At 72.5% G+C, this 55443-nt stretch carries 53 protein-coding genes and 3 pseudogenes (1 of these 56 only partly in view); 27 read left to right on the top strand and 29 right to left on the bottom strand.

Annotated elements, in window-relative coordinates:
* From FLV34_RS31340 to FLV34_RS31330, 3 genes are all read left to right on the top strand, one after another.
* Positions 1-736: the 3' portion of a TetR/AcrR family transcriptional regulator gene (locus FLV34_RS31340; RefSeq protein ID WP_147944808.1), read on the top strand. 32 nt of this gene lie to the left of the window's left edge; the window shows 736 of its 768 coding nt (coding positions 33-768); the start codon falls outside the window, past its left edge; the stop codon is at positions 734-736.
* A 155-nt stretch (positions 737-891) separates the two neighbouring features.
* Complete coding sequence (locus tag FLV34_RS31335) at positions 892-1446, top strand: DUF2243 domain-containing protein (protein ID WP_142651358.1); 555 nt, start codon at positions 892-894, stop codon at positions 1444-1446.
* Positions 1443-2240 (top strand): cytochrome c oxidase assembly protein, encoded by a 798-nt coding sequence (locus FLV34_RS31330; RefSeq protein WP_147944807.1) that lies wholly within the window; start codon positions 1443-1445, stop codon positions 2238-2240. The genes FLV34_RS31335 and FLV34_RS31330 overlap by 4 nt, the downstream gene beginning before the upstream one ends.
* Before the next feature lie 81 nt (positions 2241-2321).
* Here FLV34_RS31330 and FLV34_RS31325 read toward each other — a convergent pair whose 3' ends face one another.
* Entirely contained in the window at positions 2322-3482 is a 1161-nt protein-coding gene (locus tag FLV34_RS31325) for a cation:proton antiporter (protein WP_142651360.1), read from the bottom strand.
* Positions 3483-3490: 8 nt separating this feature from the next.
* On the bottom strand, positions 3491-3973 hold the full coding sequence (locus tag FLV34_RS31320) for a cation:proton antiporter regulatory subunit (RefSeq protein ID WP_142651361.1): 483 nt from the start codon (positions 3971-3973) through the stop codon (positions 3491-3493).
* 119 nt (positions 3974-4092) lie between these two features.
* Here FLV34_RS31320 and FLV34_RS31315 point away from each other — a divergent pair, with 119 nt between their 5' ends.
* Positions 4093-4707 (top strand): helix-turn-helix domain-containing protein, encoded by a 615-nt coding sequence (locus tag FLV34_RS31315; RefSeq protein WP_142651362.1) that lies wholly within the window; start codon positions 4093-4095, stop codon positions 4705-4707.
* Here FLV34_RS31315 and FLV34_RS31310 read toward each other — a convergent pair.
* From FLV34_RS31310 to FLV34_RS31285, 6 genes are all read right to left on the bottom strand, one after another.
* Positions 4616-5470, bottom strand: coding sequence for a class I SAM-dependent methyltransferase (locus FLV34_RS31310; protein ID WP_147944806.1), 855 nt, complete (start codon positions 5468-5470; stop codon positions 4616-4618). The two genes, FLV34_RS31315 and FLV34_RS31310, sit on opposite strands and share 92 nt — an antisense overlap.
* An 83-nt stretch (positions 5471-5553) precedes the next feature.
* On the bottom strand, positions 5554-6405 hold the full coding sequence (locus FLV34_RS31305; RefSeq protein WP_147944805.1) for an SRPBCC family protein: 852 nt from the start codon (positions 6403-6405) through the stop codon (positions 5554-5556).
* The gene (locus tag FLV34_RS31300; RefSeq protein WP_142651365.1) at positions 6398-6967 is read right to left on the bottom strand and encodes a helix-turn-helix domain-containing protein; all 570 of its coding nucleotides are present in this window, start codon (positions 6965-6967) and stop codon (positions 6398-6400) included. Before FLV34_RS31300 ends, FLV34_RS31305 begins: the two co-directional genes overlap by 8 nt.
* Before the next feature lie 113 nt (positions 6968-7080).
* Positions 7081-7287 (bottom strand): hypothetical protein, encoded by a 207-nt coding sequence (locus tag FLV34_RS41860; RefSeq protein WP_205831047.1) that lies wholly within the window; start codon positions 7285-7287, stop codon positions 7081-7083.
* A 129-nt stretch (positions 7288-7416) separates the two neighbouring features.
* Positions 7417-8733, bottom strand: coding sequence for a cell wall metabolism sensor histidine kinase WalK (locus FLV34_RS31290; RefSeq protein WP_187280783.1), 1317 nt, complete (start codon positions 8731-8733; stop codon positions 7417-7419).
* 73 nt (positions 8734-8806) lie between these two features.
* A complete protein-coding gene (locus FLV34_RS31285) occupies positions 8807-9466 on the bottom strand; it encodes a TetR/AcrR family transcriptional regulator (protein ID WP_147944815.1) in 660 nt (219 codons plus the stop codon).
* A 257-nt stretch (positions 9467-9723) separates the two neighbouring features.
* Here FLV34_RS31285 and FLV34_RS31280 point away from each other — a divergent pair, with 257 nt between their 5' ends.
* From FLV34_RS31280 to FLV34_RS31270, 3 genes are all read left to right on the top strand, one after another.
* On the top strand, positions 9724-10635 hold the full coding sequence (locus tag FLV34_RS31280; protein WP_222709684.1) for a LysR family transcriptional regulator: 912 nt from the start codon (positions 9724-9726) through the stop codon (positions 10633-10635).
* 160 nt (positions 10636-10795) lie between these two features.
* Positions 10796-11542 carry an SDR family NAD(P)-dependent oxidoreductase gene (locus FLV34_RS31275; protein ID WP_147944803.1) on the top strand — a complete coding sequence of 249 codons (747 nt, stop codon included), beginning with the start codon at positions 10796-10798 and terminating at the stop codon, positions 11540-11542.
* A 246-nt stretch (positions 11543-11788) separates the two neighbouring features.
* A complete protein-coding gene (locus FLV34_RS31270) occupies positions 11789-12613 on the top strand; it encodes a pentapeptide repeat-containing protein (protein WP_222709686.1) in 825 nt (274 codons plus the stop codon).
* 55 nt (positions 12614-12668) lie between these two features.
* Here FLV34_RS31270 and FLV34_RS41855 read toward each other — a convergent pair whose 3' ends face one another.
* Positions 12669-13007, bottom strand: coding sequence for a hypothetical protein (locus tag FLV34_RS41855; RefSeq protein ID WP_222709683.1), 339 nt, complete (start codon positions 13005-13007; stop codon positions 12669-12671).
* 381 nt (positions 13008-13388) lie between these two features.
* Between FLV34_RS41855 and FLV34_RS31260 the strand changes: the two are divergent.
* Positions 13389-13892, top strand: a pseudogene (locus tag FLV34_RS31260) (alpha/beta fold hydrolase); the annotation flags it as partial.
* A gap of 13 nt (positions 13893-13905) precedes the next feature.
* Here the strand turns inward: FLV34_RS31260 and FLV34_RS31255 are convergent.
* Entirely contained in the window at positions 13906-14085 is a 180-nt protein-coding gene (locus FLV34_RS31255) for a DUF3099 domain-containing protein (RefSeq protein ID WP_142651370.1), read from the bottom strand.
* Between the two features lie 10 nt (positions 14086-14095).
* Positions 14096-14353: a hypothetical protein gene (locus tag FLV34_RS42795; RefSeq protein WP_147944800.1), complete on the bottom strand. Its 258-nt coding sequence runs from the start codon at positions 14351-14353 to the stop codon at positions 14096-14098.
* Between the two features lie 185 nt (positions 14354-14538).
* Here FLV34_RS42795 and FLV34_RS31245 point away from each other — a divergent pair, with 185 nt between their 5' ends.
* The 7 genes and pseudogenes from FLV34_RS31245 to FLV34_RS31215 all read left to right on the top strand — a co-directional run bounded on the left by FLV34_RS31245 (position 14539) and on the right by FLV34_RS31215 (position 20782).
* On the top strand, positions 14539-14949 hold the full coding sequence (locus FLV34_RS31245; protein ID WP_205831041.1) for a YciI family protein: 411 nt from the start codon (positions 14539-14541) through the stop codon (positions 14947-14949).
* Positions 14946-16193 (top strand): RNA polymerase sigma factor, encoded by a 1248-nt coding sequence (locus FLV34_RS31240; RefSeq protein ID WP_142651372.1) that lies wholly within the window; start codon positions 14946-14948, stop codon positions 16191-16193. Before FLV34_RS31245 ends, FLV34_RS31240 begins: the two co-directional genes overlap by 4 nt.
* A 27-nt stretch (positions 16194-16220) precedes the next feature.
* Positions 16221-16382 (top strand): annotated as a pseudogene (locus FLV34_RS42790) (GntR family transcriptional regulator); the annotation flags it as partial.
* A 115-nt stretch (positions 16383-16497) separates the two neighbouring features.
* Complete coding sequence (locus FLV34_RS31230) at positions 16498-17205, top strand: ATP-binding cassette domain-containing protein (RefSeq protein WP_147944799.1); 708 nt, start codon at positions 16498-16500, stop codon at positions 17203-17205.
* Between the two features lie 147 nt (positions 17206-17352).
* A complete protein-coding gene (locus tag FLV34_RS43300) occupies positions 17353-18717 on the top strand; it encodes a pyridoxal 5'-phosphate synthase (protein ID WP_315985220.1) in 1365 nt (454 codons plus the stop codon).
* A 37-nt stretch (positions 18718-18754) separates the two neighbouring features.
* The gene (locus FLV34_RS31220; protein ID WP_147944798.1) at positions 18755-19990 is read left to right on the top strand and encodes an APC family permease; all 1236 of its coding nucleotides are present in this window, start codon (positions 18755-18757) and stop codon (positions 19988-19990) included.
* Positions 19991-20077: 87 nt separating this feature from the next.
* Positions 20078-20782, top strand: coding sequence for a MerR family transcriptional regulator (locus FLV34_RS31215; RefSeq protein WP_142651375.1), 705 nt, complete (start codon positions 20078-20080; stop codon positions 20780-20782).
* 71 nt (positions 20783-20853) lie between these two features.
* Here the strand turns inward: FLV34_RS31215 and FLV34_RS31210 are convergent, their stop codons facing one another.
* The 4 genes from FLV34_RS31210 to FLV34_RS31195 form a co-directional block, all read right to left on the bottom strand.
* Entirely contained in the window at positions 20854-21738 is an 885-nt protein-coding gene (locus FLV34_RS31210) for a fructosamine kinase family protein (protein ID WP_142651376.1), read from the bottom strand.
* Positions 21739-21816: 78 nt separating this feature from the next.
* Positions 21817-22635, bottom strand: coding sequence for a putative protein N(5)-glutamine methyltransferase (locus FLV34_RS31205; RefSeq protein ID WP_222709682.1), 819 nt, complete (start codon positions 22633-22635; stop codon positions 21817-21819).
* A 319-nt stretch (positions 22636-22954) separates the two neighbouring features.
* Entirely contained in the window at positions 22955-24004 is a 1050-nt protein-coding gene (locus FLV34_RS31200; RefSeq protein WP_147944797.1) for a DUF418 domain-containing protein, read from the bottom strand.
* A 202-nt stretch (positions 24005-24206) separates the two neighbouring features.
* Positions 24207-24797 (bottom strand): DinB family protein, encoded by a 591-nt coding sequence (locus FLV34_RS31195; protein WP_142651378.1) that lies wholly within the window; start codon positions 24795-24797, stop codon positions 24207-24209.
* A 377-nt stretch (positions 24798-25174) separates the two neighbouring features.
* Between FLV34_RS31195 and FLV34_RS31190 the strand changes: the two genes are divergently transcribed.
* From FLV34_RS31190 to FLV34_RS31170, 4 genes are all read left to right on the top strand, one after another.
* Positions 25175-25795 carry a dihydrofolate reductase family protein gene (locus FLV34_RS31190; RefSeq protein WP_142651379.1) on the top strand — a complete coding sequence of 207 codons (621 nt, stop codon included), beginning with the start codon at positions 25175-25177 and terminating at the stop codon, positions 25793-25795.
* Between the two features lie 54 nt (positions 25796-25849).
* On the top strand, positions 25850-26173 hold the full coding sequence (locus FLV34_RS31185) for a YciI family protein (protein WP_142651380.1): 324 nt from the start codon (positions 25850-25852) through the stop codon (positions 26171-26173).
* The gene (locus FLV34_RS31180) at positions 26170-27411 is read left to right on the top strand and encodes an RNA polymerase sigma factor (protein WP_142651381.1); all 1242 of its coding nucleotides are present in this window, start codon (positions 26170-26172) and stop codon (positions 27409-27411) included. Before FLV34_RS31185 ends, FLV34_RS31180 begins: the two co-directional genes overlap by 4 nt.
* 462 nt (positions 27412-27873) lie before the next feature.
* Positions 27874-28359: an FBP domain-containing protein gene (locus tag FLV34_RS31170; protein ID WP_142651382.1), complete on the top strand. Its 486-nt coding sequence runs from the start codon at positions 27874-27876 to the stop codon at positions 28357-28359.
* 64 nt (positions 28360-28423) lie between these two features.
* On the opposite strand, the gene FLV34_RS31165 is transcribed toward FLV34_RS31170, so the two are convergent.
* Positions 28424-28870 carry a helix-turn-helix domain-containing protein gene (locus tag FLV34_RS31165; RefSeq protein WP_142651383.1) on the bottom strand — a complete coding sequence of 149 codons (447 nt, stop codon included), beginning with the start codon at positions 28868-28870 and terminating at the stop codon, positions 28424-28426.
* 127 nt (positions 28871-28997) lie between these two features.
* Here FLV34_RS31165 and FLV34_RS31160 point away from each other — a divergent pair, with 127 nt between their 5' ends.
* On the top strand, positions 28998-29864 hold the full coding sequence (locus FLV34_RS31160) for an aldo/keto reductase family oxidoreductase (RefSeq protein ID WP_147944795.1): 867 nt from the start codon (positions 28998-29000) through the stop codon (positions 29862-29864).
* A 25-nt stretch (positions 29865-29889) separates the two neighbouring features.
* On the opposite strand, the gene FLV34_RS40835 is transcribed toward FLV34_RS31160, so the two are convergent.
* The 3 genes from FLV34_RS40835 to FLV34_RS43465 form a co-directional block, all read right to left on the bottom strand.
* A complete protein-coding gene (locus tag FLV34_RS40835; protein ID WP_168066490.1) occupies positions 29890-30231 on the bottom strand; it encodes an STAS domain-containing protein in 342 nt (113 codons plus the stop codon).
* 230 nt (positions 30232-30461) lie between these two features.
* On the bottom strand, positions 30462-31010 hold the full coding sequence (locus tag FLV34_RS31150) for an ATP-binding protein (protein WP_168066493.1): 549 nt from the start codon (positions 31008-31010) through the stop codon (positions 30462-30464).
* A complete protein-coding gene (locus tag FLV34_RS43465) occupies positions 31007-31177 on the bottom strand; it encodes a DUF5999 family protein (RefSeq protein ID WP_221890012.1) in 171 nt (56 codons plus the stop codon). Before FLV34_RS43465 ends, FLV34_RS31150 begins: the two co-directional genes overlap by 4 nt.
* Positions 31178-31343: 166 nt before the next feature.
* Here FLV34_RS43465 and FLV34_RS31145 point away from each other — a divergent pair, with 166 nt between their 5' ends.
* The 5 genes and pseudogenes from FLV34_RS31145 (at position 31344) to FLV34_RS31125 (ending at position 39819) form a co-directional block, all read left to right on the top strand.
* Complete coding sequence (locus FLV34_RS31145) at positions 31344-32261, top strand: MOSC N-terminal beta barrel domain-containing protein (RefSeq protein ID WP_315985219.1); 918 nt, start codon at positions 31344-31346, stop codon at positions 32259-32261.
* A 78-nt stretch (positions 32262-32339) separates the two neighbouring features.
* Positions 32340-32699: pseudogene (locus FLV34_RS31140) on the top strand (VOC family protein); the annotation flags it as partial.
* Positions 32700-33004: 305 nt separating this feature from the next.
* A complete protein-coding gene (locus FLV34_RS31135; protein WP_147944794.1) occupies positions 33005-34456 on the top strand; it encodes an amidase in 1452 nt (483 codons plus the stop codon).
* A gap of 79 nt (positions 34457-34535) precedes the next feature.
* The gene (locus FLV34_RS31130; RefSeq protein WP_142651389.1) at positions 34536-37079 is read left to right on the top strand and encodes a cation-transporting P-type ATPase; all 2544 of its coding nucleotides are present in this window, start codon (positions 34536-34538) and stop codon (positions 37077-37079) included.
* A 13-nt stretch (positions 37080-37092) separates the two neighbouring features.
* Positions 37093-39819 (top strand): cation-transporting P-type ATPase, encoded by a 2727-nt coding sequence (locus FLV34_RS31125; protein WP_147944793.1) that lies wholly within the window; start codon positions 37093-37095, stop codon positions 39817-39819.
* Between the two features lie 6 nt (positions 39820-39825).
* On the opposite strand, the gene FLV34_RS31120 is transcribed toward FLV34_RS31125, so the two are convergent.
* The 9 genes from FLV34_RS31120 to ppsA all read right to left on the bottom strand — a co-directional run bounded on the left by FLV34_RS31120 (position 39826) and on the right by ppsA (position 51273).
* Entirely contained in the window at positions 39826-42099 is a 2274-nt protein-coding gene (locus FLV34_RS31120; protein WP_147944792.1) for a heavy metal translocating P-type ATPase, read from the bottom strand.
* A 102-nt stretch (positions 42100-42201) separates the two neighbouring features.
* The gene (locus tag FLV34_RS31115) at positions 42202-42663 is read right to left on the bottom strand and encodes a hydrogenase maturation protease (RefSeq protein WP_147944791.1); all 462 of its coding nucleotides are present in this window, start codon (positions 42661-42663) and stop codon (positions 42202-42204) included.
* Positions 42647-43936: a Ni/Fe hydrogenase subunit alpha gene (locus FLV34_RS31110; RefSeq protein ID WP_147944790.1), complete on the bottom strand. Its 1290-nt coding sequence runs from the start codon at positions 43934-43936 to the stop codon at positions 42647-42649. Before FLV34_RS31110 ends, FLV34_RS31115 begins: the two co-directional genes overlap by 17 nt.
* Positions 43933-44793: an oxidoreductase gene (locus FLV34_RS31105; protein ID WP_142651393.1), complete on the bottom strand. Its 861-nt coding sequence runs from the start codon at positions 44791-44793 to the stop codon at positions 43933-43935. The genes FLV34_RS31110 and FLV34_RS31105 overlap by 4 nt, the downstream gene beginning before the upstream one ends.
* Positions 44793-45623 carry an FAD/NAD(P)-binding protein gene (locus FLV34_RS31100; protein WP_261985970.1) on the bottom strand — a complete coding sequence of 277 codons (831 nt, stop codon included), beginning with the start codon at positions 45621-45623 and terminating at the stop codon, positions 44793-44795. The genes FLV34_RS31105 and FLV34_RS31100 overlap by 1 nt, the downstream gene beginning before the upstream one ends.
* Positions 45620-46693 (bottom strand): 4Fe-4S dicluster domain-containing protein, encoded by a 1074-nt coding sequence (locus tag FLV34_RS31095; RefSeq protein ID WP_147944789.1) that lies wholly within the window; start codon positions 46691-46693, stop codon positions 45620-45622. The genes FLV34_RS31100 and FLV34_RS31095 overlap by 4 nt, the downstream gene beginning before the upstream one ends.
* A 52-nt stretch (positions 46694-46745) precedes the next feature.
* Positions 46746-47633, bottom strand: coding sequence for a universal stress protein (locus FLV34_RS31090; RefSeq protein WP_147944788.1), 888 nt, complete (start codon positions 47631-47633; stop codon positions 46746-46748).
* Between the two features lie 84 nt (positions 47634-47717).
* Positions 47718-48698 carry a ferritin family protein gene (locus FLV34_RS31085; protein ID WP_205831033.1) on the bottom strand — a complete coding sequence of 327 codons (981 nt, stop codon included), beginning with the start codon at positions 48696-48698 and terminating at the stop codon, positions 47718-47720.
* Between the two features lie 142 nt (positions 48699-48840).
* Positions 48841-51273 (bottom strand): phosphoenolpyruvate synthase, encoded by a 2433-nt coding sequence (gene ppsA / locus FLV34_RS31080; protein WP_147944787.1) that lies wholly within the window; start codon positions 51271-51273, stop codon positions 48841-48843.
* A gap of 190 nt (positions 51274-51463) precedes the next feature.
* Between ppsA and FLV34_RS31075 the strand changes: the two genes are divergently transcribed.
* Positions 51464-53845, top strand: a complete 2382-nt coding sequence (locus FLV34_RS31075) for a glycoside hydrolase family 65 protein (protein ID WP_147944786.1) — start codon at positions 51464-51466, stop codon at positions 53843-53845.
* A gap of 32 nt (positions 53846-53877) precedes the next feature.
* Here FLV34_RS31075 and FLV34_RS31070 read toward each other — a convergent pair whose 3' ends face one another.
* Positions 53878-54444, bottom strand: a complete 567-nt coding sequence (locus FLV34_RS31070) for a TetR/AcrR family transcriptional regulator (RefSeq protein WP_147944785.1) — start codon at positions 54442-54444, stop codon at positions 53878-53880.
* Between the two features lie 364 nt (positions 54445-54808).
* Between FLV34_RS31070 and FLV34_RS31065 the strand changes: the two genes are divergently transcribed.
* Positions 54809-55315, top strand: a complete 507-nt coding sequence (locus FLV34_RS31065) for an SDR family NAD(P)-dependent oxidoreductase (RefSeq protein WP_147944784.1) — start codon at positions 54809-54811, stop codon at positions 55313-55315.
* Positions 55316-55443 lie beyond the last annotated feature (128 nt).

Raw genomic sequence — 55443 nt, 5'->3', positions numbered from 1 at the left:
GCGGAGTCTGGCCCTGCTGTGGCGCACCGGGGAGCGGACCGGGCGCAAGGGCAAGCCGGAGATCGGGGTCGACCGGATCGTGCGCGCGGCGATCGAGGTCGCCGACGCCGAGGGCCTGGCCGCGCTGTCCATGCGCAAGGTCGCCGAGCAGCTCGGGGTGGGGACGATGTCCCTGTACACCTACGTCCCCGGCAAGGCGGAGCTGATCGACGTCATGCTCGACACCGCGTACGGCGAGCTGCCCGCGCCCGAGGAGGTGCCGGGCGGCTGGCGGGGCAGGCTGGAGCTGATCGCGCGGGAGAACCTGGCGCTTTATCGGCGGCACCCGTGGATGCTGCAGGGGTCGTCGCTCACCCGGCCGCCGTTGGGCCCCAACCTCATCGCGAAGTACGACTACGAGCTGCGGGCCGTCGACGGCATCGGCCTGGACGACCTCGAGATGGACTCGGTCGTCACGCTGCTGAACGGCTATGTGAGCGGAGCGGCGCGGGGCGCGGTGGAGGCGGCGCAGGCGCCGGGCGAGACCGGCGTCACCGACGAGCAGTGGTGGCACGCGCACGCGCCCTATCTGGCCAGGGTGTTCGACCCCCGGCGTTACCCGGTGGCCGCCCGGGTCGGCGCGGCGGCGGGCGAGGCGTACAACGCGGCCTACGATCCCGACCAGGCATTCGAGTTCGGCCTGCAGCGCGTGCTCGACGGCATCGAGGCGTTCGTCGCCGCCCGCACCGCCGGGTGAGGCGCTGGTCAAAGAGTCGGTAGGCCCGGCGGCCGGCCCGCGCGTGCCTGCGTGACTACACCCTCGCGTCCGGGGAACCTGCCCTCGCGGAGATCCGCACAGGAGAACCGGCGCAGGAGAACCAGCGCAGTGGCGTGGGGGACGGAGGCACGGTGATGGCGACCACCGCGGGCGAGGCCCGGGCCGGTGCGACGCCGGTCGGGCTGCGGCTGCCGGGCATCGTGCTCGGGGTGGGGCTCGGCGGGTTCGCCGACGGCATCCTGCTGCACCAGCTCCTGCAGTGGCATCACATGCTGAGCAGCACCGACAGCGACAACATCGGGGTGAGGTTCTACAACCCGCGCACCGTCTCCGGCCTGGAGATGAACACCGTGTGGGACGGCGTCTTCCACACCGTGTGCTGGCTGGCGGTGCTCGCCGGCCTCGCCATCCTCTACTCCAGGGTCACCCGTCACCGGCGCCGGGTGTGGACCTCGCGGGTGCTGTGGGGGTGGATCCTGGCCGGGTGGGGGATCTTCAACCTGGTCGAAGGCGTCCTGGACCACCACATCCTTGGCATCCATCATGTCCGGGGCGGGCCCCACCAGCTCTGGTGGGACATCGGGTTCCTCGTCCTGGGCGCGCTGCTGCTCGCCGGGGGCTACCTGCTCGCGCGCAGCGGCCGCTCCTTCGACCCGGCCGATCCTCCCGCCAGGGCCGTCGCGCGATGAACCACCATGACGCGGCGGACCACGCCGCGCTTCTCGCCCTGCTCCTCGCCCTGTTTCTCGCCCTGGTCGTCTACATGCGCCTGGCGCGGCGGGCGCGCCGCCGCAACCCGGTCGCGGGCTGGAGCCGGCGGCGTACGGCCTGCTTCGCCACCGGGCTCGCGCTGTCGGCGGCGGCGCTGCTGCCGCCCGTCGCGTCGTTCGCGCATGCCGACTTCCGCGGCCACATGGTGCAGCATCTGCTCCTCGGCATGTACGCCCCGCTCGCCCTGGTGCTGGGCGCGCCGGTCACCCTGCTGCTGCGGGCCATGCCCGTCGCGGGCGCGCGGCGGCTGTCCGCCGTCGTGCACAGCGGTGCCGGCCGGTTGCCGACCCATCCGGTGACCGCACTGCTGCTGTCCACCGGCAGCCTCGTGGTGCTGTATTTCACCCCGCTCTACAACGCCGTGACGGCCCGGCCCGCGGGGCACTGGCTGCTGCACACGCACTTCCTGCTGTCGGGCTGCCTGTTCGCGCACGTCATCGCAGGTCCCGACCCCGCGCCGGCCCGGCCGGGCGTACGGGCCCGTCTGGTCTGTCTGGGCTGTGCCATCGCCGTGCACGCGGTCGTCGCGCAGCTGATGTACGGCGGCTTCTGGGTGGATGTGCACGCGCCCGTCGCCGAGGTCCGGGGCGGCGCGGAGATCATGTACTACGGCGGGGACATCGCCGAGCTTCTCCTCGCGGCCGCCCTCGTGTCGACCTGGCGGCCGGAACGCCGCTCCAGGTCCGTCGCCCGCCGCGCCGTGCGGGCCTGAGACCCGTACGGGGCCGGAAACGCGCCGGCCTGCCGCCGCGTGGTGCGGGGGCAGGCCGGTGGGGGGAGTGTGGGGGTGGTGTCAGGCGCGGCTCGCCACGCGCACGAGGAGCGGCTGCACGAGCCGGGCCGCCAGGGGACCGAAGGCCGCCAGGATCAGGACGTACGCCGCCGCCAGAGCGCCCAGGTCGGGATGGGCTCCGGCGGCGACCGCCAGACCGGCGATGACGATGTTGAACTCACCGCGGGGGATGAGCGCGATGCCCGCGCGGACCCGGCCGGCGCGGGCGATGCCGGCGCGGCGGGCCGCGTAGATGCCGGTCATCAGCTTCGTGATCATCGTCACCAGGGCCAGGCCCGCGGCCAGGGCGGCGGCGGGCAGGATCTTGGTGGGGTCGGTCTGCAGGCCGAAGAACACGAAGAAGACCGCGGCGAACAGATCGCGCAGCGGCGCGAGCAGCGCCTGGGCGTCCTCGGCCAGCTCGCCCGACAGCGCGATGCCGACGAGGAACGCCCCGACCGCGGCCGACACCTGCAGCTGCTGGGCCAGCCCGGCGACCAGCAGCGCCAGCCCGACCACCTTGAGCACGAGGACCTCGGAGTTGGGGCTGGCGACGAACGCCTCGATGTAGCGGCCGAAGCGCAGCGCGACCAGCAGGACCACGCTCACCGCGGCGAGCGCGATGGCCACGGTGACCGCGCCGGCGAACAGGCTCAGCCCCGCCAGCATGGCGGTCAGGACAGGCAGGTAGATCGCCATCGTGAGGTCTTCGAAGACCAGCAGTGACAGCACCACCGGGGTCTCGCGGTTACCGATCCAGCCCAGATCGGACAGAACCTTGGCGGTGATGCCCGAGGAGGTGGCGTAGGTGACGCCCGCCATGGCCACGGCGGCGACCGGTCCCCAGCCGAGGATCAGCGCGCAGGCGGCGCCCGGCGCCGCGTTGAGCACGAGGTCGACCAGACCGGCGCGGGCGTTGCCCTTGAGGCTGGTCATGAGCTCGTCGGCGTTGTATTCCAGGCCGAGGGTGAGCAGCAGCAGGATGACGCCTAATTCCGCCCCGGTGGCGATGAACTCCTCGCTGGTGGCCAGCGGGAGGATGCCACCGGTGCCGAAGGCCAGGCCCGCGATGAGGTAGAGCGGGATGGGGGAGATGCCGACGCGCAGCGCCAGCGCTCCGAGGATGCCGAGTCCGAGGACGACGGCGCCGAATTCCAGAAACAGTATCGCCGTATTGTGCACGCGTTGCCTCAGCCGCTGGCGAAGATGTCGGCGACGGCGGCGGTGCTGTCCTCGCTGCCCACCACGACCACGATGTCGTCCCCGGAGAGGACGAAGTCGGGGGCGGGGCTGGCGAACACGTGCCCGGCGCGGACGACGGCCACGATGGAGGCTCCGGTGCGGGTGCGCACCTGGGCCTCGCCCATGGGCCGGCCGGCGTACGGGGAGCCCGGCGCGATCGGGAGCTGGACGCTGACCAGGCCCTCGACCTCGCGGTGCAGGGCGTTGAGCCGCTGGACGATGCGGGGGGCGCCGAGGAGCTCGACGAGCGCGTCCGCCTCCTCGTCGTTGAGTTTCACCGTCTCGCAGGCCCTGTCGGGATCATCGGGATCGTAGATCACCAGGTCGCGCCGGCCTGTGCGGTGGGAGACGACACCTATACGCCGTCCCGAGCGCGTGGTGAACTCGTGCCGAAGCCCGATTCCCGGCAACACCGTCTGCTCGACATCCACGGCGCTGCTCCTCCGTTCAGATAAGTCAATGGGTACCCAGGAACCTACCAACAATGGACGGAGGTCTCATTTCGGGTCCTCTTGGCATGTGTCGTTGCCGTTATGGCAATCTGGCGTGCGTGGACGACGACCTCGAACACGCGCTCGTCTCGGTCGGGCCCCGGCTGCGTGCGCTGCGCAAACAGCGCGAGACGACGCTCGCCGACCTGTCGGCGGCGACCGGCATCTCGGTGAGCACGCTGTCGAGGCTGGAGTCGGGCGCGCGGCGGCCGACCCTCGAACTGCTGCTGCCCCTGGCCAAGGCCCATGGGGTCACGCTCGACGAGCTCGTGGACGCCCCGCCGACGGGGGATCCGCGCATCCATCTGCGGCCGGTCGTCCGCTTCGGGATGACGATGCTGCCGCTGACCCGCCGGGCCGGGGGCATCCAGGCGTACAAGCTGGTGATCCCGGCGGGCAGCGCCAGGAGGTCGCCGGAGCCGAAGACCCACGAGGGTTACGAGTGGCTCTACGTGCTGAACGGGCGGCTGCGGCTCGTCCTCGGCGAGCGGGATCTGGTGCTGTCTCCAGGGGAGGCGGCCGAGTTCGACACCCGGCTGCCGCACTGGTTCGGCGCCGCCGACGAGGGCGCGGTCGAGTTCCTCAGCCTGTTCGGCAGCCAGGGCGAGCGCGCCCACCTGCGTGCCCGCCCGAAGGCGAAGCAGGAGCCTGCGCCGGACGGCGGGCGAGAGTGAGCAGGTGCCCGCTGACCCCGAGAAGCGACGGCACGCGTTCGAGCGTGCGCTGGGCGTCGAGCATGAGCCTGCGGCGCTCGGGGTCGTCGAGCCAGTCGTCCACGTCGCCGTACAGCCAGAAGGCGCCCTCCAGGCCGTAGCGCTCGGCGCCGGGGAGCCCGGCGTCGGCGAACTCCCCCGGCACCTCGTCGGGCTCGTGCAGGTAGGCGGGGAAGCCCTGCGCAGGACCCAGCAGGCGGCCGTTCTCCATGGCCTCCCGGGCGGCCCGGCGGTGCGGCTCGTGTTCGTAGACCCCCAGGTAGACCATGTCGTGCACGGCCGCGTAGCGGCTGATCGTGGCGGCGGCCACCAGCCCGCCGGGGCGCACCACGCGGCGCGCCTCGGCCAGGGCGGTGACCCGGTCGGCGCGGTCGGGCAGGTGATAGAGCGGGCCCAGCAGCAGGACCGCGTCGGCGCTCGTGTCCGGCAGGGGCAGGTCGCGTGCGTCGCCCAGCCGCGCGGTCACGCCCGGCAGGGCCCCGGCCCGCTCGACGTGGAGCGGGACCGGGTCGAGCAGTTCGACCTCGTAGCCGTCGGCGACCAGCCACTCGGCGTGCACCCCGGTGCCGCCGCCGATGTCGAGCACCCGGGTGGGTGGTGACGGCAGGGCCCGGCGCAGCACGTCCTGCGTCCGCCACAGCTCCAGCCGGCCCCGGCCCGTACGGAGCCTGCCGTCCTCCTTGCCCTGCTCGTAGTAGGTGAGGACGTCCGGGGTCACCGTCATGACCGATCACACTCCGGTTCATGTGTGAGGGCGGGGCCGTGCTGGTGGGGCGGGGCTGGTGGGGGCGGGGTCGTCGGGGCCGGTCAGGCCGCGGGCTCGGCGGGGAGCCAGAACCGGTGGCTGCCGGGGTTCTCATGGTAACGGCGCAGCGCGGCGATGCTGCTGAGCCAGCCGGTCCAGGCGGCGTACGGCGGCTTGCCGGTGTCGAAGCCGCTCTGGACGAATGTCAGGCGGGTCTTGCCGCCGCTGTCCTCCAGCTCCCAGGGGACGACGCCCGCCGGTCCCCAGTCGGTCGCCATGGTCTTGCCGGGAACCAGATCGATGATCTTCGCGGGGCTCGGGTCGGCGTCCAGGCCGCCCATGGCGAAGCGCCCGCCGACGTGCGGCTCGATGCCGACGGGGAAGCCGAACCAGTCGCTCGCCTTGTCCGAGTCGACCAGGGAGTCGAAGACCTGCTCGACCGGCGCGTCGATGACGGTCTCGCCGCGGAAGTCGGCCGAGGTGAAGTCGGGCTGGGGCCCGATCTCGCGCCCCTCGAGGTAGTCGGCCAGGTTGGACAGCGCCATCGACCAGAAGGTCTGCAGCACGCCCCGGATGCTCGCCCCGGTGATGACGTCCTGGAAGTCGAAGTGGGTCTGCGACAGAGCCAGGACGGTCGTGTCCGGGGTCTCCTCCGTCAGCGTGATCTCGGTGGTCGTCTCCACGCCGTCCAGCAGCCAGGCGAAGCGCAGCGTGTGGTCGTCGGCGTGCAGGACGCGCTGGTGAGGGGCGTCGCCCTCGGGCGTACGGCGGCCCCAGAACGCGTACCGGCCGGGCAGGTCGGACTCGGCGTGCTCGGCCAGCCACACCCGCATCGCCGCGGCGTCGGTCAGCGCGTGGCGGACCTCCTTCACCGGGGCGGCGAGGCGGACGCGGATGATCATCGGCTCAGTCATGGTCGTCTCCTCGGAAATGATGGGGATAGCAGGCAACGACGAGCTTGAAGGCGTCGCCTTCTGCGCCGCCGTAGCGGGTGAACAGGTCCTGCAGCATGGTGCGCAGGTCGGCCAGGAACTCCTGGCGTCGTTCCGGTGACACGTGCACCTCGCCGGACACGCCGATGGACGGCAGCTCCGGCGCGGTGCGGTCGAGGGCGGCGATGTCCGCCTGCACCTCTTCCATGAGGTCGAGCAGGTAGCCCAGGCTGAGCTCGTCCTGGCGCCGGCGCAGCCCGCCGATGCGGCCCACCAGGCCCGGCGACAGCCAGTAGGAGCGGGCGCTCGCCTGGTAGATGCCTTCGGTGATGCCGCGCACCCGCCGTTCGGAGACCTGCTCGACCAGGCCCGCCTCCACGAGGCGTTTGACGTGGTAATAGACGCGCTGCGGCGTCTGGTCGAGCACCGCCGCCACCTCGGTGCACGTGCGCGGCTCGGCCAGTTGCCGCAGCACTTCGATGCGCTGCGGTTTGAGCAGTGCCTCGGCCTGCTCGATCTGCTCCAGGTACAGGACGTCTCTCATTGCAAAAACAATCTTGTACGTAAAAATTCTCTTTGTCAATGGAGTTCGCGGAAGAAGCGGGGGTGCCGACCTCGGGGGTCTGTCTGGGATGTGGGCCTTGGGCGCCGGCCGGGCTACGCGCAGGCGGCGGCGCGGGCGGGGTCCCCGGCCATCGCGACCGCGACGGCGCGGTTGAGCTCGACCACGGGGGAGGGCGAGACGTGGGCGAGCACCCGGTAGAGCGCGGCGACGCGCTCCCAGGGGGCCGGTCCCTCCCGGCCCTTCACCCACTCCTCGAACGGGACGCCCCCGGATCGACACGCCTCCCGGATTTTTTTCAAGATTTTTCCCGGAGGTGTCTCCGGGGAGCGCCACGTCCGGCCACGGGCACGTACGGCCAGGTGGGCGGTCCGGTGGGTGGAGTGGCGGGTGGAGTGGAGTGGTCGCGCCCGCCGCCGGTCACCGGGTCGTCAGCGGTCCGGCCCCGGTTCCGGTTCTGGCCCCGGTTCCGGTTCTGGCCCCGGCTCCGGTCCGGACTCCCGGCCGTGGTCCGTCCACCCGGGACGGGGGGAACGCCGCCCGCCGGTCGCTTTCCGGTCGAGGAGCGGCAGCCGGAGGACGAACCGTGCTCCGCGTGGGGAGTCCTCGATCCGCAGCGTTCCGCCGTGGGCGTGGGCGATGTCGCGGGAGATCGCGAGCCCCAGCCCGGTGCCGCCGGAGTCCCGGCACCGCCCCTCGTCCAGGCGGGTGAACCGCTCGAAGATCCGCTCGCGGTCGGCGCGCGCGATGCCGTTCCCGTCGTCGGTCACGGTGACGACCGCCCGGCCGTCGGCGGATGCGACGCCGATCGTGACGCCGGTCTCCGCGTGCCGCCGCGCGTTGCTCAGCAGGTTGCCCACCAGCCGGATCAGCTGGATCCGCGAGCCGTGCACCCACACGTCCCCGGACGTGCAGACCTTCACCGGCGTGCCGCCGTAGTGAGTGTCCGCCTCTGCGGTGACCAGTGCCGCGAGGTCGATCGGCTCGTGCGGCTCCGCCCGGCCGTCGCGTAGCCGGGCCATCACCAGCAGGTCCTGCACGATCGCCTCCAGGCGGCCGGCGGCCGACAGCGCCCCCCGGATGGTGTCGCGGGGGTTGACCTGGTCAGGGTGGATCAGCGCCTCCTCCAGTTGCAGCCGCAGCCCGGTGATCGGTGTCCTGAGCTCGTGGGAGGTGACGGCGGCGAACTGGGCCTGGCGCTCGGCGGGGCGCAGCGCCCGGCCGATGATCCACCACATCAGGCGGGCGCCCGACAGGACGATGAGGAGCCCGGCCCCTCCGATGAGGTATTCGAGGCGGTGCGTCCCGCACAGGGGCGGCTCGACCGTCCCGGCGTAGACGACGGGGGCATCGGGGGCCGGCGACACCCGGTTGGCCATGAGCAGGAGGCACGGCCTGCCCGGGGCGCATTCGACGCGCCGTTGGAGCCGGTCGTCGGCCGGGGGCCGGAGCATGCTCAGCCGCGGCCGCCCCGCCGCGTCCGGGCTGGCGACCAGGATCCTGCCCCGGGCGTCCACCAGCTGGACCAGGTGGATGGCGCCGGAGACGGAGGCGGGGTGCGGCAGTGTGCCGCTGCGCACCTGCGCGCTCCACCGGGCGGCGACCTGCTCGGCGTCGAAGAACACCCGGTCCTCGATCCTGTATCGGACGGCCAGGTCCAGGCTAACGCCGCCCAAGGCCGTGATCAGGAATAACAGCGTCGTCGCCGCTGTCGTGTAGCGCGCCTGCAGCGAGTGCAGGAACCGCATCGGCCTCACCATTTCCTGCCGCCCCCGGTGGGCCACCACCAAGGCAGAGTGGACGATTGCGTCCACTTTGCGGTCAGTTATCCGATTGTGTCAAATTGGTGACAGGGGTCTTGACGTGCGCTTTCACGTGGTCGAGTGCCATGTCGAGGGCGACCATGAAGGGCTGCTCGTCCTGCATCGTCTCGGCGAGCAGGTAGCCCCCCTGCAGGGCGGCGATGACCCCGACGGCGAGTTCTCCCGGGTCCACCCCGGGATCGAGTTCGCCGTTCTCCCGCATCCGGGCGAGGCTGTCCGCGATCAGCCCCTGCCATGCGCCGAAGATCTCTGCCAGCGACTGGCGGGCGTCGTCGCTGCGGCCGGACAGCTCGTTGGCCAGCGAGCCGATCGGGCACTTGTACGGCATGCCGCGCTCCCGAAGATTCGCCAGCAGCGAATCGCGCCACTGTTCGAGATCTCGCATCGAGCGCACCTGGTCGAGCTGCGGTTTCTGTGCGGAGACCACGAGGTGCTCCCGCATCGCGATCACCTCGGCGACCAGCGCGTCCTTGTCCGGGAAGTAGTGATAGAGCTGCGACTTGCTGATGCCGCAGGCGTCCACCACCTGATCGAGGGGCGTCGCCGCCACCCCCTGCCGGAACATGAGGTCCGCGGCGGTCTCGACGATGCGCCGGCGAGTGGCCGCGCCGCGTGCGGTGAGCCTCGCAGAACCCTTTTCCGGCCCTCGAACGGCCATGTGCAACCCCACCTTCGGCCACAGCGGCCCTGCCGGGGCATGCCGGAGGAGCAACCTTGACAATTACGACATACCACCACATACTGGACCAAATCGTCCAGTGCCGGGTTTATGCGCCGCTCGCACGACACGGATGCGGCACCGCTTCGCGTGGGAGAGGGCACAGAACCGACGACCGCCGACGACCCCGGCCGGCCGCGAGGGGATCCGGGGGCAGGCGCCGGTCACTCGCGCCGCGCCGCTCCCGGGAGGGTGAAATGGCGGGCATGGAACTGCGGGAACTGCGGGCGTTCGTCGTGGTGGCCGAGGAGGGCGGCATGTCGGCCGCGGCGCGGCGGCTGCACCTGAGCCAGCCCGCGCTGTCCCAGACCGTCGGCATGCTGGAGCGCCGGCTGGGGGTGAAGCTGCTGGTCCGCGGCAGCGCCGGAGTCCGGCCCACCGAGGCGGGGATGACGCTGCTCGCCGAGGCGCGCGCCGTGCTCGCCCGGCACGATCGGGCACTGCGGACCATGGCCGCGTACGCGAGCGGGGACGGCGGGGTGCTGCGCGTGGGGATTCCCCTTGAGGTGCCGTCCGACCTGCTCGGCCCGCCGCTGGAGCAGCTCGCCGTGGCCCACCCCGGCACCCGCGTGCAGGCGCGTCATCTGTCCACGGCGGCGCAACTGGCCGCGCTGCAGGCCGGTGAGCTCGACGTGGGCCTGCTCAGGGAGCGTCCGCCGGGGCAGGAGTTCGACGCGATGCTCGTCTCCAGGGAGCGGCTCGGCGTGCTCCTCGCGGCCGACCGGGCCGCCGAGCTGCGTGGCCCCGACGGCATCCGGCTGGAGGAGCTCACCGGGCTGGAATGGGTGGGTTTCCCGCGTTCCGGCAGCCCCGCCTGGTTCGGCGAACTGACCGCGATCCTGCGCAGCCACGGCCTTGACCTCGGCCCTGCCGCACCCGAGGGGCAGGAGCTGATCGCGGAGGTCAAGCTCGCCGCCGTGAGCACGGGCAGGGGGTTCGCACTGGCGCCGCCGCAGTGGCCGCAGCCGCTGCCTCCGGCCGTCGCGTGGTCGCCCCTGGCCGGTCACCCGCTGGTCCGGCGCACCTGGGTGGTCTGGCCGGCGACCTCGCGCCGCCGCGACCTGGCCGACTTCATCGCGGGCTTCCCCGACCCGGACGGCGCGCGGTGATCATCCCAGCCGGCCAGAGGAACACCTGATGGCCGTCATCGGCCACCACTATGACCGTTCCGGAAGTTCCCGTACCCGGCCGGAGCTTGCACCCTGCGCACCCGGTCGCCTGACTCGGCGACCGGTCGGAAGGATCAGTGAATCAGCAGAGGTGGAAGCGATGACCGCAGAACTGTCGGGAACCGGCGCGCTGATAACCGGGGGCACCAGCGGCATCGGGCGGGCGACCGCCCGGGCGCTGGCCCGGCTCGGCGCCCGGGTCGTGCTGTCCGGCCGAGACGAGACGCGGGGCAAGGAAGTGGTCGAGGAGATCCGCGCTCTCGGCGGCGAGGCCCACTTCGTGCGGGCCGACCTGCGCGACGAGCCGTCGGCGCGTTCTCTGGCGAGGAGCGCGACCGCGCTGCTCGGGCACGTGGACGTGCTCGTGAACAACGCCGGGATCTATCCGTTCGGGCCCACGGCCCAGACGAGTGAACGGGACTTCGACGCGGTCTTCGACCTGAACGTCAAGGTTCCGTACTTCCTTGTCGCCGAACTCGCTCCGGCCATGGCCGCCCGGGGCAACGGCGCGATCGTCAACGTGACCACGATGGTCGCCGAGTTCGGCCTCGCCGGCATGAGCCTGTACGGGTCGAGCAAGGCCGCGGTGGTGCTCCTGACGAAGTCCTGGGCGGCGGAGTTCGGCCCCCGGGGCGTGCGGGTCAACGCGGTGAGCCCCGGCCCGACGCGCACCGAGGGCACCGCCCCCATGGGCGGGGACCTCGACGACCTCGCTCAGGCCGGGCCCGCCGGACGCCCCGCGAGCCCGGAGGAGATCGCCGAGGCCATCGTGTTCCTGGCCTCGCCACGGGCGAGCTTCGTCCACGGCACGACCCTGCACGTGGACGGCGGCCGCGTGGCCGTGTGACCCGTGTGCCTCGCGCCCGGCGGCCGGCCGCCTCACGGGGCTGGCCGCCGGGCGCACCGCGTGCGTTCGGTGGGATACGTTCTAGCGGGACGGCGAGCGGCCGCGCGCCCACGGAACACGAGGAGATCAGGCACGGTGCCCGACACGCACGACCACGGGGACGCCCGCGCCACGGCATCGGCCGGCCCCGGCGGGGGACGGGCCGGCCTGCGGGCCGACTGCGCGAACTGCTTCGGGCTGTGCTGCGTGGCGCTGCCCTTCGCCGCCTCGGCCGACTTCGCGATCAGCAAGGACGCCGGGCGGCCGTGCCCCAACCTGCGCGACGACTTCCGCTGCGGCATCCACGCGCGGCTGCGCGACAGCGGCTTTCCCGGCTGCACCGTCTACGACTGCTTCGGGGCGGGGCAGAAGGTCTCGCAGGTCACCTTCGGCCGTAGCTGGCGCGACGATCCGGGGATCGCGGCGCAGATGTTCGAGGTCTTCCCGGTCGTACGGCACCTGCACGAGCTGCTGTGGTATCTGGACGAGGCGATGTCCCTGCCGGTGACCCGCCCCATCCACGCCGAGCTGCGCGCCGCGTTCGAGGAGACCGAACGCCTGACCACGGGCACCCCCGCCGACCTGCTGGGGGTGGACGTCGCCGCCCACCGCGACAAGGTCAACGTGCTGCTGCTGCGGACGAGTGAGCTGGTGCGGGCGTCGGCCGGGGGCCGTGCCGCCGCCGACCGCAGGGGAGCCGACCTGATCGGCGCCCGGCTGCGGGGAGCCGACCTGCGCGGCGCCAACCTGAGGGGCGCCTACCTCATCGGGGCCGATCTGCGCGGAGCGGACCTGAGGGGCGCGGACCTCATCGGCGCGGACCTGCGCGGGGCCGACCTCGGCGGCGCCGACCTCACCGGGAGCGTCTTCCTCACCCAGGTCCAGGTGAACGCGGCCAGGGGAGACGCCGCCACGAAGCTGCCCCCGGCCCTCACCCGCCCGGCGCACTGGCCGGCCACGCAGGCCGGCCCGTCCGCCGCGCCGGAACGGGCCTCCACCCGCCGTCCGCGCCCCCGCCGCCGGCGCGGGTAGCCACCGGCCCGCCGCACGCGCCGGCGACCGGGAGGTATCGCAGAGGAACGCAGGCTCACGACCGGCTCGGCGCGGCTCCTGCCGGGCGGCGCAGCGGGGCGCGCAGGTCGTCCAGGTGCGCGGCCACCGGGCCGAGTGTCAGCATGCCGCTGCCCGCCCCGGCCAGTTCGCCCGCCGCGGGCAGCAGCGCGGCGTGGGCGCGTTCCATCGTCGTGCGGTCGCCCAGCGCGAGTGCCGCCCGTGCGGCGAGGCACCACAGGGCCTCCGTCAGCAGGTCGTGCGGAGGCTCGGGCAGGGCACGCAGCGCCGCCGCCGCCTCGGCGCGGCGGTCGCGCGCCAGCAGCACCAGGGGCCTGGCCCACGGCGCGTACGGCCCCCCAGTCGACGTGCTCACCGGCGGGATCGGCGCCGGGCGGGGGCTGCCCGTGCCGCAGGCGCAGGCACAGCAGCGCGAGCGGCAGCAGGCCGTGCTCCACGCCCGGCATGCCGGCGCACGAGCGGCCCCTGGCGGGCGCGTTCACCGCGTGGTATCGGGCGCTGCGCCTGGACCTGCGCGGGGTCGTCGGACCGGGTCCAGATGGCCGGGACGTCGAAGGCGCCGATCACCCGTGCGGTCAGCTCCGCGTCGCCGAGTTCCTCGGCCGCCTCGACGGTGGCCACGCGGTGCTCGCGCGCCGCCCGCAGGCCGCCCGCCCCAGGTCCAGCCGGGCCTGCGCATGCCGTTCGACCGCGTGCAGCCGCAGCTCGCCCAGGCGGGAGCGTTCGGCACGGGCCCAGCGCCGCCCTGGCCGCCGATCACACGGTGATCTGTCCCGACCTGCGCGGTTACGGCGACAGCGACAGGCCGGCCGAGGCCGGGCGCGACACCTACTCCAAGCGCACGATGGCAGCCGACGTCGTCGCCCTGGCGCGGGCGCTCGGGCACGAGCGGTTCGCGCTGGCCGGGCACGACCGCGGCGCGCTGGTCGCCTTCCGCGCCGGGCTCGACCACCCGGCCGCGATCAGCCACCTGGCCTGCCTCGACGTGCTGCCGACGCTGGACATGTGGGAGGTGATGCACGGCGCGGGCGCCGCCGTCGGCTTCCACCTCTACCTGATGGCCCAGCCGCCCGGCCTGCCCGAGCGGATGATCGGCGCGAGCGCCGACGCCTTCTTCGGCCACTTCCTCGACGTCTGGGCCCCCGACCTGGTGCACACGACGGTCGCGAGCGGGCACTTCATGGCGGAGGAGGACCCGGCGGGCGTCGCCGGGGCACTGCGCGCCCTGCTCACCCGCTGATTCACCCGCTGATTCACTCGCGCCGGTTGTTGCGGTTGGCGATGATGACGGCGAACGGCGGGATCACCAGCGCCACCGCGGACATCACCAGGGCGGCCACGGGCGAGATCTCCCGCACGACCGTTCCGGCCAGGACGAACAGCGTGAGACACGTGGCCATCATGATCAGGTACGTCCGCTTGCGGCGCTGCACGGTGTTCAGCCTATTTCCCGAGAACGGCCGGGGCCGGTGGGGTCAGCAGGCGACGTCGGCGGGCGGGAGCGTGCCGGTGATGCGGCACGCCCGGCCCCCCGGGACCGCCTCCGGTGGTGAGCAGCACGCCGCGCCGCCGGGCGGGGTCGGTCGCGGGCAGCCGCGAGATGGTGATCGTGATCGTCCGGCCGGGGGGACGGCGGTGGTCGAGCGGCACGGTGACCTCCGCGCACGAATCAGCGGGGACGTACGCGCTGATCCGGGGCACATCCCGGGCACCCGCGTGTGAAACTTTCCCCATGCTCCCTGCCTTGACAGGGCCCGCGGACGCTCCGGCACAGCGGCCGGACATCTTTCTTCCCGGGGGTGTGTCCGGATCCGGGGGCCGGCTTCGACGTCCCTGACGAAGCGGTGCGCAGGACGCCCGCCGGAGAGGAGCGAACGGTGAAATACATGATCATGCTGTACGGCTCGCAGCAGGACTACGACGCCCTGGCGGGACGGCCGGGCGACGGGCCCGCCTGGTCGGCCGAGGAGGCCGCGGCCATGCACGCGTTCATGGGCGAGTGGAACGAGGAGCTGGTGAAGTCGGGGGAGTTCGTCGATGCCCAGGGCCTGACCGCCCCCGTCCACGCCCGCAGGATCCGGCTGCGTGAGGGCGTCCCCGTCGTCACCGACGGCCCGTACGCCGAGACCGAGGAGGTCCTGGCCGGCTACACGATCGTCGAGTGCGACAGCTTCGACCGGGCCACGCAGATCGCCGCGCGCCTGGCGAACACTCCCCATCCCGAGAGCGCGGTGGCCCGCGACTGGTATGTGGACATCCGCCCGATCGACGAGTGGCAGGCCGAGCCGGAGCTGTGACGACGCCTGACGGCGAGACCGAGGACCTGCTGCGCCGCCTGGCGCCGCGGGTCCTCGGCGCGGTCGTGCGCCGCTACGGTCACTTCGACGCCGCCGAGGACGCCGTGCAGGAGGCGCTGCTGGCCGCCGCCGTCCGCTGGCCGCAGGACGGCCTGCCGGACAACCCGATGGGCTGGCTCGTCACCGTCGCCGCCCGCAGGCTCACCGACCTGCTGCGCGCCGAGCAGGCCCGGCGCGAGCGGGAGGACACCGCGGGCAGGCGGGCGCTTCCGGAGTGGCGGCTCGCTCCCGCCGCGGACGCTCCGTCGGCGGCCGGGGCCGACGACACGCTGATCCTGCTGTTCCTGTGCTGCCATCCCGCGCTGTCGCCCGCGTCGCAGATCGCCCTGACCCTCCGCGCGGTCGGCGGCCTGACCACCGCGCAGATCGCCCGGGCGTTCCTGGTGCCGGAGGCGACGATGACGCGGCGCATCACCCGGGCGAAGCAGCGCATCAGGGACAGCGGCCTGCCGTTCGGCATGCCCGCCGAGCCCGACCGCGACGCGCGGCTGCGCGCCGTGCTCCACGTGCTCTACCTGATCTTCACCGAGGGGTACGCCGGGGAGACCGGGCTCGGCCGGGAGGACCTGACGGCCGAGGCGATCCGGCTGGCCCGCCTGGTCCACCGGCTGCTGCCGGACGACGGCGAGACGGCCGGGCTGCTCGCGCTGATGCTGCTCACCGACGCCCGCCGCGCCGCGCGTACCGCCCCCGACGGCACGCCGATCCCGATGGCCGAGCAGGACCGCGCCCTGTGGGACGCCGCCGGCATCGCCGAGGGCGTGAAGCTGGTCGAGGCGGCGCTGTCGCGGGGTGCGCCCGGGCCCTACCAGGTGCAGGCGGCGATCGCCGCCCTGCACGACGAGGCGCCGAGCGCGGAGGCGACCGACTGGCCGCAGATCGCGGCGCTGTACGAGGTGCTGGCGGGGATGTCGGACAACCCGGTGACGCTGCTGAACCACGCGGTGGCGGTGGCGATGAGCCGGGGCCCGCGCGCGGGGCTCGACCTGCTCGACGGGCTGGAGGACGACGAACGGCTCGCCCGCGACCACCGCCTGCCCGCGGTGCGCGCGCACCTGCTGGAGATGGCCGGGCAGCGGGCGACGGCCCGCGAGGCCTACCTGGCGGCGGCCCGGCGGGCGGCCACGCTGCCGCGCCGCCGCTACCTGTACGCCCGCGCCGCCCGCCTGGGTGACGCCACCTGACGAGCGCCACCTGACGAGCGACTCGTCCACCAGGTGAAACAGGCGCTGCGGCTGGGTGTGCTGCGGCCCGGCGACCAGCTGCCGACCGCTCGCGAGGTGGTCGAGAGCCTGGCCATCAACCCCAACACGGTGCTCAAGGCCTACCGGGAGCTGGAGCGCGAAGGTCTTGTCGAGGGACGGCCGGGGATGGGGACGTTCGTCCGGCAGGGCATCGCGGGCCCGACGCTCGCCGACCACACCCGGCTGCGACGCGGCCTGGAGGCGTGGGTGCGCGAGGCCCGCGCGGCCGGGCTGGACCACCCTCATGCACGCGGCCGTCGGCCTGCTGCGGCCCGCGCTGGGCGGCGTCCGCGTCGCCGGCGAGGTGGCGTTCGTGGCACAGGACAAGCCGCTGTACGACGGCTTCACCGTCGCCGACATGCTCGCCTTCGGCCGCCGCATGAACCGGCGCTGGGACGGAGAGGCCGCCGCCGCGCGGCTCGCGGGGCCGGGCATCCCGCTGCGGCGGAAGGTGGGCAGGCTGTCGGGCGGCCAGCGGGCGCAGGTGGCGGTGACCCTTGCACTGGCGGGCCTGCCCGACCTGGTCGTGCTGGACGAGCCGCTGGCGAACCTCGACCCCCTGGCCCGCCACGACGTGATGCGTTCGATCATGGCGGAGGTGGCCGAGCGGGGGCTGACCGTACTGCTGTCCTCCCACGTCGTCTCCGACCTGGAGGAGACGTGCGACTGGCTGATCGTGCTCAACGCGGGCCGGCTGCAGGTCAGCGGCGACATCGAGGAGCTGCTCGACGGGCATCTCGTGGTCACCGGGCCGGACGACGCGCCGATCCCGGGAGCGCAGGTGGTGAGCGCGAGCCGCACCGGCAGGCAGGTCAGCATGCTGGTCAGGGGCACACCCCCGCTCGATCCCCGCCACCAGGCGCGCAGGCCGGGGCTGGAGGAGCTCGTCATGGGCTACCTGCGCAGCCCCGAGTCGGCGGCACTGCCCAAGCTGACGGGGGTGGGCGCGTGATCTGGGTGACCTGGCGTCAGCACCGGGCGCAGATCCTCGTGACGGCGGCCCTCCTGGCGCTGCTGGGGATGCTGCTGCTGGGGTCGGCCGTGGAGGCGATCCGGGTACATATCCGAGCACGCCCCGCCCGGCTGCCCCGGGCCCGCCGTGGCCTGCGGAGACCTGGCGGCGGCACTGGAGCGCCGCTACGACGCGGTCTACTCGGTGTTCGGCTGGATGCCGCTGGTGGCCCCCGCGCTGATCGGGGCGTTCTGGGGCGCACCGCTGCTCGGCCGGGAGTACGAGCGCGGCACCCACCGCCTGGCCTGGACCCAGGCGGTGCCCGTAGGGCGGTGGCTGGCGGTCAAGCTGCCGATCCTGGGGGCGGCGGTCGTGGCGGGCGGGCTGCTGCTGTCGCTCATGGTCAGCCTGTGGCGGCCGGTGTTCAGATCGGGGGCCGACTCGACGTTCGGCAACATCGGCGTGTTCAACATGGTCGGGGTGGATCCGGCGGCATGGTGGCTGTACGCGTTCGCGCTGGGCACCGCGGCAGGCGCCCTGTTCCGGCGTACGCTGCCCGCGATGGCGCTGGTCGTGGCCGGGGTGACGGTGACGATGTTCACCCTGTTCCAGCTGACGACTACTACGCCGAGCCCGCGCGCATCGAGCTGTCCGGCACCGTGGTGCTGGACGATCACGACGCCCGGCTGGTGCGCGCCGCCTGGGTGGAGCCGTCGGGCAGGGAGGTCGGCGACCCGGCTGACGAGCGACCGGGCCGGGGATGATCCAATGGAACGTCGCCGAGGCGCCGCCTCGTCAGCGGACGCTCGTCAGCGGACGCGGAGTGGAGGAGTGATCATGACGGAGAGTCTTGTGGTGGGTTCGATTCGTGATCTGCTGCGGGGGCTTGCGGTCTTCGACACCGAACTGCCGGAGTTCGACGTCGACGCCGCGCCGTCCGACCCGGTCGCCCTGTTCGTGGAGTGGCTGACCTCGGCCGTCGAGGCCGGGGTGCGTGAACCGCACGCGATGTCGCTGGCCACCGCCGACGCCGAGGGACGGCCGTCCTCCCGCGTGTTGATCTGCAAGGACCTCGCGCCGGACGGCACCTGGTATTTCGCGACCGGCGCGGGCAGCCGCAAGGGCCGGGAGCTGGCCGCCACGCCGTACGCCGCGTTGTGCTTCCACTGGCCCGAGCAGGGCCGGCAGATCCGGGTGCGGGGCGCGGCCGGGCCTGCGGACGCCGAGCGCGGCGCGGCCGACTTCCTCGCGCGTTCGCCCGGTGCGCGGGCCGACGCGCTGACCGGCCGTCAGTCGCAGGTGCTCGACGACCCCGCCGACCTCGACGCGGCCCTCCGCGCGGCGCACGCCGCGATCGAGGCCGATCCCGGGGTGGTCGCGCCGGGATGGACCGTGTACGGCGTGCGCGCGGACGAGGTCGAGTTCTGGCAGGCCGACCGCGACCGCCGACACACCCGCCTGCGCTACACCCGGCAGGACGACGCCTGGGCCCGGCACCGCCTGTGGCCCTGAGACGCGACGCCCGCCTCCACCGGGACCTGTGGTGAGCATGGAGGGACCGCTGAAGCGCCGCCTGGGCCTGGCCGACGCCGTGATGATCGGGCTGGGGTCGATGATCGGCGCGGGTGTCTTCGCCGCCCTGGCTCCGGCGGCGCGGGCGGCCGGGTCCGGGCTGCTGCTCGGGCTGGCCGCCGCCGCGGTGGTCGCCTACTGCAACGCGACCTCCTCGGCCCGGCTGGCCGCGCGTTATCCCGCCTCCGGCGGCACGTACGTGTACGGGCGGGAGCGGCTGGGGGACTTCTGGGGCTACCTGGCGGGGTGGGCGTTCGTCGTCGGCAAGATCGCCTCGTGCGCGGCGATGGCGCTGACCGTCGGCTCCTACGTGTGGCCGGAGCAGGCCCACGCGGTGGCGGTGGCGGCCGTGGTGGCGCTGACCGCGGTGAACTACGCGGGGATCCACAAGAGCGCCTGGCTCACCCGCGTCATCGTCGGGGTCGTCCTCGCGGTGCTGGCCGCCGTGGTGGTCGCAGGTCTCACCTCCGCCGCCGCGGACCCGGGGCGGCTGGACGTCGGCGCCGACGCCACCACCGGCGGGGTGCTGCAGGCGGCGGGCCTGCTGTTCTTCGCCTTCGCCGGGTATGCCCGCATCGCCACCCTCGGCGAGGAGGTGCGCGACCCGGCGCGGATCATCCCCCGCGCGATCCCGCTCGCGCTCGGGCTCACCCTGGTCGTCTACGCGGCGGTCGCGGTGGCCGCGCTCAGCGTGCTGGGCGGCGCCCGGCTGGGCGAGGCGGTCGCGCCCCTGGCCGCCGTCGTGCGGGAGGCCGGGCTTCCCGGCCTGGCCCCGGTCGTACAGGCGGGCGCCGCGGTCGCCGCGACCGGCTCGCTGCTCGCGCTGATCCTCGGGGTGTCGCGCACCACGCTGGCCATGGCCCGCGACCGGCACCTGCCGCACGCCCTCGCCGCCGTGCATCCGCGATTCGGGGTGCCGCACCGCGCCGAGCTGGCCGTCGGCGCGGTCGTGGCGATCCTGGCCGCGACCGCGGACCTGCGCGGCGCGATCGGGTTCTCCTCCTTCGGCGTGCTGGTCTACTACGCCATCGCCAACGCCAGTGCCTGGACCCTCGGCCCGGATGAGGGACGGCCGCCGCGGGCGATGCCCGTCATCGGCCTGGCCGGGTGCCTGGTCCTGGCCTTCGCCCTGCCGCTGTCGTCGGTGGTCTCCGGGGCCGCCGTGCTGGCGGCAGGCGTCGCCGTCTACGCCCTGCGCCGGGCCCTCACCTGACGCGAACGGCTTGAGACTCGCAGCCGATTACGATGAGCGGATGCGACCCGAAGCCTCAAGCCCGGTGAGTCCACAGGTGAGTCACAGGTGAGTCCCAGGGCGCTGCGCCCCGTCGACCTGGCCCGGGAGGCGGGGGTCTCCACCCAGCAGATCCGCAACTACGCCGACGCGGGAATCCTCCCGCCCGCCGAGCGGACGGCCGCCGGCTACCGCAGGTTCGACACGCGGCACCGCGACGCCCTGCTCGCCTACCGGGCGCTGGCCAAGGGGTACGGCTGGGAGGCCGCCCGTTCGATCATGCTGGCGGTGCACGACGGCGACCTGACGGGCGCGCTCGCCCTCGTGGACGCCTGCCACGCCGCGCTGCACCAGCAGCGGCTCGCCCTGCGGGCGACGGGGGAGGCGCTCGAAGCGGTGGCCGGGCAGGATCCCGGCGGCCCGGCCGCGCCGCAGTCCGCTCTGCGCATCGGTGAGGTGGCCGCCCTCCTCGGCGTACGCACCTCGGCGCTGCGGGTGTGGGAGTCCGCCGGGCTGCTGACGCCGCAGCGCGAGCCCGGCACCGGCTATCGGTGGTACGGCCCGGCCGAGGTCCGCGACGCCCGCATGATCCACATGCTGCGGCAGGGGCGTTATCCGCTGGCGCGGATCGGGGACGTGCTCGACGGCCTGCGCCGCACCGGCAGCACCGAGGCGCTGCGCGCCGCCCTCGCCGAGCGTGAAGCGGCCCTGGCCGCCACGGCCGTCGCCATGCTCGAAGGGTCGGCCCGCCTGCACGACTACGTCACCGGCTGAGCACGCCTGATTCGCTGATCCTTACGGCCTCCTAACACCTAGACTCCGCGTCACAGGCTCTGGCAGACGGCTCAGAGCCGGCGCCGGAACGGGGCGAGCGTGGCCCGCACCAGGTCGGCGGCGCCCCAGTCGGGGTCGAACTGGGCGATCACCGCCAGGTGCTGGCGCAACTGGATGATCGGCATGCGGTCGCGCCAGTCGCGGTCGAGCCCGGTCAGCTCGGCGTACAGCTCGAAGAACACCTGTGCCTCGGGCGGTGGCGCCGTCGTCCAGATGTGGGCCAGGTCGACCTCGGCCCACGTGTACGACACGGCCGGGTCGATCAGCGCGGGCCGCCCGTCGGGAGTGGCCATGACGTTCTGGGCCCACAGGTCGCCGTGCGTCAGGCAAGCGGGCCTGACCGGCAGCAGCTCGGGCAGCCGGGCGCACAGCCGCTCCAGCGCCGCCCGGTCCGCGCCGTCGAGCGCCTGCCGTACGCGCGGCTCGCCGAGCCAGCGCAGCAGGCGGTGCCGGGCGAAGAACTCGAACCCGTCGTCGTCCCAGGTGTTGACCTGGCGGCGACGGCCCAGCCAGTTGTCCCGGTGCCACCCGAACCGCGGGTGCCGTGTGGTTGTGTGCAGGCGGGCGAGCGTGTGCGCGAACCGCTCCCAGAAGGCCCTGGTGCCCGGCCGGGGCCGCAGCACGGACAGCACGAGCAGGTCGCGGCCCGCGAGGACGACCTCGGGCGTGGCGACGCCACCCGCCTCGCGCAGCACGGTGAGCCCTTCGGCCTCCGCGGCGAAGACGTCGTCCGACGGCGGCTCGCCGAACGCCTTCACGAACACCGGCGTGCCGTCGCCGCGGCGCGCGAGCCCCGCCGTCGCGGCGAGGCCACCGGTGGCGGGCTCGACGGCGGCGACGTCGGTCAGCCCGGCCGCGTGCAGGCGTTCCAGCAGCAGGGACGTCGTGTCGGTCACGGATGAGCTCCTTCTCCTCCCCTGGGGCCCGGACGAGGGCCCCGGAGCCGATCAACCGGTTTCCGCCGCCGTGGCCACTCAGCCGGCGGGGCCGGTGGGGCTGATGGGGCCGGGCCTGGTGCCGATCACGGTGGTCGCGTCCAGTTCCTCGTCGTACGTCAGGCGGGCGGCGAGCCCCGCGCGGGCGACGGCGTCCACGGTCTTGCGGGCCTGGGCCTCGCTGGTCTCCACCAGCAGGTGGCCACCCGGCGCGAGCCAGCCGTCCGCCCCTTCGACGACCCGCCGCACGATGTCGAGCCCGTCCGCGCCGCCGTCGAGCGCGACCTGCGGCTCGTGCACGCGCGCCTCCGGCGGCAGCAGCCCGATCGCGCCGGTGGGCACGTACGGCGGGCTGGCGAGCAGCACGTCCACCCGGCCCCGCAGGGCGGCGGGCAGGGCCGCGTACAGGTCGCCCTCGTACACTCCACCTCCGGTCAGCGCGGCGAGGTTGCGGCGGGCGCAGCGTACGGCGGCGGGATCGACGTCCACGGCATGCAGCTCGACCGGCCCGACGGCGGCGGCCAGCGCCGCGCCGAGCGCGCCCGAGCCACAGCACAGGTCGACGACGACCGCGCCAGGCCGGGCCAGTGCGGCGGCCTGGCGCACCAGGAACTCGCTGCGCGGCCGGGGCACGAAGACCCCCCGATCGACGGCCACCCGAAGACCGCAGAACTCGGCCCACCCGACGACGTGCTCCAGAGGCAGGCCGCGGGCGCGCTGGTCCACCATGTCATCGAGCTCGGCGGGCGTACGCGCGGCGGAGACCAGCAGACGGGCCTCGTCCTCGGCGAACACGCATCCGGCGGCCCGCAGCCGGGCCACGATCGGGGGAAGAGCGGGGGAGAAGGACAGGGACAAGGGAGAGCCTTTCGATGTGCCGAGGGCGCTCCCGCGGTCGCCTGCCTCTACGCGACCGAACGCATGGGGAGAAGGGAGCACCCGACCTGTTCAGCGGAAATGGGGCTCACCTCCTCGCGTCGTCGCCGCCGTGACCGGCACCCTACACCAGCCCGTACGCGCACCCTCACACCCCGGGCCCGGACGGCAGGGGCAGGAAGGCACGGCCGGGAAAGACGGGGGCTGGAAGGGCCGGGCCCCGAAGTGCCGGGCCCCGAAGGCAGGGGCTGGAAAGGCGGGGCCGGGAAAGGCGGGGGCCGGTCTCCCCGTGACGCGCCGCCTACCCGCGGCGCAGGGGCGGGCGGCGGGCCCAGGTGGCCCAGCGCCACAGCCACTCCAGCGGGCCCTGCCGATAGCGGCGCAGCCACAGGGTGGACCACACCCACTGGACGGCGAGGATGACGCCGGCGATCAGGAGCACGGTCGAGCCCGGCCAGGTGTGCGGCGGACCCTCGAAAGCGAGGCTCGCCACCAGCACCAGGACCGTCGCGGACAGGTAGTTCGTCAGCGCCATCCGCCCGAGCGGCGCGAACACCGTTTGCAGAACCGGCCGCAGCGGGGTCCTGAGCGCGACCAGCAGGACGCAGACGTACACCCCGGCGATCAGCAGCCCGGCCCCGGCCAGCGAGATGCTGAAGGCGCGGCTCACCGAGTCGGACCGGGTCTGGAGCCACAGCACGGGCGCCGCGGCGGCGGCCAGGACCAAGGCGAGCACGGCCGGCACCCGCGCCGACCGCTCCAGCCGGTCGATCATGCCATAGCGGACCAGTGCCGAGCCCAGCAGGAACAGCCCCGCGATCAGGACGAGCCGGTCGCCTCCGATGAGCAGCGACACGGCGATGAACACGGGGGCCAGGGCGGCGACGGCCAGGCGGGGCAGCCAGGTCGAGGGCAGCAGCACCAGCAGGCCGATGGCGGCGTAGGTGCTCAGGATGTCGCCGTGCCACAGCAGCACGAAGTGCGCCACGCCGAGCGCGAGCAGCACCAGGAGCCGGCGCAGCAGGACCACGCGCGGGCGGGCGGTGCGGGCGGCCGCGGAGTCCAGCAGCAGCGAGAACCCGACGCCGAAGAGCAGGGAGAAGATCGGGAAGAAGCGCTGCTCGACGAGCAGGCCCAGCCAGGCGGCCTCAGCGCCCCCGGGATCGGACGTCGCGGTGAACGCGCCGGTCGCGGCGATCGGCTGGACGTTGGCGAGCAGGATGCCGCACAGGGCGAACCCGCGCACGACGTCGAGCGCGGCGATCCGCGGGCGGCCCGCCGAGGTGGTGGCGTGGCCGCCCTCGCCGGGCCGGAGGCGTACGGCGGGGGAGGAGGTGTTCTCACGGTGCATGAGCCCTCATCCTGCGGACGGCGGCCCTTCGCCGTTATCGGCCGGAAGCATGGTTCCGGCCGCCCGCGACCGTACTTCCGGCCGGTTTCTCCGACGGCCCCGACATCGCCGCTCGAACAACGAGGCCCGACCGGCGCGATCCGAAGGGCATTGTTCGAACCGCGTGTGCGTTGAACGGCGCGTTTGAGCGGCCCGGAAGCGATCAGGCCTGGGCGGCTCGCCGTGCCGTCTCCTCCAGCCGGTTCCGGTAGTCCTCCCACCACTTCTGATCGCCGGAGGGCAGGTTGAGACCGCCGTCCCGCAGCCCGGCGGCTCCGTCGATGAGCTCCCTGACGATGTCGGCATGGCCGACGTGCCGGTTGAGCTCGGCGATCACGTGCACCAGGACCTGGTGCAGCGTCGCCTCGCTCCGCTCGTCCGGCCACCACGGCACACGGCCGGTCGCGTCGATCGCCAGCGCGGCGATCGTGGCGTCCGCGTGCTGCCACACCCGGCGGTACAGGCCGATGATGTCGTCACGCGACTCGTCCTCTGTGGCCCACATGTCCGCGTTGTCCTCGGAGTCGTCCTCCATCCATGGCATCGGTTCGCCGAACGGCCGTCCGAAGACCTCGCCGAAGTAGCCCGCCTCCACCCCCGCGAGGTGTTTGACGAGCCCAAGGAGATTGGTGCCGGTGGGCGTCAGCGGGCGGCGGATCTCATATTCGGAGAGCCCGTCGAGCTTCCACAGCAGAGCGTCGCGGGCGGTTTGCAGATAGCGGTGCAGGTCGTTCTTCGGATCCCATGTGGTCATCCGCGCAGTCTGCCAGCCGGCGCCGACGGCCCGCACCGGAGTTTCCGGGGTCCTGGCGTCACGTGAAACGTCCCGCCCCTGGACGGTGCCGGGGGCGGGACGGGGCGGAGCCGGGGTCACCAGACGATGAAGATGCTCTTCCAGCCGGGCCGGAGCCCTCTTCGCGACGCTCCTTGGCGGGGCTTACTTCAACGCTCGGTCATCGAATGGTAACGCTTCGCACTCGAACCGTCACCCCCTGCGCCCGTCCCCTGCATCCGGCATTTTCGCGAGAAAGTCCGCGAGGCGGTGTCGGATCGAGGCGGAGGCGTTCGTAGCAGGGGTGAGGCCGCCCACAAGGGCGGCGCCCAGCGGCGCCCAGAGAAGGAAACGCGACCATGAAGCTGACGACCATGACCCAGGTGACCCTCGACGGAGTGATGCAGGGGAACGGCGGCGCGTCGGACGAGGACCTCAGGAACGGATTCGAGCGCGGCGGATGGGCCCTGGGCAAGGGCGACGAGGAGACCCACGCGTACATCAAGGAGACCTACCAGCGCGCCGACGCGTTCCTGTTCGGGCGGCGGACCTACGAGTTGTTCGCCGGGTCGTGGGGGACCATGACGGTCGAGGACGCCCCCGGCTGGGAGCCCGTCGTGCGGGCGTTGAACACCCGGCCGAAGTACGTCGCGTCGGCCACGCTCACCGAACCGGCGTGGCCGGGCACCACCGTCCTGCCCGGCGACCTCGCGACCGCCGTCGCCGGCCTGAAGGCCAGGCCGGGAGGTGAGCTGCAGGTGCACGGCAGCGGCATCCTGACCCGGTGGCTGCTGGAGCACGACCTGGTCGACGAGATGACGCTGATCGTCGTTCCCGTCATCGTCGGCCAGGGCGTGCGGCTGTTCCCGGACGCCGGCCCGGACCTCGCGCTCGACCTGATCGAGTCGCGCGCCGACGCCAAGGGTGTGACGATCCAGGTCTACCGCCCGGCGGGGCGCCCGCAGTACGCGACACCGTGACGTCCCCGACCCGTACGCCCTCCCAGCCCCGATGCCACAGGAGATGATCTTCAGATGCGGTACCTGTTCTCCGTGATCCACGACCGCCCCGGCCTCGCCACCCCGGAGGAGGACGCCGCGATCGACGTGTTCAACGACCGGCTCCAGACCGAGGGCCACTGGGTTTTCGCCGGCGGCCTCGCCTCGCCCGGCACGGCCACCGTGGTCGACAACCGGGACGGGGCGGCGATGGTCACCGACGGGCCCTTCCTGGAGTCGAAGGAGTTCCTCGCCGGTTTCTGGATCGTCGAGGCCGCCGACCTCGACGTGGCGCTCAGGCTGGCGGCCGAGGGGTCGAAAGCCTGCAACCGGAAAGTCGAGGTGCGGCCGTTCCTGTGAACAGGATCGACGTACGCGAGGCGATCACCCAGGCCCACCGTACGGAATGGGCACGGGTGGTCGCCGCCCTGACCAGGCGCTTCAGCGACCTCGACATCGCCGAGGAGGCGGCCGCCGAGGCGTTCGCGACCGCCGTCGAGCGGTGGCCGGCCGACGGCGTGCCGCCCAACCCCGGCGCCTGGCTGACCACCACCGCCGCCCGCAAGGCCATCGACCGGATCCGCCGCGAGAGCAAACGCGACGACAAGCACAGGGAGGCGCGGATGGTCCACGACGACGACCCGCCCGAGCCGGTCGGCGTCATCGACGACGACCGGCTCCGGCTGATCTTCACCTGCTGTCACCCCGCACTGGCCATGGAGGCCCGCGTGGCGCTGACGCTGCGCATGGTCGCCGGGCTGACCATGCCCGAGATCGCCCGCGCGTTCCTGGTGGCCGAGAGCGCCATGGGGCAGCGGATCACCCGGGCGAAGGCCAAGATCAAGGCGGCGCGCATCCCCTATCGAATGCCGTCGGCGGAGGACCTCCCGGCGCGCGTCTCCGGCGTCCTCGCCGTCCTCTATCTCGTGTTCAACGAGGGCTACCTGTCCACCGGCCCCGGCGCCGATCCCGTACGGCAGGAGCTGACCGCCGAGGCGATCCGGCTCACCCGCCTGATCCGGGTGCTGCTGCCCGATGACGGTGAGGTGGCCGGGCTGCTGGCGCTGATGCTCCTGACCGAGGCCCGCCGTCCCGCCCGGGTCTCGGCCGGCGGTGACCTGGTCGCCCTCGACGAGCAGGACCGCGGGGCCTGGGATACGGCGCTGATCGCCGAGGGGCACCGGCTGGTGCGCGAGCGCCTCGCCGCTGCCGCCGCCGGGGTGGCCCCGGGCCGCTACCAGATCCTCGCGGCGATCAACGCCGTGCACACCTCCGCCCGTGACATGCGCGACACCGACTGGTCGCAGGTCCTCGCCCTCTATGACCAGCTCGTCCGCATCGATCCCTCGCCGGTCGTCGCGCTCAACCGGGCCGTCGCGGTCGCCGAGCTCGACGGCCCGGAGGTGGCGCTGGCGGCCGTCGACCGGCTTGAGGCCCGGTTGGCCGGTTATCACGCCTACCACGCCACCCGTGCCGATCTGCTGCGCCGGCTGGGCCGTGGTCGTGAGGCGCGCGCGGCCTACGACACGGCCATCGGCCTGGCGGGGAACAGCGCCGAGATCGCGTCGCTGACCCGCCGCCGCGACCGGCTCCCGTGACGCATCCCGACCCATCGTGCCCGGGGTCCCGTGACGATCACGCGTCCGGGACCCGGCTCTCGGGCTTGTCGAGCAGGCGCTTGTCGAGCAGGGTGAGGAAGAAGTCCCGCACGTCCCCGGCGAGCAGCTCGGGCACCTCCATCGCGGCGAAGTGGCCGCCGCGCTCGAACTCCGACCAGCGCCGGATGTCGTACCGCCGTTCGGCCGGCGGGTGCGGGCGAGCCGGTCGGTCAGGTCGTCGAGGTCGGCCTGGGGGATGGCGATGCGGAACGGCTTGATCACGATCTTCGGCTCCAGGGGGGTTCGTTCGCCAAGCAAACGTTAGTGTATTGAACGTTTTACTTTCGAACGATAACACATTCGTTAGTGGGTCGAACGATTTGCCTGGCGTGACTTCCTAGGGTTCCTAGGAAAAAACTTAATGGTTTGCCCCGAAATTCGGCTGCCGATAGGTTTTTGCCTATGAGGCCGATCGCCGAGCGCGAGATCCGCGCATCGTTCGTCAACTGCACAAAGGGCGAGGTCAAGCGCCTTGCCGTCCCCAGGGATCTGGACGCGCGGCCCTGGGACGACCTGGACTTCCTGGGCTGGCAGGACCCCTCCTCACCAGGTCGCGCGTACCTGGTCGCCGAGCAGGGCGACCGGCTGGTGGGGGTGGCGCTGCGCCGGGCCGCCCCGAACGCCGGACATGTACGGCGCAGCATGTGCTCGCTCTGCCTGACCACGCACACCGGTGACGGCGTGTCGCTGATGACCGCGCGCCGCGCCGGGGGCGGCGGCAACTCGGTGGGCGCCTACATCTGCACCGACCTGGCCTGCTCCCTCTATCTGCGGGGCAAGAAGGACGTCGGGCCCGGCGGGCGGATGCCGGAATCGCTCACGCTCGAAGAGAAGATCGGCAGGACCGCGGTCAACGTGAGCGAGTTCCTGCGGAAGGTGAGCGGGTGATCGCAGAAGGCGCCCGGGTGGCCGCCGCGTCCCGCGTGCGCGGCGCGACGGCCGTCGCCGGGCGTCAGTGGGTGCGGGCGTCGTACGCCGCGCGGCTGGCGAGCACGTCGTCCATGTGCGTCTCGGCCCAGGTCTTCAGGCCGCGCACCATCTCGTACAGGGAGAGACCGAGGTCGGTCAGCTCGTAGCAGACCGTGACGGGCACGGTCGGCGTCGCGGTGCGGGTGACCAGGCCGTCACGCTCCAGGGAACGCAGCGTCTGGGTGAGCATCTTCTGGCTGACGCCGGCCAGCCGGCGCGCCAGCTCCGAGTAGCGCATCGACCGGGGCTCGCCGGCGCAGCCGGCGTCCGGCTGAGGCGAGCCGCCGCCGCTGCCCAGCGCGGCCAGGATCAGCGCGACCCACTTGTCGGAGATCCGGTCGAGCAGTCTGCGGCTGGGGCACGCCGCGAGGAAGGCGTCGTATTCCGCCTTGGCCTGGGCCCTCTTCTGTGCCGCCGTCATCGTCGCCATCGGCCGCTCCTTCGATCCGGGGTGCCTTACGCACTCTGAAGTGCCTACTTCCTCTCGGTAAGTTGCACCCTAATACTGATGCAGCGAACCGACAGGCACCACCTAGCACGATACGAAGGACAGAGGCATGAGCACGCTCCCGATCCCCGGCGGCACCTGGACCCTGGGCGACCTGACCGTCACCCGGTTCGGCTACGGCGCCATGCAGCTCGCCGGCCCCGGGGCCATGGGCCCGCCCGCCGACCGCGACGGCGCCCTCGCCGTCCTCCGCGAGGCCGTCGAGCTCGGGATCACCCACATCGACACCGCCGCCGCCTACGGACCGCGCGTCACCAACCAGCTGATCCGCGAGGCGCTGCACCCCTATCCGGAATCGCTGCACATCGCGACCAAGGTCGGCGCGACCCGCGACGAGCACGGCGGCTGGCCCCCGGCCCGGCGGCCCGACGACCTGCGCCGCGCCGTACACGAGAACCTCGAAACCCTCGGCCTCGATGTGCTCGACCTGGTCAACCTCCGGCTCGGCGACGCCCGGGGACCCCGGCCCGGCTCGCTCGCCGAGCCCTTCGAGACGCTCGCCGAGCTCCAGAGGCAGGGCCTGATCCGCCACCTCGGAGTCAGCAACGCGACGGCCGAGCAGGTCGCCGAGGCGCGGACGATCGCGCCGATCGTCTGCGTGCAGAACATGTACAACCTCGCCCACCGGCACGACGACGAGCTGATCGACGAGCTCGCCGGCGAGGGCAACGCCTACGTGCCCTTCTTCCCGCTCGGCGGCTTCAGCCCCCTGCAGTCCTCGGCGCTGTCGGCGGTGGCCGGCGGACTGGGCGCGACGCCGATGTCGGTCGCCCTGGCCTGGCTGCTCCAGCGGTCGCCGAACATCCTGCTGATCGCCGGCACCTCGTCGGTGACGCACCTGCGCGAGAACGTCGCGGGCGCCGGGCTCTCGCTCTCCGACGAGGACGTCGCCGAGCTGGACAAGATCGGCCGTTAGCGGCGCAGCCGCTCGGGAGCGGGGATCAGCACTCGGCCGTGGCCCGCTCCACGGTGTCGAACTGGACGAGCGCGCGTTCGAGACCGGTCAGGTTCAGCACCCGCGCCAGCATCCCGCGCGACTGGGCCAGCACCAGGCGGCCGCCGTCCGCGGCGCACCGGTCCTGCAGGCGCAGCATCGTCCGCAGGCCGTACGAGTCGCAGAAGGTGAGACTCCCCACGTCGAGGATCACCTTCCGGTGGCCCGCCTCGTATTCCCGCGTGAACACGTCGTCCAGGTATGGGGCGGTGGCCATGTCGAGCTCCCCGTTGAGAGCGAACACCGCGTGGGGCGGCTTGTAACCGACGTCGATATGTAGCCTTCCCATCTCGTCCTTCCCGATCATGTCAACATGACCGCTCCAGTCGGGGGGTGGCCCTGTGCCCGGATCCAGTCCTGTGCTCGCACCCGGCCCTGCTCGGCCGGTCGCGCCGTTCCTCTTTCGGGACAGGTGCGACGGCCCGCTCAGGCCCCGGCGGTAGGGCTGAGGCCGGCACATCGCGCTCTCCGCCGTCACGGCGGCTCGCACCTGTCCTCCTGCCGGGAGCGCACCGGCCGTCAGCGGCCGGCATAGGACGGCAGCTCGAACCACATGATCTTGCCGCTGCGGGTGCGGTCGGTGCCCCAGCAGCAGGCAAGCGAGTCCAATATGTACAGTCCTCTGCCGCTCTCGTCGTCCGGGGCGGGCCAGCGCATCCTGGGGATCCCCTCGTTGCAGTCCTCGACCTCGCAGCGCAACAGCCCGTTCACCGTCGAGATCCTCAGGGTGAGATCGTCGCAGCACGTGTGACGCAGCACGTTCGCGACCAGCTCGCTCACCAGGAGCTCCGCCTCGTCGGACACATGTTCCATGCCCCAGGCGCTCAGCTGCTTGCGGATCAGGCGGCGGGCCCGGCCGCACGATGCCGGCCGTGCGGGCAACCGCCACGACGCCTCCTCGAGGTCGGCGCCGTCCACGAGCTGTATCGCCAGGTCGCCGACCCGGCGCCACAGCGTCTCCCAGCGGTCACGCATGGAAGAGTGACGGCGCCCCAGGCCGCCGCCCGGTTCGCGGCCGTACGACGCCGGCATCGGCCCGCTGCCGAGAGGAGAGTAGATCACGCTCACGCTGCACACCCCGCTGCCTTGTGGGTGGGGATGCTCTGTCCGTTGGCCCAAGGCCCGCCGCCGTCGCCCGGCGTGTCCCATCCCTGCCGGAGGCCGGGCACGATCACGCGGGCCTCGTCGCGGTCGGGAACGGCCGCCGGCAGGCACGGCGTGTGGTGCCGGCACATGATGGATTCCCCCTCGCTGTCACGCGGTCTTCAAGAGACTCCCAGACTGCCTGCGCAGGTCGTGGGGTTGGCAGGGGGAAAACACCCATACGGATACGTCTTCCCGACATGTTCGCAAAACGGGCGCCCGGTCGGGGTAGAGCGGGGGTAAAACCGCACCCCCGTCGTGCCGGGTGGCCTTCGGCCCATCGGCAGGGGAAGCGGCCGAATTTCGTGGCTATCGAGAAGTGATCCTCGGAAGTACGCTGACGGTGTGGAGCTGGCCGAGATCCGTAGATATCCGGTTAAGTCGGTTTCTGGGTGGATTGTTGATTCGGCGATCGTGGAGCCGTGGGGGCTGGCGGGGGACCGCCGGTGGGCCGTGGTGGACGAATCGGGCAACCTGCACTGGGTCGGGGAGAACCCGCGGATGCTCTCCGTCGTGGCGACCCCCACCGCCGAGGGCGGCCTCCTTCTCGAGGCTCCCGGCATGCCGGAGCTGAAGGTCCCTCCGGCCACCGGTGAACGCGTCCCCGTCCACTTCGTGGAGGTGGACACGGTGGTCCTCGCCCATCAGGAGGCCCATGACTGGTTCACCCGCCTGCTGGGCAAGCCCGCGCGCCTCGTCTGGCTCGACGATCCCCGCCGCTGCGCCGTACCGGCCTCCCACGGCGGCCTGCCGGGCGACGTCGTCAGCTTCGCCGGGGACGCCCCCTTCCTGCTGACCTCCCGTTCCTCCCTCCGTCAGCTCGACGACTGGATCGCCGAGGGCGCCCTGGAACGTCAGGAGGAGGCGCCCGCCCCTCTCGACATGGCCCGCTTCCGCCCCAGCCTCGTCGTGGACGGCTTTCCGCCCTATGTCGAGGACACCTGGCGCGAGATCCGCATCGGCGCCCTCCGCTTCCGCATGTCCGAGCTCTGCGACCGCTGCGCCGTGCCCACCTACGACCCCACCACCTTGGAGAAGGGCAAGGAACCTATCCGTACGCTGGCCCGTCATCGCCGCTGGGACGGCAAGACCTGGTTCGGTGTCCGCTTCATCCCTCGCGACTATGGCGAGATCAAGGTCGGCGACCCGGTGACCGTCCTCGCCACCCAGCCCTGACCCGGCCTCCGCTATCAGCCGTTGAGCCGAATACGTACGGATCATTCCGGCATATCGGCCTGCCCTAGGGTGGGCGGCATGCCGCTACGACTCGTACAGGTGAACTTCAAGGCCCGGGACGACGCGGCGCTCGGCCGGTTCTGGGCGGACGCGCTCGGCTGGGGTGTCTCCAGTGAGGGGCCCGGGGTGACCAACGTCGAACCCCAGAACTTCACCTGGCCGGACCCTGCCGCCGTGTGCGTCGACGTCGTCGCCGTACCGGACCCCGAGACGGTGAGATATCGCGTGCACCTGGATCTCGCCACCACCTCCGCGGCCCATCAGGCGGAGCTGGTCGCGCGGTTGCAGGAGCTCGGGGCGACGCCCGCCGACGTGGGGCAGGGCGACGTGCCGTGGACGGTGCTGGCCGACCCCGAGGGCAACGAGTTCTGCGTCCTCCGCCCGGCCGCCCTCGGCGGCAATTGAGCGTTTGACAATTCTCGCTCGCCATGGCCATCGGCCGAATGAATAGCCGGCAGCCTGATCCGCACGACGAGAAGTGAGATGTCCACCTCGTTGCGCCGAAGCGGAATTCATGCCCTTGCCATGCCCTTGCCAATGGAGCCGATCTGCCGATAGCCCCGCCGACCTGGGGCGAAGCGTCTTCGGCGGCATAACGAGCGCATGGCCGTTTCGTTTTCTCCGGTGAATGCGGGCGACCATGCGGAGGCGAGCGTTTACGGCAGGCGATTAGAGTCGCGTTCATGGAATGGAGTTATCTATCGGCCGAAGACCTCGCGGCCGCATTGCGTGCCGGTGACGTGAGCTCGGTGGAACTGACCGACGAGGCGATCGCCCGCATCGAGCGGGACGACAAGGCGATCAACGCCGTCTGCGTGCCGGACTTCGACCGTGCGCGGGCCGCCGCGCGCGACGCCGACCGGGCCCGCGCACGTGGGGAGGACCGGCCGCTGCTCGGCATCCCGGTGACGGTCAAAGAATCGTTCGACATCGCCGGGCTGCCCACGACCTGGGGCATGCCGCAGCACCGGGACTTCGTGCCGGCCGAGGACGCGGTGCAGGTATCGCGGCTCAAGGCCGCGGGCGCGGTGGTGCTCGGCAAGACCAACGTGCCGCTGGGGCTGCAGGACATCCAGACCTTCAACGAGATCTACGGCACCACTGCCAACCCGTGGGATCCCGGTCGCACGCCGGGCGGATCCTCCGGCGGGTCGGCGGCGGCCCTGGCGTGCGGGTTCGGGGCGCTGTCCATCGGCTCCGACCTCGCCGGCTCGCTGCGCACCCCCGCGCACTTCTGCGGCGTCTACGCGCACAAGCCGACGCTCGGGCTGGCGGCCACCCGCGGCATGGTCCCGCCGGGCGAGCCGGCCTGGCCGGTCGATCTCGACCTGGCCGTCGTCGGTCCGATGGCGCGCACGGCCCGCGACCTGACGCTCCTGCTCGACGTCATGGCGGGGCCCGACCCGCTGACGTACGGCGTGGCGCACCGTCTGGCGCTGCCGCCCGCCCGCCACGAGCGGCTCGGGGATTTCCGGGTCCTGGTCATCGACGAGCATCCGCTGCTTCCGACCGGGGCCGCCGTGCGGTCGGGCGTGGAGCGGGTGGCCGCCGCGCTGGCCGACGGCGGCGCCCGCGTCGAACGGCACAGCCCGCTGCTGCCCGATCTGGCCGAAGCCGCGACGCTCTACATGCAGCTGCTGGTCTCGGGCACCGTCGCGCGTTTTCCCCTCGAATCGCTCGACCAGCTGCGGGCCCGCGCCGACGAGCTGAGCCCGGACGACGGGAGTCTCAGCGCCGTACGGTTGCGCGCCATGCTGTTCAGCCCCCGCGAATGGCTGGAGACGAACCACCGCCGCGAGGTCCACCGCCACGGCTGGCGGCGGCTGTTCGCCGAGTTCGACGTCGTGGTGTGCCCGATCACGCCGACGCCCGCGTTCCCGCACGACCACCACCCCAATCCGCTGGAACGGCTCATCGACATCGACGGCGTCGAACACCCGTACTTCGACCAGCTCGTCTGGGCCGGCCTGGCCACCATGCCCGGCCTGCCCGCCACCGCCGTACCGGCCGGCCGGTCGCCCGAGGGCCTGCCGGTGGGAGTGCAGCTCATCGGCCCGATGTTCGAAGACCGCACCCCGCTGCGGCTGGCCGAACTGCTCGAACAGCGGATCGGCGGCTTCCAGCCACCGGCATGAAAGGCCGGGGCCGAAGGTCCTCCGGGCCGGTGGCTTTCGCCCGGAGCCGCCGCCGCGGCCCGGATGATCTGCTGGGGGCATGGAACCCGCTGTGCGGACCCTGTCCGGGCTGACCGAGGAAGAGGCCGCGCGCCGCCTGGCCGAGCACGGACCCAACGAGATCCCCCAGCCGAAGCCGCCCAACCTGCTCGTGCGGGCCGCCCGCCAGCTCGCGGACCCCATGTCCGTCCTGCTGCTCGTCGCCGGGCTGGTCACGCTCCTCGTGCTCGGCGAGGTGCCCGAGGGCGCGGCGATCCTGGCCATCCTCCTGGTGAACGTCGTGATCGGGGTCGCCCAGGAGACCAAGGCCGACAAGGCCGTGCGGGCCCTGCACACCCTCACCGCGCCGATGGCGACCGTCGTACGCGGCGACGTCGCACGCCGGATCCCGGCGGCCGAGGTCGTGCCGGGCGACATCGTCACCGTCGCGGCCGGGGACAGGGTCCCCGCCGACGCCCGGCTGGTCGAAACCAGCGCGCTCGCGGTGGACGAGGCGCTGCTGACGGGGGAGTCGCTGTCGGCCGACAAGCGCGCGGGCGGCGCGGCGGGCCCGCACGTGCCGCTGGGCGACCGCACCGGCGAGATCTTCTCCGGCACGCTCGTCGTGCGCGGCTCGGGCACGGCCGAGGTGCTGCGTACGGGATCCGGCACCGAGGTGGGGCGCATCGCCACCGCCCTCGGCGGCGGGGGCAAGGGGCCGCTGGAGATCGAGCTCGGCCAGGTGTCGCGGCGCATCGGCCTGCTGGCGGTCGCGGCGGGAACGCTCATGGTCCTCATCGGGCTGACCCGGGTGAGCCGTGGCGAGGCCACCCTGATCGACATCATCCTGGCCGGGGTGGCGCTGGCCATCGCCGCGGTGCCCGAGAGCATGGCCGCCGCCGTCACCACCGCGCTCGCCATGGCCGCGCAGCGGATGGCCCGCCTCGGAGTGATCGTACGCAGGCTGCCGGCGATGGAGGCCCTGGGCGCCACCACCGTCATCGCCACCGACAAGACCGGCACGCTCACCACCGGCCACCTGACCGTCGCCGACCACATCGCCGTTCCGGGCGCCGATCTGTGGCGGGCCGCGCTGCGCTGCAACGACGCCCGCGACGGGGTGGGCGACGCGGTCGACGTGGCGCTGGCCGAGGCCGCCGCCCGGCACGGCGTACGGCTCCCGCCCGCGGAGACCCGGCTCGACGCGCGGCCCTTCGACGCCGAGACCCGGTCGATGGCCGTGGTCACCGCGCTGGACGGCGGGCCGCCGCTGCTGACGGTCAAGGGGGCGCCGGAGGTGGTGCTGGCCCGCTGCGCGCCCGGGGGGCAGACCGATCGGCTGGCGGAGGCCGTGCCGGAGCTGGCCCGGCGGGGGCTGCGGGTGCTCGCGCTGGCGGAGGGACGCACGGGCGACCTCGACGCCACCGGGCTGCGCCCGGTCGGCCTGGTCGCGCTCCAGGACGAGATCCGGGCCTCGGCCCGCCAGGCCGTGGCCGACTGCCGGGGCGCCGGCATCCGGGTCGTGATGGTGACCGGCGACCACGCGGAGACCGCCCGCGCCGTCGCCAGGGAGGTCGGGATCGACCCCGAGCCGCTCGTCACCGGCGCGGCGATCGAGGGGGACGGCGGCCGGGCGCGGCTGCCCGAGGCCGCCGTCGTGGCGCGGGTGGACCCGGAGGTCAAGCTCGACCTCGTGCGGGCCCTGAAGGAACGCGGCGATGTGGTGGCGATGACCGGCGACGGCGTGAACGACGCCCCGGCGCTGCGCCACGCGGACGTCGGCGTGGCCATGGCCGGAGAGGAGGGCACGGACGTCGCCCGCGAGGCCGCCGCCGTCGTGGTGACCAACGGCGAGCTCGGCACGATCGTGACCGGCGTGCGGGAGGGCCGCCGCCTGCGCCACAACGTCGCCTCGATGATCGGCTACCTGCTCGCCGGCAACCTCGCGGAGATCCTCATCGTCCTGACCGGCCTGCTCGTCTGGCCCGACCTGGTCGTGCCGCTGCTGCCGGTGCACCTGCTGTGGATCAACCTGGTCCTGGACGGCATCCCGGCGATCGCGCTGGGTGTGGACCGGCCTGCGGGCGACCCGCTCGCCCTGCGCCCGCGCGGCGACGGGCTGCTGTCGTGGCGGGTGCTGCGCCGCATCCTCGTGCGCTCGGTGGTCGTCGCGGTGCTGGTGTTCGCCATCGTGGAGACGGCCAGGCGGCTCGGCTGGAGCGACGAGCAGGTGCGCACCCAGGCCGTGCTCGCCCTGGTCTTCGCCCGCCTGACCCTCGCGTACGTGGTCAGGGCGCGGCGGCGGACGTTCGAGCGGGGCTGGTGGCACGGCCGGGCGGTGGCGGCGGCCGTGTCGGCCACGCTGCTCCTGCAGGTCCTTGTGACGGCGGTGCCGGTGCTCGGGGCTCCGCTGGCCCTGGTGCCGCTGCCGCCGCTCGGCTGGGCGATGGCCGTGGCCGCGGCCGTGCTCACCGTGCTGCTGTGCGACGCCCTGCGCACGGACGGGATGCGCCGCGGCGAAGCACGAGATCGCGGTCGCCGCCGAAGGGTCACCGCGGAGCCCGGCGGGAGCGGGGACGGGCAGCACGAACCAGGGCGAATCTGAGGGTGGTTTGCCGATGTCGGACACCGAAGGCCGACCGTCGGACCCGCGGGAACCCGTCGTCCGGCTGTTCCGTGACCTGCGGACGCGCCCCAGTGGGCTGTCCTCCAGAGAAGCGGCACGTCGCCTTATGGTGTACGGGCCGAACCAGCTGGTCAGGAAGGCGCGGGGGAACCGGGCGAAAGAGCTCGGCCGCCAGTTCACCCATCCGCTGGCGTTGCTGCTGTGGGCGGCCGCGGGTCTGGCGATGGTGGCGCACACGGCTCCGCTCGCCATCGCGATCATCTCGGTGATCGTCCTGAACGCGCTCCTGGCCTTCGCGCAGGAGCAGCAGGCCGAGCACGCCGTTGAGACACTGGCCCGCTACCTGCCGGCCAAGGCCAAGGTCGTCAGGGACGGCCGGCTTCAGGTGATCGACGCCATCGGGCTCGTGCCGGGTGATGTGCTGGTCGTCGAGGAGGGTGACCGGGTGTCGGCCGACGCCCGGATGCTCGACGGCGCGGTGGAGATCGACCTGTCGACGCTGACCGGCGAATCGTTGACCGCGTACAGGTCCGCCGACTTCGACGATCGCACCGGACCGCTGCTCCAGGCGCGAGACCTGCTGTTCAGCGGCACGACATGCACGGGAGGGCAGGCCCGGGCGCTGGTGTACGCCACCGGCATGCACACGGAGCTGGGCAGGATAGCCGCGCTCTCCCAGCGCGTCGGCAGGGACGAGTCGCCGCTGGAACTTCAGGTCAAACGGGTCGCCTGGTTGATCGCGATCGTCGCGGTCACGGCCGGCGCGGTCGTCATGCCCGTCGCCGCCCTGGTGGCACGCCTCCCGCTGGCCGACGCGTTCAACTTCGCCGTCGGCCTGCTGGTCGCGAACGTCCCCGAGGGACTGCTGCCCACCATCACCCTCGCCCTGGCCGTCGGGGTCAGGGCGCTGGCCCGCGGTGGTGCGGTGGTCAAGCGGCTGAGCGCCGTGGAGACTCTCGGCTCCACCACCGTGATCTGCACGGACAAGACCGGTACCCTCACGCTCAACCGGATGAGCGTGACCGACGTCTGGACCAGCGCCGGCCCGATCCGGAACACCGGCGGAAAGTGGGCCGGTGTGTCGTCTTCGCCGCCGCTGAGAGCGCTGGCAGAGGCGGCCGCCCGCTGCAACAACGCCGCTCTCGAACCGGCCGAGACGGGGGACCCGACCGAGATCGCCCTGCTCCGGATGAGCGTCTCACTCGGAGGGAGCGACCACGACGGCGAGCGGCGGCGGCAGTTCCACTTCGATCCCTCTCTGCGGATGATGTCGACGGTCGACATGGTCGACGGGACGCTGTGGGTGCACGCCAAAGGAGCTCCGGAGGAGATCCTCAGGCGCTCCACGATGATGATGACGGCCGACGGCACGACGCGGCCGATGGGGGAGCGGGACCGCGCGGAGATCGCCAAGGTGGTGGACGGCTACGCGTCCCAAGGGCTGCGCCTGCTCGCGGTGGCCCGGCGTCCCCTTGACGCCGGGGCGCCCCTGCCCGCCCGGCGTGAGCATGCCGAGGCCGAGCTGACCTTCCTCGGTGTCGTCGCCATGCTCGACCCGCCCCGTCCCGAGGTGCCCGACGCCGTCGCTCGCTGCCATACGGCGGGAATCCGGCTCATCGTGGTCACGGGCGACCACGGGCTCACCGCGACGATGATCGCCAAGCGGGTCGGCATCGCCCGCGACCGCACCCAGGTGGTGACGGGGCCCGAACTGGACGCGATGACCGATGACGAGCTCGACGCCCTGCTCCGCAGGGGCGACGAACTCATCTTCTCGCGCAGTTCCCCGGAGGCCAAGCTGCGCATCGCCGACGCGCTGCGGGCCGAGGGCCATGTGGTGGCGATGACGGGTGACGGAGTCAACGACGCCCCCGCCCTGCGCAGTGCCGACATCGGCATCGCGATGGGGGTCTCGGGGACCGACGTCGCCCGCGAAGCGGCCACCATGGTGCTGACCGACGACAACTTCGCCACGATCGTCGACGCGGTGCAGGAGGGCCGGCGCGTCTACGACAACGTACGCAAGTTCATCTGCTACATCTTCGCCCACGCCACACCCGAGGTGATCCCGTTCCTCGTGTTCGCGCTGTCCGGAGGCAGGGTCCCGCTGCCGCTCACCGTGCTCCAGCTCCTCGCGATCGACCTGGGCACCGAAACCCTGCCCGCGCTCGCCCTGGGCCGCGAACCCGCCGAACCCGGGCTGATGAACCGCCCGCCCCGGCGCCGATCCGAGGGGGTGATCCAGGGCGCCTTGCTGGCCCGTGCCTGGGGCCTGCTCGGCGGAGTGTCGGCGGTTTTGGTGCTCGGAGCCTTCTTCGGCACGCTCCTGCTGGGCCGCTGGCATCCGGGCGCGGCCACGGGACCCGGCTCGCCGCTGCACCACACCTGGCAGCAGGCCACCACCATGACCTTCCTGGGCATCGTGGTCTGCCAGATCGGCACCGCCTTCGCCGCACGCACCCACACGGCGTCCCTACGGGCCATCGGCGTGACCAGCAACCGGCTGCTGCTGTGGGGGATCGCGTTCGAGATCGCCTTCGCCGCCGTGATCGTCCTTGTGCCGTCGTTCCGCGCGGTTTTCGGCACGGCGCCGCCCGAGCCGGCCCAGCTCGTGCTCCTCGTGCCTTTCCCCTTCGTCGTGTGGGGTGTCGACGAGATGTGGCGACGGAGACGCCGGCGCGCACGCACCCGGTCACGCACCGGCCGGCCTGGCGGGTAGGCGCCATCACGGAGAGGTGGAGGCGAGGGAGAAATACGCCTCCTCCTCCTGGGCGAAGTGAAGGGTCAGCACGGCGTACAGGCCGTACAGGCAGGCCCGCAGGTCGTCGAGCTGTTCCGGGCGCGGACCGTCGTCGGCGGCGAGGTCGAGGTGACGGCCCAGCCGGCGGACGAGCTTGTCGATCTCGGCGTGGGCCCTGCTCATGGTGACCGTGGCCTCCGGGTCGCGCAGGAGCCGCGTCATGGCGGGATACAGCCGCGCCTCCTCGTCGTGCTCGTGCGGCAGGAGGTCGCGAGTCAGGAACGCGTGGACGTCACGGAGATCCGCCAGCGCTTCGCGGGGGTCGCGCCGGCCCAGGCGGTCGGCCACGTCACGGATGCGTTCGAGCGGCCGGCGCAGATCGGCGTGCTCTCGCTCGAAACGGCGCAGCAACTCGGATGTCGGCCGGTCGAGGGGCAGCCGGGTCCCCCGGACCAGGCGCAGGGCGCGAAGGGCGTTGAGGATCACGGTGACGTCGATGGCCTCCTGCAGCACGGCGCCGGCGCTGGGCGGCAGCGCGCCCGCCGCGGCGACGGCCATGGCGAGCAGGGACAGCGACATTCCGGTCCCCGCGCTCTGGACGGCGATCCGCCGCGTGCGGCGTGCCACGTCCATCGCGTCCGCGAGCCGGTCGAGCCGGTCGGCGGTCAGCACCACGTCGGCCACCTGAGCGGAGGCGGCCGCGCCGCGGGCTCCCATCGCCACACCGATGTCGGCCGCGGCCAGCGCCGGCGCGTCGTTGATCCCGTCGCCCACCATCATGGTCGTCGCCCGCCGCGCCTCTTCCCGCACTCGCTCGACCTTGGCGGCCGGGGTCTGCTCGGCCAGCACGCGGTCGATTCCCAGCACGCCGGCGACGGTCTCGGCCACTTCGGCCCGGTCGCCGGTGAGCATCACGATCCGCTCGATGCCGACGGCCCGCAGCCGCCGCAGCGTGCGGCCCGCATCCCCGCGGACCGCGTCACGCAGCAGAATCACGCCGCTCACCTGACCGTCCACCGTGATCCAGACGGTCATGGCGCCGTCGAGGGCGGCGCGTGCGCGCTGGGCATCCTCCCAGGGAGACGACCTCGTGCCCGTGGCCTTGCCCACGCTGACGCGGCGCCCCTCGACCAGCGCCGACGTGCCCGTGCCCGGCACCTCGGACACGTCCTCGGGGGTGGGCAGGGCCAGCCGCCGCCCGCGCGCCGCGCGTACGATCGCGGCGGCCAGCACGTGAGAGGACATCTGGTCGACCGCGGCAGCCACCCGAAGGACCTCGTCCGGGTTTCCGCCGGGGGCGGCCACCACGTCCGTCACCTGCGGGCGGCCCTCGGTGAGGGTGCCGGTCTTGTCGAGGACGAGAGTCCGCGCCCTGCCCAGGGTCTCCAGCGCGCCACCGCCCTTCACCAGGACTCCTAGCCGGGCGGTGCGAGACAGGCCGGAGGCGATGGCCGCGGGAGCGGCCAGCAGCAACGGGCAGGGGGTGGCCACGACGAGCACGGCCACCGCCCGCACCGGCTCGCCCGACATCAGCCAGGCGCCTCCGGCCAGCAGGAGCGTGGCCGGCAGGAACCAGGCGGCGAACCGGTCCGCGAGCCGGACGACCGGGGCGGAGCCCGCCTCCGTCTCCTGCGCCAGCCGCACCACACCCGCGTAGGCGCTGTCGCCGGCCGTCGCCGTGGCGCGCATGTCGAACGCCTGCCCGGCGTTGACCACTCCGCCGGCGACGCTTTCGCCCGCCCGGTGCTCGACCGGCAGCGACTCGCCGGTGAGCGCGGACTCGTCCAGCAGAGCCGTGCCGGACTCGACGACGCCGTCGACCGGCACCAGCTCGCCGCCGGGCACCAGCAGCCGATCTCCCCGGCGCACCTCCTCGGCTGCGATCAGGCGGGGGACGCCCTCCTCGTAGCGCCGAGCGGACCGTGGCGCCCGCTCGTACAGGGCGGTCAGATCGCGGCGTGCCCGGCGCAGGGCGTAGTCCTCCAGGACCCTGCCGCCCGTCAGCATCACGGCGATCAGCACTCCCGCGAGGAACTCGCGTACGGCGAGCGCACCGGCGAGGGCGAGCACCGCGATCGCGTCGACGCCGAGGCGGCCGGCGCGCAGGGAGGAGGCCACCCACCAGACGGCGGGGCCGAGCGCCAGGACGGTGCCGGCCGCCCAGAGCGCGTCACCGGCGGGGCCGGCCCCGAGAAGGGGGAGCACACCTCCGGCGATCAGGGCGCCGAGCGTGCCTGCCAGCAGGGCGATCCGCTTCATCTGGTCAGACTCCCCCGAAACGGATGCCCGGAGGTAGGGTCGCTGTTCCCTGGGACAGGGCCGAAAGACCGTGCCCGGCCGTCCGGGTCCAGGACCGGCGCGTCACGCGGATTCCTGCCGGAATCTCTGTTCCAGCTCCCGCGCCAGGGCGTCGATCGCGGACAGCACCGGCGGCGTGATCGGCGCGCCGATCGTGAAGTCCGCACCTTCGATGCCGATGACGACGAGCCGCGCGGGCAGGCGGCCGAGCGCACGGCCGAGCTCTACGGCGTCGGCCAGGCCGAAGGAGTGGGAGCTGCCATGCCAGGACGGCCCGCCCTCGACGCCGGCCGGGCGATGCACCGCACCCGGCGGCGCACCCGAGGAGACGGCGTCGATCACGACGGCCAGGCGGGCGCCGGTCCAGGCCTCGACAAGCTGCGCGGGGTCCGCGGCGCTCTCCACGAGCACGACGGACGGCGGGACCGAGCCGCGCAGCCGCCGTACGACCTCCAGACCGGCGGCGTCGTCGCCCCGGCCGTCGCCGCCGAGGCCGATCACCACGATGTCACCGGGCGTCGACATGGAGATCGAGGAAGTGCGCCGAACAGGAGATGCAGGGATCGTGGTTGCGGATGGCCCGTTCGCACAGCGCGGCCAGCTCCTCTTCGGGCAGGTCGAGCCGGGGCTCGATCAGGTGCCGCAGATCCGCCTCGATGCGCGCCTGGTTCTGCGAGGTCGGGGGCACGATGTCGGCCTCGCGGATCACCCCGTCGGCGTCGATGCGATAGCGGTGATAGAGCGTGCCGCGCGGCGCTTCCGAGGCGCCGTGGCCGGTGGCCGCGCGGGGCTCCACCGGCACGTACGGCGCGCCGGGCTCGGCCAGGTCGTCGATGAGCCGCAGGGCCTCGTCGTAGGCGTGCACGATCTCCACCGCCCGCACGACGATGCTGCGGAACGGATTGCGGCAGACCGGCCCGAGGCCCGCCGCCGCGGCCGCCTCCCGCGCGAGCGGCGACAACTGGGCGGAGTTGAGGCTGTAGCGGGCCATCGGCCCGACGAGATAACCGGGGGAGCCGTCGAGCCGGGCGTGCAGCGCCGTCGAGTGCGGCACCTGCTCCTCGGTCACGTGCTCGGGCCAATCCCGTACGGCGAAGCTCCCGCTGTCGCTGGTCACCACATCCCCCGAGAGGATCGCGTACTCGCCGGGGTGACGCAGCGCCAGGAAGCGGTAGTCGTGTTCGACCTCGGGGAAGTCGAAGCCGGCGACCCAGGAGACGGTTTCGAGGGCGATCTCGCGGGCGCGGCGCAGCCGTTCGGCGACGGGGGCCAGTTCGCGGCGGGTGGGCACCCGATAGAAGCCGCCGACGCGGACGTTCACCGGGTGGATGGGCCTGCCGCCGACGGCCGCCACCAGGTCGTTGCCGGCCTTCTTCAGCGCCAGCCCCCGCTGGACCAGGTCGCGGTGGTCGGCCGCCATCGCGATGCCGCTGTCGTAGCCGAGGAAGTCGGGCGCGTGCAGCAGATACACGTGCAGCGTGTGCGACTCGATCCATTCGCCGTAGTACAGCAACAGCCGCAGGTCGCGCAGCGGGCCGGTGACCTCGACCCCGCAGGCGGCCTCGATGGCCTGGCATGCGCTCATCTGGTAGGCCACCGGGCAGATGCCGCAGATCCGGGCGGTGATGTCGGGCGGCTCGGTGTGGGACCGGCCGCGCAGCAGCGCCTCGAAGAACCTCGGCGGCTCGTAGATCCGCAGCTCCAGGTCCTCGATGCGCCCGTCGCGGGCGCGTACGAGCAGAGCGCCTTCCCCCTCCACCCGGGTCAGGCCCCCGACCTTGACCGTCTTGTGGGTCACCGGTCTTCTCCCGGTGTCTTCTCGTGGTCGCGCAGCTCCGGGTCGGCCTCCTCGGCCGCCTGCCGGAAGGGCTCCTCGGCGGCGTTGAAGGTCCGGTAGACCCGCACCAGCTCGGGCGTGCTCATGCCCAGCTCCCGCAACTGCCGGTTGAGGGCGCGCACGTTGGGGCTCTCCATGGGGCCGAAGCAGCCGTAGCACCCCCGGTTGAACGCCGGGCACAGCGCCCCGCACCCGGCCTGGGTGACGGGGCCGAGGCAGGGCGTGCCGTGGGCGACCATGACGCAGGCGTTGCCGCGGGCCTTGCACTCCACGCAGACGCTGTTGGGCGGCACGACCGGGCGCCGCCCGGCGAGGAACGCCGAGACGACCTCCAGCAGTTGCCGCCTGTCGATGGGGCAGCCGCGCAGCTCGAAGTCCACCGGCACATGGGCCGAGATCGGCGTCGAACGGTCCAGTGTCGCGATGTAGTCCGGCCGGGCGTACACGACCGACAGGAACTCCCGCACGTCGGCGAAGTCGCGCAGCGCCTGGATCCCCCCGGCCGTGGCACAGGCCCCGATGGTGACCAGGCGCTTCGACACCCGGCGCACGTGCCTGATCCGCTCCAGGTCGTCGGGCGTGGTGATCGACCCCTCCACCAGCGACAGGTCGTACGGGCCCGGGCCGGGAGCGCTGGACGCCTCCAGGAAGTAGGCGATCTCCACCCGGGCGGCCACCGACAGCAGCTCCTCCTCGCAATCGAGCAGGGTGAGCTGGCACCCGTCGCACGAGGCGAACTTCCACACCGCCAGCCGCGGCCGCGCGCCGCCCGGCCCGTCCGCCGATGACCGCCGGGATGCTCGTCTGGGCGCGCCCATCACAGCTCCTCCACGGCCAGCAGGCGCGCCGCCCGCTCGTAGCTCAGCACCGGGCCGTCCAGGCAGACGAACAGCGGGCCGAGCTGGCAGTGCCCGCACCAGCCGAGACCGCATTTCATGTTCCGCTCCAGCGACAGCTCCACCCGGCGAGCCGCCACCCCGCGCGCCACCAGGTCGCCGGCCGTGGCCCGCATCATCGTCTCCGGGCCGCACGCGAAGGCGTACGTGCGCCGCGGCTCGAAGACGATGCGGTCGAGGAGCCGGGTGACCAGGCCGACCGGCCCCTTCCAGGCGTGATCGGGGTGATCCACGGTCACCTGAACGTCGACGCCCTGGCCGTGCCAGCGCGCCAGCTCCCGCCCGTAGACGAGGGTCGCGGGCGTACGGGTGCCCGCGATCACGCTGATCCGCCCATACCGCGAGCGGTGGCGCACCAGCTCTCGCACCAAAGGCCGCAGCGGCGCCAGGCCCAGCCCGCCCGCGACGACGACCACGTCCATCCCCGCGGCGGCCGGGATGTCCCACCAGGTGCCGTACGGCCCGCGCACCCCGACGACGTCTCCGGGCCGCTTGCCGCACAACGCGCCGCTGACCGCGCCGACCGCGCGGATCGTGTGGACATATCCCCCCGAACGGGCCCGGCCGCTGATCGACATCGGGACCTCGCCGACCCCCGGGGCGTACAGCATGGTGAACTGCCCGGGCCGGCACGGCGGGCATTCGCCGTGCACGGGCACGAGCTGGAGCGTGACCGTGTCCACCCGGTCGGCCCGCCGCGAGCGCACCCGGTAGAGCTCCGGCGTCATCGGACGGCGCGTCTCGGCGGTCATGGCAGGTTGGCCAGTTCCTCGGTGACGTCGATCCCCACGGGACACCAGGTGATGCACCGGCCGCAGCCCACGCAGCCCGAGGTGCCGAACTGGTCGAACCAGGTGGAGAACTTGTGCGTCAGCCACTGCCGATAACGCGCGGCCCCCGACCCCCGCACCGGCGCGCCGCCGACCTCGGTGAACCCCAGCGTGAAGCAGGAGTCCCAGCGTTCGATCCGCTCGGCCGCCCCTTCGGAAAGATCGGTGCTGTCTTCCACCGTGGTGCAGAAGCAGGTGGGGCAGACCATGGTGCAGTTGGCGCAGGTGAGGCAGCGGGAGGCGACCTGCTGCCAGCGCGGCGAGTCGTGGGCGCCGGCCACCCGCTCCTTGATCCCCTCGGTGTCGACCCGCCGTCCCATGCGCTCGGCGGCCGTACGGGAGACCTCCTCGGCCGCGTCGAGATCGGCGTCCGCGGCCGGGACGCGGGGGAGCGCCCCGAGGATCTCCGCGCCGTACGCGCTGCCGGGCTCGGCCACGAACCGGTGCGGTCCGGCGAGCTCGGTCAGCGCCAGGTCATAGCCGGCGGTCGCCTTCGGGCCGGTGCCCATGGAGACGCAGAAGCACGTCCCTCCGGGCACGGCACAGTTCACCGCGACGACGAACAGCGCCTCCCGCCGCCTCCGATAGCCGGGGTCGGGATGCCTGCCCCCGAGGAACACCCGGTCCTGCACGGCCAGCGCGGCCAGGTCGCAGGCGCGTACGCCCAGCAGGGCGACGCGGGGCACCGCCGCCTCGGGCTCCTCGATGCTCTCGCCCCGCATGCGGAACAGGGTGCGGCTGGGCGGCTGCGTGTAGCGCTTGGCGGAGTCGGGACTCGCGGCGAAGCCGAACAGCATCTCGTCGTCGCCCTCGCGCAGCCGATAGCGGCCGGGCTCCTGCTCGTCTCCGCACCCCCTGGGCAGCTCGCTCTGGGAGGCGATCTCGCCCATCCGGATGACCTTGTCGCGAGCGGTCGGCGCCACCACGGCGAACCCCCGCGCCCGCAACTCGGCGATCAGCGGTTCCAGCGATCGAATGACGACGGTTTCCATGGGCGACCCTCCTTTGCCCCCAATGGGTGCCCTCGGACGCGTCTCCTCCACGCTACGCCGTCGGCGAGACATCTACGGAGCGTGGCCGGACCACGACCACGGGCGCGTACGCGTGGTGGATCACGGCGTGAGCGGTGGAGCCCAGGCCCAGCCAGGCGGACAATCCCGTACGGGCGCCGATGACGACCAGGTCGGTCTCCCTGGAGACGTCGATCAGGGCTTTGGCCGGGTGCTCCCGCACGACGTGTTCGGTGAGCGTCACGTCGGGGAAACGCTCCCGCCGTCCGGCGATGCTCTCCGCGAGCAGGCGCGCCTCCTCCGCCCCGATGGCGTCCACGTCGTAGACCGGCGGCAGCATGTCGCCCGGCTCCGTCGCGACCGGTTGCGTCCAGGCGTGTACGACACGCAGGCGGGCATGCCGCAGCGCGGCCTCGTGGAAGGCGAAGTCCAGGACGGGTTCCTGGTCGGGACGCCCGGTGACGCCGACCGCGATCTCCCCGCGGTCAGTGCCTTTCGGCTGCCTGACGACGGCCACGGGACAGGGGGCCTGGGCGGTGACGCAGCGGCTCACCGACCCCAGGAGCAGCTCGGCGAACCCGCCACGGCCGCGGCATCCCACGACGAGCAGCTGAGCCCCCTCCGCCGCCGCGATGAGCGCCTGCTCGGCTCCGCCGTCGACGATCTCGGCCGACACGGCCAGACGCGACCTGCCCGCCCGGGCGTGGATCATCGCCTGGTCGAGCACGGCTCGCGCGGCCGCCTCGGCGTCGGCTCTCCAGCGCGCCGGCTGCGGCACGAGCGGCACGTAGGAGGGCCAGCGCAGTGTCGCGTACACGAGGCGCAGCGGCGCGCCGCGCAGCTCGGCTTCCCGAGCGGCCCAGACGGCGGCCTGAAGCGAGGGCGTCGATCCGTCGACGCCGACGACGATCGGCTCTGCCATGGCGCCACCCCGTCCGACGATCGGCAGGTAGGGCTCTCACAGCGGTTGTGCCCGTCTTGCCCCTGAGTGGGGCACCGTGATCGGTCAGCTCGGTGTGGGGCACTGCTTGCCGAGCCTGGACACCGCGCGGGAGAAGGCCTGCGCGTGCTTCAGCTCGTCTTTGGCGGTGTCGCTGAGCACCTTCGCCGCTTCGGTGTCGCCGGCCGCCGAGGCGCGGCGGGCGTAGTCGGGGTACATCTGCGTCCCCTCGTGTGCCTCTCCCTTGATCGTCTCGCACAGGTTTGTTCCGGTGTCGCGGACCGCGCCGGCGAGGTTCGCCTGCTCGGCGAAGTGCTCGGTGCGCTCGACGGCGGCCGTCCGGTGGAACAGCGTGGCGAGCCGAGCTTGTCCGGTCTTCTGTGCCTTGTCGCCGTACAGGGTGTATTTGGCGTAGGCGAAGGCCTCGCCCTTCATCGCCGTACGCAGGTTGTCCAGCGTCCGGGATGAGGAGACCTTGGGCGGGCCGGCCTGGATCTTCACCGGCTTGGCCTGCACGTCGGTAGGGATCGTCGCCTCGGACGACCGGTCGGTCACGGCCCTTTCCGCCTGGAGGAACTTCTCGCGGTGATCGGCCTCGTCCTGGCCGATCTCGGAGAAGCGCTTGGCGGCCTCCTGATCGCCGTCCGCGGTGGCCTGCGCGGCGAACGCCTTGTACATCGTCGTCGCCTCATAGGCCTCGCCGCCTGCGCTGTCGCGGAGATTGGCCGCGTTGTCGCCGACCATGCCGATCAGCTTCGCCTGCTCGGTGAAGTGTTCCCGCAGTTCCGTGTCGGCGGTGCGCCGGTAGAGTGCCGCGACGCCGGGCAGGTTCTCCCGGTCCGCCTGCTTGGCATAGGCGCGGTAGGTCACGTGCGCCAGCGCCTCGCCCTGCATCGCGTTCGTGACGTTGGTACGCGTCGACGGGTCCAGATCGTCCCCGTGGGGAGCGACGGCCGCCGTCGCGCTCCCGGCCCCCGCCGTGAGAAAGGCGACGACTCCGGCAGTCGTGAGACAGGCTCTCCAGCAGACCAGACCTCGGGTTCTCATGCGCCCCCCTCGGTGTGCCTTCGCCCAGCCGCCGCCGTCGCGACGGCGTGCGGGACCCTCCTGACGGTGCTACCCCCGTGCACGAGCGGAACCTCGCAAAGCGCCCAGGGTTGGTCCGGATCCGGCAAAGGGCGACCGTGACTCAGGCCGGCGGCCACGACCGCGTTCCGCGGCCCGCCGAGGCGGGTTCCCGGCGCTCCTGTGCGTGTTCGGCCGCGGCGACGTTCTCCTTCACCGACAAGAAGCTGTCGGGTGCGACGGAGATCGAATCGATGCCCGCCTCGACCAGGAACCGGGCGAAGTCCGGGTCGTCGCTGGGACGTTGCCCGCAGAGCCCGACCTTGCGTCCTTTCGCGTGTGCCGCCGAGATCAGGTGCTCGATGCTGCGGGTGATGGCGGGATCGCGTTCGTCGAACAGATGCGCCAGCTCGGCGGAGTCCCGGTCGACCCCGAGGGTGAGCTGGGTGAGGTCGTTGCTGCCGATGGAGAACCCGTCGAAGCGGTCGGCGAACTCCTCCGCCAGGATGACGTTCGCCGGGATCTCGGCCATGACGTAGACCTCCAGGCCGTCTCGGCCCCGCCGCAGCTTCTCTTCGGCCATGACCCCCAGGACCCGGTCGGCCTCCTCGACCGTACGGCAGAACGGGATCATCACGATGACGTTGGTGAGCCCGATCCGCTCGCGCACCCTGCGGATGGCTTGGCATTCGAGGGCGAAGCCCTCCCGGTATCCCTCCGTGTAGTAGCGGCTGGCCCCGCGCCACCCGAGCATCGGGTTCTCCTCGTGGGGCTCGAACCGCCGCCCGCCGACGAGCCGGGCGTACTCGTTGGTCTTGAAGTCGCTCATCCGTACGATCACCGGGTCAGGCCAGCGGGAGGCGGCGATACGGGCGATGCCGTGGGCCAGCCTTTCGACGAAGTAGCCGGTCAGGTCGTCGTAGCCCCGGGTGAGCTCGGCGATCCTGCGGCGGTCGTCCTCGTCGGCACGCTCAGGGTGCACCAGGGCCATCGGGTGGATCTTGACGTGGTTGTTGACGATGAACTCCATCCGGGCCAGGCCGACGCCGTCGGCGGGCAGCCGCCACCAGCGGAAGGCCGCGGCGGGGTCGGCCAGGTTGAGCATGACCCTGGTCCTGGTCGCCGGGATGTCGTCCAGGCTGATCTCCTCGTCCTCGTAGTCGCGCAGGCCCGCGTAGACGAAGCCCTCGTCGCCCTGCGCGCAGGAGACGGTCACCGTCATGCCGTCGCGCAGACGAGCGGTCGCGTCGCCGGTGCCGATGATCGCGGGGACGCCGAGCTCCCGGCTGACGATGGCGGCGTGAGAGGTGCGGCCGCCGTGGTCGGTGACGATCGCCGCGGCCCGTTTCATGATCGGCTCCCAGTCGGGGTCGGTGATCTTCGTGACGAGCACCGATCCGTCCACGAAGCGGTCGATCTCCGCCGGGCTGCTCAGGTTGCACACCGGCCCCGCCGCTATCGCGTCTCCGACGGCCAGCCCCTTCACCAGCGGCTCGGCCGGTGGTCCACCGGCGTCGCGGATGCGGTACGTGCGCAGCAGCGACGCCTCCCGGCGCCGATGTACGGTCTCCGGGCGGGCCTGGACCAGGAAGATCTCGCCGGTCCTGCCGTCCTTGGCCCATTCCATGTCCATCGGGGTGCCGTAGTGGTCCTCCACCGCGACGGCCCACCGGGCCAGCAGCAGGATCTCCTCCTCGTCCAGCGCGTACCGGACCGCCTCGTCCTCGGACGTCTCGAGCTGGCGGGTTCCTCCCATCGCGTCGTAGACGACCTTGCGTTCCTTGCGGCCGCGGACCTTCGACACGATCGGGCACAGGCCGGGGTCGCCGAGCAGCGGCTTGAAGACCACATACTCGTCGGGATCCACCCTGCCGCCGACCACCGTCTCGCCGAGCCCCCAGGAGGCGTCGATCAGCACCGACCGGGGGAACCCGGTCTCGGTGTCGATCGAGAACATCACCCCGGCCGCGCCCAGGTCGGAGCGGACCATGCGCTGCACCCCGACCGACAGGGCGACGTCCAGGTGACCGAACCCGTGGTCCTCCCGGTAGCTGATCGCCCGGTCGGTGAACAGGGACGCGTAGCAGCGAAGACAGGCGCCGAGCAGCGCCGGCGCACCGCTGATGTTGAGAAAGCTCTCCAGTTGCCCGGCGAAACTGGCCTCCGGCAGGTCTTCCGCGGTCGCGCTGCTGCGGACCGCGACGTCCGGGTCGATGGTCGCCAGTCGATCGGCCAGCTCACCGTACGCCTGCTCGACGGCCTCGATGACCTCCGCAGGAAGCTCGGCCGCCAGGATCGCCTCCCGTATCGCACGGCCGACGTCCGGCAGGGCGGCCCCTCGGTGCAGGCGGCCGATCTCCTCCGCGATCACCTCGTCGAGCCCGTTCACCTCGATGAACCGGCGGTACGCCTCCGCGGTGAGGGCGAAGCCCTCCGGCACGCGAACCCCCGACCGGGCCAGGTTGCGCGTCAGTTCCCCCAGGCCCGCGTTCTTGCCGCCCACCAGGCCGACGTCCGTACGGCCCAGCTCGGCGAACCATCTGACCAACCGCGACATGGCTCACCTCGCCGAATGTCGACTACGACAGTCCTTCCCACCCTTCGCCTCGCGCGGCCGGGTGAGGTAGGGGACTTCGTCTCCCGCCTGCGGACGAACGTCCCGGCGCGCCCCCGCGTGGAATCACCACGCTCCGTGGGTACGGAGCCAGGAATCGGATCGACCGGGGCAGGTCCGAGGGGGAGCTGCGTTGAATCCGTGGTCGCTGACGTACGAGGGGTTCGATCCGGCTCACGAGGGGCTGCGCGAGGCGCTGTGCACGCTGGGCAACGGCCGATTCGCCACGCGAGGCGCGGCGCCCGAAGCCGAGGCCGACGCCGTCCACTACCCGGGGACGTACGTCGCCGGATGCTACGACCGGCTCACCTCGATCATCGCCGGCCACGAACTGACCCACGAGGACATGGTCAATCTGCCGAACTGGCTGCCGCTGACCTTCGCGACACCCGGCTCCGCGTGGTTCTCGCCCGGCACGGCCGACCTGCTCCGATATCGGCAGGAGCTGGACATGCGCCACGCCGTCCTGCACCGGCTGATTCGTTGGCGCGACCCCGAGGGCCGGATCACGTCGCTGCGGCAGCGCCGGCTGGTCTCCATGGCCGACCCCTGCCTGGCCGGCCTGGAGACGACCTTCACGGCCGAGAACTGGTCGGGTCCTCTCCGCGTACGCTCCGGCCTGGACGGGCGCGTGGCCAACAGGGGAGTGGCCCGCTACCGCGAACTCCGCGGCGACCATCTGACGCGGCACGCGACGGGGACCCGTGAGCCCCTGACATGGCTGCGCGCGCGGACCCGATCCTCCGGCATCGAGGTCGCCCTGGCCGCACGGGTCGGCACTTCTCCCAGCAGCGCGGATGAGCCCGAGATCGAGCGGCACGACGACCACATCGCTGAGACACGCGTGCTGCGGCTGGAACGCGGCCACCCGGTCACGGTCGTCAAGACGGTGGCGCTCACCACGTCGCGCGATCTCGCCGTCGCCGATGCCACCTCGGCCGCGCTGCGGCGGGCCGAACTCGCGCCGGGGTTCGGCGACCTGCTCGAACAGCACGAGATCGCCTGGCGTGACCTGTGGGAACGTGCCCGGCTGGACGTGCCGGGCCCACGCATCCAGCGGGACATCCGCCTGAACACCTTCCATCTGCTGCAGACCTTGTCACCGCATACCGCCGACCTCGACGTCGGCGTGCCCGCACGTGGCCTGCACGGCGAGGCGTACCGGGGACATGTGTTCTGGGACGAGCTGTTCGTGCTGCCCTGGCTGAGCCTGCGGTTCCCCGAGATCGCCCACGGGGTGCTTCGCTATCGCCTGCGGCGGCTCCCGGAGGCGCGGGCGGCCGCCCGCGCCGCGGGCCTGCGCGGAGCGATGTTCCCCTGGCAGAGCGGCAGCGACGGCCGCGACGAGACCCCGCGGCTCCATCTCAACCCCCGCTCCGGCCGATGGACACCCGACAACTCGCACCTGCAGCGGCACGTCGGGCTGGCCATCGCCTACAACGCCTGGCAGCACTACGCGATCACCGGCGACATGGAGTTCCTCGCCGGCACGGGCGTCCGCCTGCTGGTCGAGATCGCCCGCCTTTTCGCCTCGCTGGCGCGGCTCAACCCCGCGTCGGGCCGCTACGAGATCCAGGGCGTGATGGGGCCGGACGAATACCACGACGGCTACCCCGGCGCGGCGTCCCCAGGCCTGGACAACAACGCCTACACCAACATCATGACGGTGTGGCTGCTGCTGCGCGCTCGTCAGGCGCTCGCCCTGATCCCGCGGCGCGTACGGGAGGACCTGCGCCGCCGTCTCGGCCTGACGGACGCGGAGACCGAGCGCTGGGAGGAGATCACCCGGCGGATGCGCGTGGACTTCCACGACGGCGTCATCAGCCAGTTCACCGGCTACGAGCGCCTGGCGGAGCTGGACTGGGACCGCTACCGCGGCGTACGGCGGCTGGACCGGGCGCTGGAGGCCGAAAACGACAGTCCCAACCGCTATCGGGCGTCGAAGCAGGCCGACGTGCTCATGCTGTTCTACCTGCTCACGTCCCGTGAGGTGAGGCGGATCCTCGACCGGCTGGGCTACCCGGCGCCACCGGACCTGACCCTGCGCACCATCCGCTACTACCTCTCCCGCACCAGCCACGGCTCGACGCTGAGCGCGGTGGCGCACGCCCGGGTGCTGGCGCGATCGGACCGCATCGGCTCCTGGCGGTTCTTCACCGAGACGCTGACCGGCGACATCATCGACGTGCAGGGAGGGACCACCGCCGAGGGCGTCCACCTGGGCGCCATGGCCGGCACGCTGGACCTGGTCCAGCGCTGCTACCTCGACCTCGAAGCACAGGCCGACGGCCTGCACCTGAATCCGGCGCTCCCCGAACAGTTGACCACGCTGTCGTTGTGCCTGCGCTATCGAGGCGCGGAACTCACCATCGAGGCCGACCCCACCTGCGTACGGATCACCCGGGCCGATGACGGCCCCACCACCCTGGATTTCGTGGTGCTCGGCCACCACGCCCGCCTCCGGCGCGGCGACAGCCGCATCTTCCCGCTCGCGGAGCCGCGGCACGACGGCTGACCGGCCCGGCACGCGGACCCGGCCTCGTGATGTCAGGCCGAGGCAATGCGAGCCTCCGGCCAAGGACGAAGCGCCGCCAGTGTCATTTCCCCATATCGGCGCCAGACGCCGGGTTCGCGGTTCCCCAAACGATTCAGTTGAAGAACCGCGCCGCACACCAGGACCCGCACGTCCATGGCCGAAGTGTCGGGTCGCAATTTCCCCGACGGCTTGGCGGCGTCGATCAACTGACTTATGAGCTCGATCACCGGTGCCGGACCCACGACCGTCGCCTCGGACAATGCGTCGGCAAGAAGGCGATCGCCGGCCATCCACTCGAAGAGGTCGATGATATAGGCGGCGAACGCACCGTACGCATCAGGCTCGGACAGTGCCGCCCGTGTTCGGCTTTCCAGCATGTGGAACTGATGCCGGGTTACCGCACTGATCAGCGCTTCTTTTGTTGGGTAATTCCGATAGATTGTTGCTTTCGTGACTCCGGCGCGCTCGGCCACCTGCGTCATACTTGCGTGCAGTCCATGCTCCGAGAACACCTCATGAGCGGCCGCAATAACCCTGTCATGATTACGGCGGGCGTCTGCGCGTTGCCTTGGTCGCATCGGCGAGGAACTCCGCGACTCAGGAGGGCTCGCTGGATCATGCATACGCCCACTCTCCCACGGGACTGACACCCCACCGCCAGGAGCCGGCGCGACGCCCCGGGCTGGACGAGTCGTCCCACGAGGAGCTGATCGCGCACCCGGCCGGCTCGGGTCACCGGAGCCCGACGAGGAGGTGCGGCACTGTCGTGTTCTGCCGGTGGCCGCACCAGGAGCTAAACGAACCCTGCGGTACGGTTAGCGGGCCGACCGGCGGCGACCTGCGTTCCGACCATGGTCGCGAGAGGTAATCCACCAGCGCACGACCGGGAGCGTTCAGTTCCATGAGCGCACGCGGTCCAGCCGAAAAGCAGAGGAGCCCACGTTGGATCTGCATCTGACCGGACGCACGGCCGTTGTCACCGGCGCGTCCCGGGGTATCGGTGCGGCGATCGCCGAGGTCCTGGCGGAGGAGCGATGCGACCTGCATCTCGCTGCCCGCAGCGGGCCGGTCCTCGAAGAGACGGCCGAACGCCTTCGCTCGGCTCACCACATCAAGGTGAACACCCATGTCGTGGATCTCAGAGATCCCAAAGATCTGGTCGCACTGGCGGCGAGCACCGCGGACGCGGACATCCTGGTCAACAATGCCGGGGACATCCGGGGCGGCACGATCGACACCATCGACGAGGAGACATGGCGCCAGGGGTGGGACCTCAAGGTCTACGGCTACGTCAATTTGACGCGTCTTCTGTATGCGCAGATGAAGCGGCGCGGCAAGGGCGTCGTCGTCAATATCATCGGCAACGCGGGAGAACGGGTCGACAGCCGATATCTGGCCGGTAGCACGGGGAACGCCGCACTGAACGTTTTTCATCCGCCGGGCGGCTAAGCCGGTCACAGCATGATCGCGATGCTCGGGTTTTCCTCATGATGTGGCGAAGCTCCTGGTAGACGGGTTGATCACCACAACCATCACCGTCATCGCCAGGAGCTTCGGGTGCTGTTCTATCGTGCTGC

Source organism: Microbispora sp. CSR-4, from assembly GCF_008033685.1.
Classification (GTDB): Bacteria; Actinomycetota; Actinomycetes; order Streptosporangiales; family Streptosporangiaceae; genus Microbispora.
This window is presented reverse-complemented; position numbering and strand designations above follow the sequence as displayed.

Bases quoted from the DNA above. Each gene is read 5' to 3' on its own strand.
- FLV34_RS31120 (WP_147944792.1), bottom strand. From the start codon at position 42,099: ATGAAGCGGATCGCCCTGCTGGCAGGCACGCTCGGCGCCCTGATCGCC.
- FLV34_RS43465 (WP_221890012.1), bottom strand. From the start codon at position 31,177: ATGTGCCGGCACCACACGCCGTGCCTGCCGGCGGCCGTTCCCGACCGC.
- FLV34_RS31285 (WP_147944815.1), bottom strand. From the start codon at position 9,466: ATGGCCGTTCGAGGGCCGGAAAAGGGTTCTGCGAGGCTCACCGCACGC.
- FLV34_RS31280 (WP_222709684.1), top strand. From the start codon at position 9,724: ATGGCGGGCATGGAACTGCGGGAACTGCGGGCGTTCGTCGTGGTGGCC.
- FLV34_RS31125 (WP_147944793.1), top strand. From the start codon at position 37,093: ATGTCGGACACCGAAGGCCGACCGTCGGACCCGCGGGAACCCGTCGTC.
- FLV34_RS31090 (WP_147944788.1), bottom strand. From the start codon at position 47,633: ATGGCAGAGCCGATCGTCGTCGGCGTCGACGGATCGACGCCCTCGCTT.
- FLV34_RS31085 (WP_205831033.1), bottom strand. From the start codon at position 48,698: ATGAGAACCCGAGGTCTGGTCTGCTGGAGAGCCTGTCTCACGACTGCC.
- FLV34_RS31190 (WP_142651379.1), top strand. From the start codon at position 25,175: ATGAAGCTGACGACCATGACCCAGGTGACCCTCGACGGAGTGATGCAG.
- FLV34_RS31290 (WP_187280783.1), bottom strand. From the start codon at position 8,733: ATGCGGTTCCTGCACTCGCTGCAGGCGCGCTACACGACAGCGGCGACG.
- ppsA (WP_147944787.1), bottom strand. From the start codon at position 51,273: ATGTCGCGGTTGGTCAGATGGTTCGCCGAGCTGGGCCGTACGGACGTC.
- FLV34_RS31330 (WP_147944807.1), top strand. From the start codon at position 1,443: ATGAACCACCATGACGCGGCGGACCACGCCGCGCTTCTCGCCCTGCTC.
- FLV34_RS31310 (WP_147944806.1), bottom strand. From the start codon at position 5,470: ATGACGGTGACCCCGGACGTCCTCACCTACTACGAGCAGGGCAAGGAG.
- FLV34_RS31185 (WP_142651380.1), top strand. From the start codon at position 25,850: ATGCGGTACCTGTTCTCCGTGATCCACGACCGCCCCGGCCTCGCCACC.
- FLV34_RS40835 (WP_168066490.1), bottom strand. From the start codon at position 30,231: ATGGGAAGGCTACATATCGACGTCGGTTACAAGCCGCCCCACGCGGTG.
- FLV34_RS31070 (WP_147944785.1), bottom strand. From the start codon at position 54,444: ATGCGACCAAGGCAACGCGCAGACGCCCGCCGTAATCATGACAGGGTT.
- FLV34_RS31105 (WP_142651393.1), bottom strand. From the start codon at position 44,793: ATGGGCGCGCCCAGACGAGCATCCCGGCGGTCATCGGCGGACGGGCCG.
- FLV34_RS31335 (WP_142651358.1), top strand. From the start codon at position 892: ATGGCGACCACCGCGGGCGAGGCCCGGGCCGGTGCGACGCCGGTCGGG.
- FLV34_RS31135 (WP_147944794.1), top strand. From the start codon at position 33,005: ATGGAATGGAGTTATCTATCGGCCGAAGACCTCGCGGCCGCATTGCGT.
- FLV34_RS31300 (WP_142651365.1), bottom strand. From the start codon at position 6,967: ATGAGAGACGTCCTGTACCTGGAGCAGATCGAGCAGGCCGAGGCACTG.
- FLV34_RS31095 (WP_147944789.1), bottom strand. From the start codon at position 46,693: ATGGAAACCGTCGTCATTCGATCGCTGGAACCGCTGATCGCCGAGTTG.
- FLV34_RS31200 (WP_147944797.1), bottom strand. From the start codon at position 24,004: ATGCACCGTGAGAACACCTCCTCCCCCGCCGTACGCCTCCGGCCCGGC.
- FLV34_RS31130 (WP_142651389.1), top strand. From the start codon at position 34,536: ATGGAACCCGCTGTGCGGACCCTGTCCGGGCTGACCGAGGAAGAGGCC.
- FLV34_RS31230 (WP_147944799.1), top strand. From the start codon at position 16,498: ATGCACGCGGCCGTCGGCCTGCTGCGGCCCGCGCTGGGCGGCGTCCGC.
- FLV34_RS31305 (WP_147944805.1), bottom strand. From the start codon at position 6,405: ATGACTGAGCCGATGATCATCCGCGTCCGCCTCGCCGCCCCGGTGAAG.
- FLV34_RS31170 (WP_142651382.1), top strand. From the start codon at position 27,874: ATGAGGCCGATCGCCGAGCGCGAGATCCGCGCATCGTTCGTCAACTGC.
- FLV34_RS31275 (WP_147944803.1), top strand. From the start codon at position 10,796: ATGACCGCAGAACTGTCGGGAACCGGCGCGCTGATAACCGGGGGCACC.
- FLV34_RS31160 (WP_147944795.1), top strand. From the start codon at position 28,998: ATGAGCACGCTCCCGATCCCCGGCGGCACCTGGACCCTGGGCGACCTG.
- FLV34_RS31165 (WP_142651383.1), bottom strand. From the start codon at position 28,870: ATGGCGACGATGACGGCGGCACAGAAGAGGGCCCAGGCCAAGGCGGAA.
- FLV34_RS31220 (WP_147944798.1), top strand. From the start codon at position 18,755: ATGGAGGGACCGCTGAAGCGCCGCCTGGGCCTGGCCGACGCCGTGATG.
- FLV34_RS31245 (WP_205831041.1), top strand. From the start codon at position 14,539: ATGATCATGCTGTACGGCTCGCAGCAGGACTACGACGCCCTGGCGGGA.
- FLV34_RS31100 (WP_261985970.1), bottom strand. From the start codon at position 45,623: ATGACCGCCGAGACGCGCCGTCCGATGACGCCGGAGCTCTACCGGGTG.
- FLV34_RS31115 (WP_147944791.1), bottom strand. From the start codon at position 42,663: ATGTCGACGCCCGGTGACATCGTGGTGATCGGCCTCGGCGGCGACGGC.
- FLV34_RS31195 (WP_142651378.1), bottom strand. From the start codon at position 24,797: ATGACCACATGGGATCCGAAGAACGACCTGCACCGCTATCTGCAAACC.